This is a genomic window from Pseudomonas brassicacearum, assembly GCF_003732175.1.
Classification (GTDB): Bacteria; Pseudomonadota; Gammaproteobacteria; order Pseudomonadales; family Pseudomonadaceae; genus Aquipseudomonas; species Aquipseudomonas brassicacearum_G.
In genome coordinates, this window is the sequence record NZ_MOBI01000027.1 from 1 (window position 1) to 57671 (window position 57671).

The 57671-nt window shown below is 59.9% G+C and carries 51 protein-coding genes and 2 pseudogenes (1 of these 53 running past the window's edge); 25 read left to right on the forward strand and 28 right to left on the reverse strand.

Translation table 11 applies throughout. From position 1 onward, the window contains the following. Positions 1–147 precede the first annotated feature (147 nt). Positions 148–1641, reverse strand: coding sequence for a CoA-acylating methylmalonate-semialdehyde dehydrogenase (locus BK658_RS23840; protein WP_123584448.1), 1494 nt, complete (start codon positions 1639–1641; stop codon positions 148–150). A gap of 75 nt (positions 1642–1716) precedes the next feature. Beyond that, complete coding sequence (gene aptA / locus BK658_RS23845) at positions 1717–3066, reverse strand: omega-aminotransferase AptA (RefSeq protein WP_123584449.1); 1350 nt, start codon at positions 3064–3066, stop codon at positions 1717–1719. A 139-nt stretch (positions 3067–3205) separates the two neighbouring features. On the opposite strand from aptA, the gene BK658_RS23850 reads away from it, so the two are divergent. The 5 genes from BK658_RS23850 (at position 3206) to BK658_RS23875 (ending at position 8391) form a co-directional block, all read left to right on the forward strand. Continuing rightward, positions 3206–4126, forward strand: coding sequence for a LysR family transcriptional regulator (locus BK658_RS23850; protein ID WP_019693711.1), 921 nt, complete (start codon positions 3206–3208; stop codon positions 4124–4126). Positions 4127–4235: 109 nt separating this feature from the next. Then, positions 4236–4886, forward strand: coding sequence for a TetR/AcrR family transcriptional regulator (locus BK658_RS23855; RefSeq protein ID WP_123584450.1), 651 nt, complete (start codon positions 4236–4238; stop codon positions 4884–4886). An 11-nt stretch (positions 4887–4897) separates the two neighbouring features. Next, positions 4898–5479, forward strand: a complete 582-nt coding sequence (locus tag BK658_RS23860) for an IMPACT family protein (protein WP_123584451.1) — start codon at positions 4898–4900, stop codon at positions 5477–5479. 612 nt (positions 5480–6091) lie between these two features. Continuing rightward, on the forward strand, positions 6092–6778 hold the full coding sequence (locus BK658_RS23870; protein WP_123584452.1) for an SDR family oxidoreductase: 687 nt from the start codon (positions 6092–6094) through the stop codon (positions 6776–6778). A 254-nt stretch (positions 6779–7032) separates the two neighbouring features. Beyond that, positions 7033–8391, forward strand: coding sequence for an 8-oxoguanine deaminase (locus BK658_RS23875; RefSeq protein WP_123584453.1), 1359 nt, complete (start codon positions 7033–7035; stop codon positions 8389–8391). A gap of 13 nt (positions 8392–8404) precedes the next feature. On the opposite strand, the pseudogene BK658_RS23880 reads toward BK658_RS23875, so the two are convergent. Beyond that, positions 8405–9494 (reverse strand): annotated as a pseudogene (locus tag BK658_RS23880) (calcium:cation antiporter). Between the two features lie 186 nt (positions 9495–9680). Here BK658_RS23880 and BK658_RS23885 point away from each other — a divergent pair. Continuing rightward, positions 9681–10634 (forward strand): adenosine deaminase, encoded by a 954-nt coding sequence (locus tag BK658_RS23885; RefSeq protein WP_123584454.1) that lies wholly within the window; start codon positions 9681–9683, stop codon positions 10632–10634. Positions 10635–10751: 117 nt separating this feature from the next. Here the strand turns inward: BK658_RS23885 and BK658_RS23890 are convergent, their stop codons facing one another. The 3 genes from BK658_RS23890 to BK658_RS23900 all read right to left on the reverse strand — a co-directional run bounded on the left by BK658_RS23890 (position 10752) and on the right by BK658_RS23900 (position 14259). Beyond that, entirely contained in the window at positions 10752–12143 is a 1392-nt protein-coding gene (locus tag BK658_RS23890; protein WP_123584455.1) for an MFS transporter, read from the reverse strand. 134 nt (positions 12144–12277) lie between these two features. Then, a complete protein-coding gene (locus tag BK658_RS23895) occupies positions 12278–13012 on the reverse strand; it encodes an ArsR/SmtB family transcription factor (RefSeq protein ID WP_123584456.1) in 735 nt (244 codons plus the stop codon). A 317-nt stretch (positions 13013–13329) separates the two neighbouring features. Then, a complete protein-coding gene (locus BK658_RS23900; protein ID WP_123584457.1) occupies positions 13330–14259 on the reverse strand; it encodes a LysR family transcriptional regulator in 930 nt (309 codons plus the stop codon). Between the two features lie 115 nt (positions 14260–14374). Between BK658_RS23900 and BK658_RS23905 the strand changes: the two genes are divergently transcribed. Beyond that, positions 14375–15388, forward strand: a complete 1014-nt coding sequence (locus tag BK658_RS23905) for a zinc-binding alcohol dehydrogenase family protein (RefSeq protein WP_123584458.1) — start codon at positions 14375–14377, stop codon at positions 15386–15388. Positions 15389–15576: 188 nt separating this feature from the next. Continuing rightward, positions 15577–15747: a hypothetical protein gene (locus tag BK658_RS30070; protein WP_019693720.1), complete on the forward strand. Its 171-nt coding sequence runs from the start codon at positions 15577–15579 to the stop codon at positions 15745–15747. Position 15748: 1 nt separating this feature from the next. Here the strand turns inward: BK658_RS30070 and BK658_RS23910 are convergent, their stop codons facing one another. Together BK658_RS23910 and BK658_RS23915 are read right to left on the reverse strand one after the other, a co-directional pair. After that, positions 15749–16942, reverse strand: a complete 1194-nt coding sequence (locus BK658_RS23910) for a multidrug effflux MFS transporter (protein WP_123584459.1) — start codon at positions 16940–16942, stop codon at positions 15749–15751. 94 nt (positions 16943–17036) lie between these two features. Continuing rightward, positions 17037–17234 (reverse strand): heavy-metal-associated domain-containing protein, encoded by a 198-nt coding sequence (locus BK658_RS23915; RefSeq protein ID WP_123584460.1) that lies wholly within the window; start codon positions 17232–17234, stop codon positions 17037–17039. A gap of 414 nt (positions 17235–17648) precedes the next feature. Here BK658_RS23915 and BK658_RS23920 point away from each other — a divergent pair, with 414 nt between their 5' ends. The 3 genes from BK658_RS23920 to cueR all read left to right on the forward strand — a co-directional run bounded on the left by BK658_RS23920 (position 17649) and on the right by cueR (position 21035). Continuing rightward, the gene (locus BK658_RS23920; RefSeq protein WP_123584461.1) at positions 17649–18026 is read left to right on the forward strand and encodes a hypothetical protein; all 378 of its coding nucleotides are present in this window, start codon (positions 17649–17651) and stop codon (positions 18024–18026) included. 202 nt (positions 18027–18228) lie between these two features. Next, positions 18229–20625: a heavy metal translocating P-type ATPase gene (locus BK658_RS23930; protein ID WP_123584463.1), complete on the forward strand. Its 2397-nt coding sequence runs from the start codon at positions 18229–18231 to the stop codon at positions 20623–20625. Beyond that, positions 20622–21035 carry a Cu(I)-responsive transcriptional regulator gene (cueR, locus tag BK658_RS23935; protein WP_123584464.1) on the forward strand — a complete coding sequence of 138 codons (414 nt, stop codon included), beginning with the start codon at positions 20622–20624 and terminating at the stop codon, positions 21033–21035. Before BK658_RS23930 ends, cueR begins: the two co-directional genes overlap by 4 nt. Here the strand turns inward: cueR and BK658_RS23940 are convergent. Both BK658_RS23940 and BK658_RS23945 read right to left on the reverse strand, forming a co-directional pair. Further along, positions 20989–22224 (reverse strand): MFS transporter, encoded by a 1236-nt coding sequence (locus BK658_RS23940; RefSeq protein ID WP_123584465.1) that lies wholly within the window; start codon positions 22222–22224, stop codon positions 20989–20991. The genes cueR and BK658_RS23940 overlap by 47 nt on opposite strands. A 69-nt stretch (positions 22225–22293) precedes the next feature. Next, a complete protein-coding gene (locus tag BK658_RS23945; RefSeq protein ID WP_123584466.1) occupies positions 22294–22497 on the reverse strand; it encodes a tautomerase family protein in 204 nt (67 codons plus the stop codon). 294 nt (positions 22498–22791) lie between these two features. On the opposite strand from BK658_RS23945, the gene aroQ reads away from it, so the two are divergent. Both aroQ and BK658_RS23955 read left to right on the forward strand, forming a co-directional pair. Beyond that, a complete protein-coding gene (gene aroQ / locus BK658_RS23950) occupies positions 22792–23232 on the forward strand; it encodes a type II 3-dehydroquinate dehydratase (protein WP_054594159.1) in 441 nt (146 codons plus the stop codon). A 5-nt stretch (positions 23233–23237) separates the two neighbouring features. After that, complete coding sequence (locus tag BK658_RS23955; RefSeq protein ID WP_054594160.1) at positions 23238–24092, forward strand: shikimate dehydrogenase; 855 nt, start codon at positions 23238–23240, stop codon at positions 24090–24092. Between the two features lie 152 nt (positions 24093–24244). On the opposite strand, the gene BK658_RS23960 is transcribed toward BK658_RS23955, so the two are convergent. After that, complete coding sequence (locus BK658_RS23960; protein ID WP_123584467.1) at positions 24245–24922, reverse strand: TetR/AcrR family transcriptional regulator; 678 nt, start codon at positions 24920–24922, stop codon at positions 24245–24247. 102 nt (positions 24923–25024) lie between these two features. Continuing rightward, complete coding sequence (quiC, locus tag BK658_RS23965; RefSeq protein ID WP_123584468.1) at positions 25025–26926, reverse strand: 3-dehydroshikimate dehydratase QuiC; 1902 nt, start codon at positions 26924–26926, stop codon at positions 25025–25027. 646 nt (positions 26927–27572) lie between these two features. Between quiC and BK658_RS23970 the strand changes: the two genes are divergently transcribed. Both BK658_RS23970 and BK658_RS23975 read left to right on the forward strand, forming a co-directional pair. Continuing rightward, a complete protein-coding gene (locus BK658_RS23970) occupies positions 27573–28874 on the forward strand; it encodes an MFS transporter (RefSeq protein ID WP_259740129.1) in 1302 nt (433 codons plus the stop codon). Between the two features lie 97 nt (positions 28875–28971). Then, the gene (locus BK658_RS23975) at positions 28972–30594 is read left to right on the forward strand and encodes a methyl-accepting chemotaxis protein (protein WP_123584470.1); all 1623 of its coding nucleotides are present in this window, start codon (positions 28972–28974) and stop codon (positions 30592–30594) included. Between the two features lie 6 nt (positions 30595–30600). Here BK658_RS23975 and BK658_RS23980 read toward each other — a convergent pair whose 3' ends face one another. Beyond that, positions 30601–31500 (reverse strand): DMT family transporter, encoded by a 900-nt coding sequence (locus tag BK658_RS23980; RefSeq protein WP_123584471.1) that lies wholly within the window; start codon positions 31498–31500, stop codon positions 30601–30603. A 170-nt stretch (positions 31501–31670) separates the two neighbouring features. After that, positions 31671–32447 carry an IclR family transcriptional regulator gene (locus tag BK658_RS23985; protein WP_123584472.1) on the reverse strand — a complete coding sequence of 259 codons (777 nt, stop codon included), beginning with the start codon at positions 32445–32447 and terminating at the stop codon, positions 31671–31673. A 345-nt stretch (positions 32448–32792) separates the two neighbouring features. On the opposite strand from BK658_RS23985, the pseudogene BK658_RS23990 reads away from it, so the two are divergent. Together BK658_RS23990 and BK658_RS23995 are read left to right on the forward strand one after the other, a co-directional pair. Continuing rightward, positions 32793–32894, forward strand: a pseudogene (locus BK658_RS23990) (neutral zinc metallopeptidase); the annotation flags it as partial. Then, positions 32895–33860 carry an alpha/beta hydrolase gene (locus BK658_RS23995; RefSeq protein ID WP_123584473.1) on the forward strand — a complete coding sequence of 322 codons (966 nt, stop codon included), beginning with the start codon at positions 32895–32897 and terminating at the stop codon, positions 33858–33860. Positions 33861–33977: 117 nt separating this feature from the next. On the opposite strand, the gene BK658_RS24000 is transcribed toward BK658_RS23995, so the two are convergent. From BK658_RS24000 to BK658_RS24010, 3 genes are all read right to left on the reverse strand, one after another. Further along, on the reverse strand, positions 33978–34571 hold the full coding sequence (locus tag BK658_RS24000) for an HAD family hydrolase (RefSeq protein ID WP_123584474.1): 594 nt from the start codon (positions 34569–34571) through the stop codon (positions 33978–33980). After that, on the reverse strand, positions 34568–35437 hold the full coding sequence (gene tesB / locus BK658_RS24005) for an acyl-CoA thioesterase II (protein WP_123584475.1): 870 nt from the start codon (positions 35435–35437) through the stop codon (positions 34568–34570). Before tesB ends, BK658_RS24000 begins: the two co-directional genes overlap by 4 nt. 106 nt (positions 35438–35543) lie before the next feature. Further along, on the reverse strand, positions 35544–36113 hold the full coding sequence (locus BK658_RS24010) for a GNAT family N-acetyltransferase (protein ID WP_123584476.1): 570 nt from the start codon (positions 36111–36113) through the stop codon (positions 35544–35546). Positions 36114–36190: 77 nt separating this feature from the next. On the opposite strand from BK658_RS24010, the gene BK658_RS24015 reads away from it, so the two are divergent. Continuing rightward, a complete protein-coding gene (locus BK658_RS24015) occupies positions 36191–37111 on the forward strand; it encodes a histone deacetylase family protein (RefSeq protein ID WP_123584477.1) in 921 nt (306 codons plus the stop codon). Positions 37112–37405: 294 nt separating this feature from the next. Next, positions 37406–38647, forward strand: coding sequence for a TIGR03862 family flavoprotein (locus BK658_RS24020; protein WP_185019889.1), 1242 nt, complete (start codon positions 37406–37408; stop codon positions 38645–38647). 148 nt (positions 38648–38795) lie between these two features. Here the strand turns inward: BK658_RS24020 and BK658_RS24030 are convergent, their stop codons facing one another. From BK658_RS24030 to BK658_RS24050, 5 genes are all read right to left on the reverse strand, one after another. Continuing rightward, a complete protein-coding gene (locus BK658_RS24030; RefSeq protein ID WP_019691560.1) occupies positions 38796–40130 on the reverse strand; it encodes an RNA helicase RhlE1 in 1335 nt (444 codons plus the stop codon). A 52-nt stretch (positions 40131–40182) separates the two neighbouring features. After that, entirely contained in the window at positions 40183–41109 is a 927-nt protein-coding gene (gene yedA, locus BK658_RS24035) for a drug/metabolite exporter YedA (RefSeq protein ID WP_123584479.1), read from the reverse strand. 125 nt (positions 41110–41234) lie between these two features. After that, a complete protein-coding gene (locus BK658_RS24040) occupies positions 41235–41846 on the reverse strand; it encodes a 3'-5' exonuclease (RefSeq protein WP_123584480.1) in 612 nt (203 codons plus the stop codon). A gap of 22 nt (positions 41847–41868) precedes the next feature. Continuing rightward, positions 41869–42348: a LabA-like NYN domain-containing protein gene (locus tag BK658_RS24045; RefSeq protein ID WP_019691557.1), complete on the reverse strand. Its 480-nt coding sequence runs from the start codon at positions 42346–42348 to the stop codon at positions 41869–41871. Positions 42349–42486: 138 nt separating this feature from the next. Beyond that, positions 42487–43272: a DUF2076 domain-containing protein gene (locus tag BK658_RS24050; protein WP_123584481.1), complete on the reverse strand. Its 786-nt coding sequence runs from the start codon at positions 43270–43272 to the stop codon at positions 42487–42489. 177 nt (positions 43273–43449) lie between these two features. Here BK658_RS24050 and BK658_RS24055 point away from each other — a divergent pair, with 177 nt between their 5' ends. Continuing rightward, positions 43450–44124 (forward strand): YciC family protein, encoded by a 675-nt coding sequence (locus BK658_RS24055; protein WP_123584482.1) that lies wholly within the window; start codon positions 43450–43452, stop codon positions 44122–44124. A gap of 73 nt (positions 44125–44197) precedes the next feature. Beyond that, complete coding sequence (locus tag BK658_RS24060; RefSeq protein ID WP_123584483.1) at positions 44198–45277, forward strand: endonuclease/exonuclease/phosphatase family protein; 1080 nt, start codon at positions 44198–44200, stop codon at positions 45275–45277. A 184-nt stretch (positions 45278–45461) separates the two neighbouring features. Here BK658_RS24060 and hrpB read toward each other — a convergent pair whose 3' ends face one another. Continuing rightward, positions 45462–47993, reverse strand: coding sequence for an ATP-dependent helicase HrpB (hrpB, locus tag BK658_RS24070; RefSeq protein WP_123584485.1), 2532 nt, complete (start codon positions 47991–47993; stop codon positions 45462–45464). A gap of 109 nt (positions 47994–48102) precedes the next feature. On the opposite strand from hrpB, the gene BK658_RS24075 reads away from it, so the two are divergent. Continuing rightward, the gene (locus BK658_RS24075; RefSeq protein WP_123584486.1) at positions 48103–48522 is read left to right on the forward strand and encodes a polyribonucleotide nucleotidyltransferase; all 420 of its coding nucleotides are present in this window, start codon (positions 48103–48105) and stop codon (positions 48520–48522) included. 28 nt (positions 48523–48550) lie between these two features. Beyond that, on the forward strand, positions 48551–49456 hold the full coding sequence (locus BK658_RS24080; protein ID WP_123584487.1) for a cation diffusion facilitator family transporter: 906 nt from the start codon (positions 48551–48553) through the stop codon (positions 49454–49456). On the opposite strand, the gene BK658_RS24085 is transcribed toward BK658_RS24080, so the two are convergent. Beyond that, on the reverse strand, positions 49441–50544 hold the full coding sequence (locus BK658_RS24085; protein ID WP_123584488.1) for a DUF6515 family protein: 1104 nt from the start codon (positions 50542–50544) through the stop codon (positions 49441–49443). The two genes, BK658_RS24080 and BK658_RS24085, sit on opposite strands and share 16 nt — an antisense overlap. 435 nt (positions 50545–50979) lie before the next feature. Here BK658_RS24085 and BK658_RS24090 point away from each other — a divergent pair, with 435 nt between their 5' ends. Both BK658_RS24090 and BK658_RS24095 read left to right on the forward strand, forming a co-directional pair. Beyond that, positions 50980–51459, forward strand: coding sequence for an Lrp/AsnC family transcriptional regulator (locus tag BK658_RS24090; RefSeq protein WP_007894448.1), 480 nt, complete (start codon positions 50980–50982; stop codon positions 51457–51459). 217 nt (positions 51460–51676) lie between these two features. After that, positions 51677–51886, forward strand: a complete 210-nt coding sequence (locus tag BK658_RS24095; protein WP_007937369.1) for a DUF2788 domain-containing protein — start codon at positions 51677–51679, stop codon at positions 51884–51886. Here BK658_RS24095 and BK658_RS24100 read toward each other — a convergent pair. The 4 genes from BK658_RS24100 to BK658_RS24115 all read right to left on the reverse strand — a co-directional run. After that, positions 51881–52522, reverse strand: a complete 642-nt coding sequence (locus BK658_RS24100; protein ID WP_123584489.1) for a pseudouridine synthase — start codon at positions 52520–52522, stop codon at positions 51881–51883. The two genes, BK658_RS24095 and BK658_RS24100, sit on opposite strands and share 6 nt — an antisense overlap. Positions 52523–52593: 71 nt before the next feature. Beyond that, a complete protein-coding gene (gene amn, locus BK658_RS24105) occupies positions 52594–54093 on the reverse strand; it encodes an AMP nucleosidase (RefSeq protein ID WP_185019890.1) in 1500 nt (499 codons plus the stop codon). Positions 54094–54270: 177 nt separating this feature from the next. After that, positions 54271–55920: an acyl-CoA dehydrogenase family protein gene (locus tag BK658_RS24110; RefSeq protein ID WP_123584491.1), complete on the reverse strand. Its 1650-nt coding sequence runs from the start codon at positions 55918–55920 to the stop codon at positions 54271–54273. Positions 55921–55994: 74 nt separating this feature from the next. Then, positions 55995–57671: the 3' portion of a hybrid sensor histidine kinase/response regulator gene (locus BK658_RS24115; protein ID WP_123584561.1), read on the reverse strand. 711 nt of this gene lie beyond the right edge of the window; only the last 1677 of its 2388 coding nucleotides appear in the window; the start codon falls outside the window, past its right edge — the gene reads right to left on this strand; it ends in the stop codon at positions 55995–55997.

Consider the following 57671-nt stretch of genomic DNA (forward strand, 5'->3'; position numbering starts at 1 on the left):
TGCGCCGGAAGTGGGGCGAATTATAGACTTCCAGAATCTGCCGTCAACACCTATTTTCATAAATCTGTCATATCAGTCAAAAAGCCCCGAAAACACGAAGGCCGGTCCACCGCTATATAGGGGTGGACCGGCCTTCTGCCCTTCTACTTACAAGCTAGGGAATGCGAACTGCGAGGCTTCATGGCTTGCACGTTGTGGCCAGCGCTGGGTAATCGCCTTGCGACGCGTGTAGAAACGCACACCATCCGGGCCATACGCATGCAGGTCACCAAACAGTGAACGCTTCCAGCCGCCAAAGCTGTGGTAAGCCACTGGGACCGGCAGCGGAACGTTAACCCCAACCATGCCGACTTCGATCTCGTCGCAGAACAACCGCGCCGCCTCACCATCACGCGTGAAGATGCAGGTGCCATTGCCATACTCGTGATCATTGATCAGTTGCATAGCGTCCTCCAGGCTGTTGACCCGAACGATGCACAGCACCGGACCGAAGATCTCCTCTTTATAGATGCGCATCTCTGGCGTGACGTTATCGAACAGGCAGCCCCCCAGGAAGAAGCCTTCCTCATGACCGGCAACGCTCAGACCACGCCCATCGACGACCAGGGAAGCGCCGGAGGAAACACCGTCTTCTATATAGCCACTGACTTTGTCGCGAGCCTGACCGGAAACCAGTGGCCCCATGTCCAGACCACACGAAGTGCCGGCACCGATTTTCAGCGCCTTGATTTGCGGAACCAGTTTGGCCACCAGCGCATCCGCAACCTGATCGCCAACGCACACGGCTACCGAGATCGCCATGCAACGCTCGCCACAAGAACCGTAAGCCGCGCCCATCAGTGCGCTGACTGCGTTATCCAGATCGGCATCCGGCATCAGCACCGCGTGATTCTTCGCCCCGCCCAGCGCCTGAACACGTTTACCGCGCTTGGTACCTTCGGCGTAGATGTATTCGGCAATCGGCGTCGAGCCGACAAAGCTCAGCGCCTTGACTTCAGGCGCTTCGATCAACGCATCGACCGCAGCCTTGTCACCGTGAACCACGCTCAACACGCCTTTCGGCAGGCCGGCTTCCAGCAGGAGCTGAGCGATCAACAACGTCGAGCTTGGATCACGCTCGGATGGTTTGAGAATGAAACAGTTACCGCAGACGATCGCCAGCGGATACATCCACAGCGGCACCATCGCCGGGAAGTTGAACGGGGTGATACCGGCCACTACGCCCAACGGCTGGAAGTCCGACCAGGCATCGATGTTCGGGCCGACATTACGGCTGTATTCGCCTTTGAGGATTTCCGGCGCCGCACAGGCGAACTCGACGTTCTCGATACCGCGCTTCAATTCACCCGCGGCGTCTTCCAGCGTCTTGCCGTGTTCTTCGCTGATCAGTTGAGCGATGCGCGCTTCGTTCTGCTCCAGCAATTGCTTGAAGCGAAACATCACCTGGGCGCGTTTGGCCGGTGGCGTGTTGCGCCAGGCCGGAAATGCAGCCTTGGCCGAGTCGATTGCGTTTTGAATGGTTTCACGGCTGGCCAACGGCACTTTATGGATTGGCTGACCGGTAGACGGGTTGAACACGTCAGCAGTGCGAGCGTTATCGGTCACCAGTTCGCCATTGATCAAATGCGGGATGAGGCTCATGCGGGGCTCCTGAAAAATTGTCCACAGACGCGCATCGCTGCGCGTCCATTGTTTGTTCTTATATAGAAGGGCTAATCAGTCGATCTTGTTCAGCACTTCGCCGACCGCATCGAACAGACGATCGAGATCCTGCGGCTTGCTGTTGAAGGTTGGGCCAAACTGCAGGGTGTCGCCGCCGAAGCGCACATAGAAACCCGCCTTCCACAACGCTATACCCGCCTCGAATGGACGCACGATGGCATCGCCGTCGCGCGCAGCGATCTGGATCGCACCGGCCAGGCCGTAGTTACGAATGTCGATGACATTCTTCGAACCTTTCAGACCGTGCAGCGCATTCTCGAAATGTGGCGCAACTTCAGCCACGCTCTGCACCAGGTTTTCCTTTTGCAGCAGGTCGAGTGCCGCGAGGCCGGCAGCGCAGGCCACCGGGTGCGCGGAATAGGTGTAACCGTGCGGGAATTCCACCGCGTATTCCGGCGTCGCCTGGTTCATGAAAGTCTGGTAGATCTCCGAACTGGCGATCACCGCGCCCATCGGGATGGCGCCGTTGGTAACTTGCTTGGCAATGCACATCAGGTCAGGAGTCACGCCGAAGCTGTCAGCACCGAACATCGAACCGGTACGACCGAAGCCGGTGATGACTTCGTCGAATACCAGCAGGATATTGTGCTGATCGCAGATTTCGCGCAGACGCTTCAGATAACCCTGAGGTGGAACCAGTACTCCGGCAGAACCGGCCAGTGGCTCGACGAACACCGCAGCGATGTTCGAGGCGTCGTGCAGTTCGATCAGTTTGAGCAGCTCTTCGGCCAGGGCGATACCGCCCTCTTTCGGCATGCCACGGGAATAGGCATTACTAGCCAGCAGAGTGTGCGGCAGGTGGTCGACGTCCATCATCGCCTGACCAAACAGCTTACGGTTGCCGTTCACGCCACCCAGGCTGGTGCCGGCGATGTTCACACCGTGGTAGCCACGGGCACGACCGATCATTTTGGTCTTGGTCGACTGACCTTTCAGACGCCAGTAAGCGCGGACCATCTTCACGGCTGTATCGGCGCACTCGGAACCGGAGTCAGTGAAGAACACGTGATTCAGATTGCCCGGGGTCAGCTCGGTGATTTTCTCGGCGAGCTGAAACGACAGCGGGTGACCATACTGAAAGCCCGGCGAGTAATCGAGGGTGCCCAACTGTTTGGCTACCGCTTCCTTGATTTCCTTGCGGGTATGCCCTGCGCCACAGGTCCACAGACCCGACAGCGAGTCGTAGACTTTACGGCCCTTGTCGTCGATCAGGTAGCTGCCTTCAGCGGCAACGATCAGACGCGGGTCGCGCTGGAAATTGCGGTTGGCGGTGTACGGCATCCAGTGGGCATCGAGCTTGAGTTGGCCGGCCAGGGAGACCGGGGCGTTTTCAGGCACGTTCATGAGCAAAAACCTCGCAGGGCAATAAGCGGCGTAGGGATTAACAGCGTTCTTGCAGCTAAGTTGCCACGACGATAAAGTCTGTGAAATCCAACTCTTCTAACCTTCAGTCAGCCAATCACTAAACTTTTGAGTAAAAAGCATGAGCAGCCGCCGACCCGACCCACTGGCGCAAGTCAGTGACTTTGATATCCGCCTGCTGCGGATCTTTCGCAGCGTGGTCGAGTGCGGCGGCTTCTCCGCAGCGGAAAGTGTGCTCGGGATTGGACGCTCGGCCATCAGCCAGCAAATGAGCGATCTTGAACAACGACTGGGTCTGCGCCTGTGCCAGCGTGGTCGAGCCGGGTTCTCGCTGACCGAAGAGGGCCGCGAGGTCTATCAATCGGCGTTGCAGCTATTAAGTGCGCTGGAAAGTTTTCGCACCGAGGTCAACGGACTGCATCAACACTTGCGCGGTGAATTGACCATCGGCCTGACCGACAACCTCGTCACCCTGCCCCACATGCGCATCACCCACGCACTGGCGCAGTTGAAAGAGCGTGGGCCGGACGTGCAGATTCAGATCCGCATGATTGCGCCCAATGAAGTCGAACAAGGCGTGCTCGACGGGCGCTTGCACGTCGGCGTGGTGCCACAGGCCAGCGCCTTGTCGGGTCTTGAGTATCAACCTCTGTACAGCGAGCGTTCGCTGCTTTACTGCGCGGTCGGCCATCCGCTGTTTTATGTCGACGATAAACAGCTGGACGATGAACGCCTGAATAGTCAGGACGCGATCGCCCCGACCTTCCGTTTACCGGCCGAGATCCAGGCGCACTATCAGGCGCTCAACTGCACCGCCAGCGCATCGGACCGCGAGGGCATGGCGTTTCTGATTCTGACCGGACGCTACATCGGTTACCTGCCAGACCACTACGCCAGCCTGTGGGTGCAGCAAGGTCGCTTGCGCGCGCTCAAACCCGACGCCCGTTTTTATGACCTGAGCCTGGCATCGGTCACACGCAAGGGGCGGCGCCCGCATTTGGTACTGGAAAGCTTTCTGGAAAGCCTTGCGGCGACTCGATAAACCGCATGAAAGGCCCAGCTTTGACGCTTTTATCGCAACAAGGCTTGTCGGATTCCTGTGGGTGCGCTATCAACGCACCGTGCACCCACTGACCCGCTCGGAACCGCCCATGACCTTTGAAGTCCCAGCCCACGCAGGTAAGCCTGCCAGCCGCATTCGTCAGAAGAACGAAGAGGCGATCCTCAAAGCCGCCGAAATCGAATTCGCTCGTCACGGTTTCAAGGGCACCAGCATGAACACCATCGCGCAAAATGCCGGGCTGCCCAAGGCCAATCTGCACTACTACTTCACCAACAAGCTCGGGCTGTACATCGGGGTGTTGAGCAACATCATCCAGTTGTGGGACAGCACCTTCAACACCCTGACCTGTGACGACGACCCCGCCGAAGCGCTGACCCGCTACATACGCGCCAAAATGGAATTCTCCCGCCGCCAGCCGCAAGCCTCGCGGGTGTTCGCCATGGAAGTCATCAGCGGCGGTGAATGCCTGACCGAGTACTTCAACCAGGATTACCGCACCTGGTTCCAAGGTCGCGCAAACGTGTTTCAGGCCTGGATCGATGCCGGCAAGATGGACCCTGTAGACCCGGTGAACCTGATCTTCCTGTTATGGGGCAGCACCCAGCATTACGCTGATTTCGCCACGCAAATCTGCCGGGTCACCGGTCGTACCAAGCTGACCAAGCAAGACATGGAAGATGCCAGCAATAACCTGATCCGTATCATTCTTAAAGGCTGCGGCCTCACCCCAGCCATTTAAGACCTTCAGCCATGCCTTTTACCCTTGCAGGCGTTTGCGAATACCGTGAAGAGATTCGCAAAAGCCGCTTTATCGCCCTCGCGGCACCGATCACCAGTGCCGCCGAGGCGCAGATATTTATCGAGCAGCACAGCGACCTGAACGCCTCACACAATTGCTGGGCCTGGAAACTCGCCGATCAGTACCGCAGCAGTGACGACGGCGAACCGGGCGGCACTGCTGGCCGGCCGATACTCGCGGCGATCGAAGCGCAGGATTACGACCAGGTCGCAGTCGTGGTGATTCGCTGGTACGGCGGCATTCAACTGGGCACCGGCGGTCTCGCACGGGCCTACGGCGGCAGCGCCAATAAATGCCTGCAAGGCGCCGAACGGATTGCCCTGATCAGCCGGGTGCCGATCCGTTGTGCCTGTAGCTTCAGCGAGTTGGCGCTGGTCAAACTGCGCGTCGCGGAGCTAGGCGGGTTGGTGGCGGAAGAAACCTTCACCGCCAATGGTGTGGAACTGCAACTGGCCGTTGGTGAGACGCAGATCGAGACCTTGCAGCGTCAACTGGCGGATTTGAGCCGTGGGCGAATTTTGTTGCAACGTTGAAAACAGATCAAAAGATCGCAGCCTTTGGCAGCTCCGACAAGCGATCCTGTTTCGCCCGTAGCGCTGCGATCTTTTGGGGCATTGGCACCGTGCCAATATTTCCGACACTTGCCCACAACCGCTGTGCACCCGACTGTGGATAACCTGAGTACACAGCGCTGTAACCCTTCCACAACGTGGCTTTGCGGCCGCTGATCACTTTTCGTTCAATTGGCTATCCACAGGTTCAATTCCACCGCAAAACAAACAGTTAGAGCGGCATATCACCTTTAGAAGAAAGCCTTGCAGTGCTTATGCCCGGGTTTCTGGCTTGCGCACAAATACTGTGGAGCAACCTGTGGATAACCCGTTCATGGCTGGCGCAGTCGCATAGCCGGCACAGCCTGCAGCCACATGCTCATTTTTTAACCAGATTACCGGAAGCCAAAACTGCACCCAATCCTGCACCTCGCCCTGAAGTAGTGCCTGACCCCGAATCTAACTTCTGCATTTGATCGTCCAACGTCTGGGCTTTACGCTTGGTGAGATCGGTGAATTACGCCAGGAACTGCAACAACGGCTCGGACAACGTTGTCCATTGAACCCATGACCTTTTTTTCAAGGAAGCCACTCATGTCTACGGCAAAAACCGCACTGATCATCGGAGCCTCACGCGGCCTCGGCCTGGGGCTGGTGAAAACCCTGCTGGCCGACGGCTGGCAAGTCACCGCCACGGTGCGTAACCCACAGAACGCCGAAGCGTTGCAGGCACTGGGCAAGGTACGGATTGAAAAACTCGACATGGACGATCAGCAAGCGGTGATCGCCCTCAGCCAACAACTCAAAGGCCAGGTGTTCGACCTGTTGTTCGTCAACGCCGGAGTCAAAGGCCCGGAGGTGCAGACACCCGGTGGCGCGACGCTGGCCGAAGTGGGTCAATTGTTCTTCACCAACGCAGTGGCGCCAATCAATCTGGCCCAGCGCTTCGTCGGACAGATCCGCGAAGGCAGTGGTGTACTGGCGTTCATGAGTTCGGTGCTCGGCAGCGTGACGATGCCTGATGCGCCAGAACTGGCACTGTACAAAGCCAGCAAAGCGGCGCTGAACTCGATGACCAATAGTTTCGTCACACAGTTGGGTGAACAGAAACTGACCGTGCTGTCGCTGCATCCGGGCTGGGTGAAAACCGACATGGGCGGTGAAGGCGCGGATATCGATGTCGATACCAGCACCCGCGGGCTGGTTGATCAGGTGAACGCCTATGCCGGCAAGGGTGGGCATCATTTTGTGAATTACCGGGGTGAAACGATTCCCTGGTAAACACCACCCATCCCCCTGTGGGAGCGAGCCTGCTCGCGATGACGGCGTGTCAGTCGACGTGAATGGTGTATGACACACCGCTTTCGCGAGCAGGCTCGCTCCCACAGGTTATTCATCGTCCTGTCGGACCAGGCTTGCCCGAAAAGCGCTTTTGTTCGAAACTCTGCACTTCGTCCCCCGCGGCGACCCTGGATCAGCAGACAGGGCAACACTGAGCTGGCGAACCTGAACCCAACTTTCAGAGGAGCCGGCAAATGCCTGCGACCCGTATCTGGTTAAAAAATCCCCTCGCGATCTTCACGGCCAACGAACTCGATGCCCGTGGCGGCCTGGTGCTGCAAGACGGTTTGATCGTCGAAGTACTCAAGCAAGGCCAACAACCGGCGACACCCTGTGGACAAGTCTTCGATGCCCGCGAGCATGTGATCCTGCCGGGACTGATCAACACCCACCATCACTTCTATCAAACCCTGACCCGCGCCTGGGCACCGGTGGTCAATCAGCCCCTGTTCCCCTGGCTGAAAACGCTTTACCCGGTGTGGGCCCGACTGACCCCTGAAAAACTCGCGCTGGCGACCAAGGTAGCCCTGGCCGAATTGCTGCTGTCGGGCTGCACCACTGCCGCCGACCACCATTACCTGTTTCCCGAGGGGCTGGAAAACGCCATCGACGTGCAAGTCGAAAGCGTCCGTGAACTCGGTATGCGTGCCATGTTGACTCGTGGCTCAATGAGCCTCGGTGAAAAGGATGGAGGCCTGCCGCCCCAGCAAACCGTGCAGCAAGGCGAAGTGATTCTCGCCGACAGCCAGCGCCTGATCGCCGAGTACCACGAACGTGGCGAAGGCGCGCAAATCCAGATCGCCCTGGCACCCTGCTCGCCGTTCTCGGTCACGCCGCAAATCATGTCGGCCAGTGCCGAACTGGCGAATACGCTCGATGTGCGCCTGCACACCCACCTCGCCGAAACCCTCGACGAAGAAGACTTCTGCCTGCAACGCTTCGGCCTGCGCACCGTGGATTATCTGGACAGCGTTGGCTGGCTCGGTCCACGCACCTGGCTGGCACACGGCATTCACTTCAACCCCGACGAAATCGCCCGACTCGGCGCCGCGGGCACCGGCATCTGCCATTGCCCGAGTTCGAACATGCGCCTGGCATCAGGCATTTGCCCAACTCTTGAGCTGACGGCTGCCGGCGCACCGCTGGGCCTGGGGGTCGACGGTTCGGCATCCAACGATGCCTCGAACATGATCCTCGAAACCCGTCAGGCGCTGTACCTGCAACGGCTGCGTTATGGCGCAGAGAAAATCACCCCGGAGCTGGTGCTGGGCTGGGCCACCCAGGGTTCGGCGAAGCTGCTCGGTCGCAGCGACATCGGCGAACTCGCGGTAGGCAAGCAAGCCGACCTGGCGCTGTTCAAGCTCGATGAGCTGCGTTTCTCTGGCAGCCATGACCCGATCTCGGCATTGCTGTTGTGTGGTGCGGATCGTGCTGACAGGGTGATGATCGGCGGAAAATGGCGAGTGATCGACGGGCAAGTCGAAGGACTGGACCTCAAAGGCTTGATTGCCGATCACAGCCAGGCGGCACGGCAGTTGATCAGCGGCGTCTGACCGGACACCAGCTCTACAGCCCCAACACCGACAACATGATGAAGGTCGCAAACAGCACAAAGTGCGTCATCCCTTCGATGGCATTGGTTTCGCCATCGTTGAGGTTGATCGCGCTGACAATCAGGGTGATGAACACCATCACGGTCTGTACCGGGGTCATGGCCATCTGGAACGGCTGGCCGGTGTAAAGCGCCATGGCTTCCATCAGCGGTACCGTCAGAATCACCGTCGACAGCGATGCCCCTAACGCAATGTTCACCACCGATTGCATACGATTGGCCAGTGCGGCGCGTAACGCCGTGAGAATCTCCGGTGCAGCGGAAACCGCCGCCACTAGAATTGCCGTCAATACTGGCGGTGCGCCTGTCCCTTCCAGGCCCAGTGCCAGAGTTTTGGACATTACCTCAGCCAACGCACCGATCACCCCCACACCGAACGCCAACGTACCAATGGACAGCCCGAGACTGATCGGTTGCGGTGTTTCGGGCGGTTCTTTCTTGCGGCGTTTTTTCCGGGTAGCTATAACTGAAAAAGTAACTGTGGGGACCCACCTGCATCCGCAGAAACAGGGTGTACAGCACCACCATCGCACCGATGGTGAAGGCCGAATAAATTTTCCAGTCTGCCTCGGGAATGAACTCCGGCACCACCATCGAAACGCCCATGGCCGTGAGGATCATCACGCTATAGATGCGTGCCGAGTCATCGTTGTAAGACTGCTCACCATGCTTGAGGCCGCCCATCAGCGCGGCCAGTCCGAGGATACCGTTGATGTCGAGCATCACCGCTGAGTAGATGGTGTCGCGCACCAGAGTTGGCGACGCCTCATTGCTCATCATGATCGCCAGAATCACCACTTCCACCAACACCGCGGCCAGGGTCAGGATCATCGTGCCGTAGGGATCGCCGACTTTTTCCGCCAGCAACTCCGCGTGATGAGCGACGCGCATTGAGGCGCAGACAATAAAAGCGATCAGCACCAGGCCACCGATGAGTGCAATCACCTGACCGCTGTGCAACAACCACTGCCCCAGCGGATAGCCTGCGAACGCGGCGAGCAGGGCCAGCAACAGAAACGTTTCTTGCTTGAGGAATGCGAGCATGGCGGGCCTTTTTGCCGGATCACGCGAAACCTGGGCGATGAGAGAGTGATCTAACGCCAGGCTAATGGTTGGTTGAACGTTAGCGCACCAGGAGGTAGTTTGTTGAACCGACCGGTCAGGTTTTGCTAATTGTTTCTACAGGCATCTGTAGAATGCTCACCATCTGCACTCTGATGAGAAAAGAATATGTACGACTGGCTGAACGCCCTGCCCAAGGCAGAATTGCACCTGCACCTGGAAGGCTCGCTGGAGCCTGAGTTGCTGTTCGCCCTGGCCGAACGCAACAAGATCGCCCTGCCATGGAGCGACGTCGAAACCCTGCGCAAGGCCTATGCCTTCAACAACCTGCAAGAGTTCCTGGACTTGTATTACCGGGGCGCCGATGTGTTGCGCACCTCTCAGGATTTCTACGACCTGACCTGGGCCTACCTGTTGCGTTGCAAGGCGCAGAACGTGATTCACACCGAACCGTTCTTCGATCCGCAAACCCATACCGACCGTGGCGTGCCGTTCGAAGTGGTGCTTAACGGCATCGCCAGCGCGTTGAAAGACGGTGAACAGCAACTGGGCATCACCAGCGGTTTGATCCTCAGTTTCCTGCGTCACCTGAGCGAAGAAGAAGCCGAAAAAACCCTCGACCAGGCGCTGCCGTTCCGTGATGCGTTTGTCGCCGTCGGCCTGGACAGTTCAGAGATGGGCCACCCGCCGAGCAAGTTCCAGCGCGTGTTCGATCGTGCTCGTCATGAAGGTTTCCTGACCGTTGCTCACGCCGGTGAAGAGGGCCCACCGGAGTACATCTGGGAAGCCATCGACCTGCTGAAAATCAAGCGTATCGACCATGGCGTGCGTGCCATCGAAGACGAGCGCCTGATGCAGCGGATCATCGACGAGCAAATCCCGTTGACCGTTTGCCCGCTGTCCAACACCAAGCTGTGCGTGTTCGATGATATGTCACAGCACAACATCCTCGACATGCTTGAGCGTGGGGTGAAGGTTACGGTGAATTCGGATGACCCGGCGTACTTCGGCGGTTATGTCACCGAAAATTTCCATGCGCTGTATACCCATTTGGGCATGACCCAGGATCAGGCCAAGCGCCTGGCGCAGAACAGCCTGGATGCCAGACTGGTCAAACCGTAAGACTGCAGAAAATCTAATGTGGGAGCGGGCTTGCTCGCGAAGGGGCCATAACATCCAGCCTTGATGTTGAATGTCAGTCCGCTTTCGCGAGCAAGCCCGCTCCCACAGGTTCAGTGTTTAACCGACTTGCGCGGCTTCGCTCAACTCCTCCAGCGTCTTGCCCTGCGTTTCCATTCCGAACAGCCAGACCACGCCCGCGGCAATTGCGAAACACATCGCACCCAAGGCGAACACCCCGCCCTGCCCTGTTATCGGGAACACCAGCCCGGTGACCAATGGCCCGAGCAACGAGCCAACCCGGCCAATCGCCGAGGCAAACCCTGAACCGGTGGCTCGCGCCGAAGTGGGATAGAGCTCCGGGGTGTAGGTGTAGAGCACGGCCCACATGCCGAACAGGAAGAACTGCATCAGCAGGCCTGAACTGATCAACAGGCTGACATTGCCGCCAAACACCGCGCTCTGCCCATACAAAAACGCCATCACCCCACCACCGAGCAAGGTGATGATGCACACCGGCTTGCGCCCCCAACGTTCCACCAGCCAAGCCGCCATGAGAAAACCGGGAATCCCGCCAAGGGAAATCAGCACGGTGTAATACACCGACTGAGTCACCGCAAACCCTGACTGTTGCAGCAATGCACTGAGCCAGGAAGTCAGGCCATAGAAGCCAAGCAAGGCAAAAAACCAGACGCTCCAGATCATCATCGTGCGTTGGCGGTACAAAGGTGACCAGATTTCATTCAAGGCCGAAAGAAAGTGCCCCGGGCGACTCTCGATTCTGGGTAAACGAATCGGCTCCGGCAGATTGATCCGCCCCAGCGAGGCCCGCACCTTGTCTTCAATACGCTGCAAAACCCTATCCGCTGCCACATGGTGCCCGGCCTGTTCCAGCCAGCGTGGTGACTCGGGAATGAAGAAGCGGATCGCCAGGACAAACACCGCCGGCACCGCCAGCACCGCCAGCACCAGGAAGATGTCGCGCCAGCCAACCAGCGGTAACAGGAAGTAAGACAGCACGCCCGCCGCGACAAAACCCAGCGGCCAGAAACCGTCCATCAACGCGATATAGCGCCCGCGCCGTTTGGCCGGGATCAACTCGGACAACATCGATTGGGCAATCGGAAATTCCATGCCCATGCCGATCCCCAGAAGAACTCGAAACAGTGTCAGCATCTCGACGCTTTGCGCCGTAGAACAGAGGTAACTGGCGATGCCCCACAACACGATGCTCCACTGAAACACCGGTTTTCGCCCGAAGCGGTCGGCAAGCATCCCGGACAAAGACGCGCCAAGCACCATGCCGAAGAAGCTCGAACTGGCCAGCAGTCCAGCCTGCGCCGTGCTCAGAGCGAACTCGGCTTTGATCGACCCCAAGAGGAACGTCATCATTGCCAGGTCCATGGAGTCGAAGAAAAATGCCAGGGCAATGATGATGAAAATGATCCGGTGATAACCGCTGATGGGCAGTCGTTCCAGACGTTCTGCCGCGCTATAGCCCTGCGTTTCCATGCCCTATCCCCCATTCGATGATCCCCGAACCGAGTGTGCGGGATCGCCTGGGGTCACTATTGCTGGATACGACCTGGCCACAGCTCTGAGCGACGTCTGAAACCTCTGGCCACAGACGTCGATTTCAACTGCTGCTAGAGCGCCATTTCCAACTCGGCCTCTTTGGCGAACTGATCGATTTCACGCTGACCGGCCGCGGTGATCTGCAGAACACGCGTGTCGCTGGGCAGCTGCAACCAGCCAGACTGCATGAACAGCTGCAACACCGCCGCCCCCAGGGTTCCACCCAAGTGCGGTCGACGTTCACTCCAGTCAGGGCAGGCGCAGACTACGCGCGAGGTGCTGTGGGCCAGGGCCTGAATGAACACGCCGTGGGTTGCCAGCCGATTGGCGCCTTTGTGGGTCACGATGACACGCTTGTCCAGCTGTTCGATCCAGCCGGCATCGAGCATTCGCTGATACAGATCGGCTGCCAAGCTTCCCCCCAGATGGTCTTCACAGAGCCTGGCCCGAAGCAATGACGAAGGCGCTGTACGCACTTTCGTCGATGGGCTGGTGCGCTTGAGCAACTCTGGAACCTTGCCTGGCAAACTGGCCAGAGTGGCGCTGGCCAGCGCTTCAACCGCCGCACCGATTTCGGGAGCCGCAAGCCGGAAAAACCGCTTGCGCCCACGCTCCTCGACTTTCAACAGTCCACCGCTGGACAAGCGCCCCAGGTGCGCATTCGCCGATGACGGCGACAAGCCTGCCAGCAATGCCAACTCCTCGGATTGCCGTGCAGTACCGTCCATCAAGGCCCACATCATCGCGCTACGCTTAGGGTCTGCCAGCAACGTGGCTATCTGGCTGATGCAAGGTGCATGTTCCATGTATTCACTCCCTGTTGAATCATTTGTCTGCTGCTCTGGGACATCTTGACCAGTAATGTGCTGCCGGCCAAGGCGTGAAAACCGCCAAAAGCCGGGCGGTATAACCAACGGATGCGACGAACCTCTTCGAAAACCCCGACCGGGCTCAACAACGATCAGCACAGCGTCCAACCGCCTTGAGCGAGACATCGCAACGTCGCCGACAACGGTGCGACACCAGGCAGGCGCTAGTATATGCGCGATGATCTTCGGTTCCTGCCGGCCGGAAGCTTTTGGAGGTGATAGTTCCTGCCAGAATTTTCCCTATTTGCCTGCGACTACTCGCCCGCACCGATCATTGCTGGCAATTGAGCCGACAATTGGGCACATCGTGACTTGAGCATTTCACTCAGCAGGTTCACCGGCTTACTTAATTGAGCGCGATGGGCGCACAGCAAATTCAGCGGTGCGCGCTCGCAGAGCAGCGCCGGCATCAGCACTTTCAAGCGCCCGGCCAACACATCGCTGGCTACATCCAGCCAGGATTTGTAGGCAACTCCGGCACCGGCCACCGCCCACAGACGTACCACGTCTGCATCATCACTGAAGCGATCACCGCTGACGGTCAGGCTCATCTCCCGTTTACCATCATGAAAACTCCAGTGGTCGTGAACCCGGCTGCCCAGCATGTACAACAGGCAATTGTGCTGGGCCAGTTGCTCCAGCTGGCGCGGTTCACCATGCTGTGCGAGATACTCCGGGGAGGCACACAGCACACGACGGTTGTCCGGAGCGATCGGCAGCGCCACCAGGCTTGAGTCTTCCGGCTCCCCGTAGCGCAGGGCAATGTCCACCGGTTGGCGGAACAGGTCGGCAATCCGGTCCCCCAACAGCAGGCGTACCGTCAGTTTTGGATGCTCGCGCTGGAACTCGTCCAGCCACGGCAGCAGCAAATTGCGACCGAAGTCCGAAGGTGCCGACAGCTGCAATACGCCGCTGACCTGATTCTGTCCGCTGGCCAGCAAACGACGTCCTTCGTCCAGATTGCTCAGCGCCGCGCGGGCGTATTCTAAAAAGCCTTCACCCTCTGCGGTCAGACGCAGGCTGCGGGTCGACCGCGCCAGCAACCGTGCGCCCAATTGCTGCTCGATCCGCTTCAACGCGGCGCTGGCCACTGCCGCCGACAGGTCCATGACCCGCGCCGCCGCGGACAGACTGCCGAGGTCTGCGGCACGCACGAACAACTGCAAGTCATCGAAACGCAGCATCAACCCACCTGCATTATCAAAAAAATATTGAAAGAGACTGTTCTTTTAGCCGGTTTTATCTTCAAGAGAAATAACCAATCATCCATGCCATCGAATGCCCCGTGAGAATTCCCCCATGAAAGCCATTGCCTACTACCGTTCACTACCCATCAACGATCCAGAATCTCTGCAGGACATCGAACTGCCCGAACCGGTGGCCGGCAAACGGGATTTGCTGGTTGAAGTCAAAGCCATCTCGGTCAATCCGGTGGACACCAAGATTCGCCAGAATGTCGCGCCTGAAGATGGCGCGGCAAAAGTGCTGGGCTGGGATGTGGCCGGCGTGGTCAAGGCGGTAGGCAGCGACGTCAGTCTGTTCAAGCCCGGTGACAAGGTTTACTACGCAGGCTCCATCGCTCGCGCAGGCGGCAACAGCGAACTGCATGTGGTGGACGAGCGCATTGTCGGCCATATGCCAAAGACCCTGAGCTTCGCCGAAGCCGCCGCGCTACCGCTGACCGCGATCACCGCATGGGAGCTGTTGTTCGAACGCCTGCAAGTGCGCGAAGGCAAAACCGATCAAGGCCAAAGCCTGCTGATCGTCGGTGCCGCCGGTGGTGTAGGCTCGATCCTGACTCAACTGGCCAGCCAGCTCACCGCACTGAACGTCATCGGCACTGCCTCGCGCCCGCAGACCCAAAGCTGGGTACGCGAACTGGGCGCAGACCTGGTAATAGATCACAGCCAACCGCTGAGCGAAGAGCTCAAGCGCGCAGGCCACCCTCAGGTGACACACGTTGCCAGCCTGACCGAAACTGACCAGCACTTCGAACAACTGGTCGAAGCCCTCGCGCCTCAAGGCAAGCTTGCGCTGATCGATGATCCGAAGGCACTGGATGTCACCCGGCTCAAACGCAAGAGCCTGTCGTTACACTGGGAATTCATGTACACCCGCTCGCTGTTTGAAACCGCCGACATGCTCGAACAGCACAAGCTGCTGAACCGGGTGGCCGAACTGATCGACGCGGGTACATTGAAAACCACGGTCGGCGAACACTTCGGCACGATCAACGCGGCCAACCTGCGCCGTGCCCATGAATTGCTGGAAAGCGGCACGTCCAGGGGCAAGATCGTCCTCGAAGGGTTTTAACGTTTTATAGATCAAAAGATCGCAGGCTTCGCCAGCGCCTACCGGGGCATACCGCTCTCTGCAGGAGCCTGCGATCTTTTGCTTTTAAACCGTCAGTCCGAGGAATTGATCCGCGTCACAAATCCGATTTGATTCAGGTCTACAATCGAGCTTCCCGCAGTGCAGTCTTTTAGGTGAGGAAGTCAGCAATGAAGATCCTGATAAAAGAATTGGCAAAATCCCAGTGGCAGGTCCGCCTGGACAACCACGCGGTGAACTTCCGCAGTGAAGCCGAAGCCCGCGCTTTTACCTCGACCCTCGAGGCTCGCTTGCACGCTCCTCATCAACTCCCCGAACGCCAGCAACGAGCAACCGGCTGACTCAAGTCACGGCTTGCGCTGCCCGGGCAACTTGCAGCCGACGGGTGAGCATCGCGACGCTCACCACCAATATTCCGCACAGACTGATGACCATCGCCATCGGCATCGCTGTGCCGTCGTGCAGCACGCCGACCAACGCCGCCGCTCCTGCAGCAACACTGAACTGCAAGCAACCGAGCATCGCCGAAGCGCTGCCTGCGCGTGCGCCCTGTCCGCTCATGGCACACGCCGATGCATTGGGAATGATGCAACCCAGGCTTGCGATACAGATGAACAACGGGATCAGCAACGGCCATAAATGCTCGGTATGCAGTGAACTGACCGCCAGCAAGCTCAGGCCTGCCGCCAGATAAATCCATACGGTGCGCGCCAGCAAAAAGGCCGGGCCGCGTTTGGAGAGCAATCGGGCATTGACCTGCGCCACCAGAATGAAGCCCGCCGCGTTGGTGCCGAACAGCCAGCCGAAGTGCTCGGCCGGAACACCGTAGAGCTTGATGAATACGAAAGGCGAACCGGCGATGTAGGCAAACATCCCGGCAATCGCGATGCCGCCGGTCAGGGCATGGCCGAGGAAGATCCTGTCAGTGAGCAGACGACCGTACTGACGCAAAGCACCCGACAACGGCTGACGCGGCTGGTTGGCCGGCAAACTTTCCGGCAGGCCCACGGCAACCGCCAGGGCGGACAATGCGCTGAACACCGTCAAGGCGATAAAGATCGACTGCCAGCCATACAGGTTGACCAGCAGACCGCCGAGCATTGGCGCAAGAATCGGTGCCAGGCCCATCACCAGCATCAGCTGGGAAAAGACTTTCGCCGAACCCACTGCGTCGCACTTGTCGCTGACCACCGCGCGGGAAATCACCATCCCGGCACAACCGCCCAACGCCTGAAGGAAACGTGCCGCGATCAGCCACTCAAGGCTCGGCGCAAACGCGCACACCAACGATGCCAGAGTGAACAGACCGACGCCCACCAGCAATGGCATGCGTCTGCCGAAGCGATCGGCCACCGGGCCATAAGCCAACTGACCAATCGACAGACCCAGGAAATAAGCTGCCAGGGTCAACTGAACGTGCTTTTCGTCAGTGCCGAAAGCCACCGCCATGGCCGGGAAGGCTGGCAGATAGAAATCGATGGCCAGCGGCCCGAAAGCGCTCAGGGCGCCAAGAATCAGAATGGTACGGAGGTTCATCAGGCGTCCAGTTTTACGTCAGTCGGCAGCCCGACAGTCTAGCCGCGCCTGGACGCCTTGAACATTCCGATAGGTCGCTAACTATTAAAAAGGTTCAGGCCAGCGTGATCGCGTAGCCTTCTTCGCTGATCAGGCTGATCACCTGCTCTGCCGACAACGCGCTCTCGACACCGACTTCCTTCGCCGCGAGGTCGACCCGGACACTGGCCGCCGGATCCTTGGCGTGCAGCGCCTCGGTAATGGCCCGAACACAGTGACCGCACGACATTCCTTGAACGTTGAATGCTTGCATGAGACAGCTCCTTTGATGAGGTTTAGGGGGCGTTCTCAATCAGTTTCCCCACCGCGTTGTCGCCTTAAAGCGGGCCAGGCAAGGCGCAGGCCGCTGGGAATGGTTGCTCCCTTTCCAAGGCCTGCAACGCAGCCTGGCCCGCTTTAAGGCACAACCCGAAGGGCCGGGCCTGCTGTTTTGCAGGGCTGCGTTGCTCGAAGCTTATTTGGAATGACCAAACCACGCTTCTCGCGCCTTGCCCTGCAAAACAGCAGACCCGGCGCGGTGTGGAAACTGATTGAGAACGCCCCCTGAGCCAGTCTTGAGCTTGCCACGGTGGCAAGGTCAAGTTCTGCAGTGATCTGCCGGGCTGGCAATCGTCGCCGCGCTCGGCCAAGCTTCGCCATCAATGACTCAAAAGCAGGAGATGCAGCCATGCGCTGGTCAGCTTTCAGCCTATTCGGCATGCTCAGTCTTTTCGCCGCCGCGCCCTCGGTCAGCGCCGAAGACTATGGTGTGTTGATCATTTCTCGCGAGCGCCTGGAAGTCGCGACCTCGTGCGAGATTGGCGTGTACATCCAGGATCAGTTGTCGGCGCGGTTGTTCCAGGAACAAAGCACTTCGTTTAATTTGCCGCCGGGCAACTACTCCTTGCGGCTCAAACTGCTGCCCGGCCAGGCGCCAGGTTGCAGTGCCGGGATGCTGGCCCCGGGTTCGCAGAACATCACGTTGCGGGCGGGCGACCTGTTGAAATACCGCATCGCCATGAATCAGCAAGGGATGTACCTCAAGAAGGAAGCATTGGGCTACTGATTCACCCGTTTTCTGTGGGAGCGTGGCTTGCCCGCGATGCAGGCAACCCGGTGGTTCAGACCAAGCGCGTCATCGTTCATCGCGGGCAAACGGAACGCCGCCCGGCCGCTCCCACGGTTTTGTAGTGCCCTTGCGATGGCGCTTGACCTTGCCCGCATGGCAAGGTTGATCCTGTAGGTCATCTCTACAGGGAGTAAGACCGATGTCCGATTCCACCACCTTCGATCTGCCGATATCCGGCATGACCTGCGCCAGTTGCGCCGGACGTGTCGAGCGTGCGTTGAGCAAAGTTGTCGGTGCCGGTGCCGTCAGCGTCAACCTGGCCACCGAGCAAGCCCGCGTCCAGGCCCCCCGCGACAGTTTGCCGGCACTCATGGAAGCCGTGCAGCAAGCTGGATACAGCGTGCCCACACACAGCCTCGAATTGAGCATCGGCGGTATGACCTGCGCCTCGTGTGTCGGTCGGGTCGAACGTGCCTTGAATAAAATCGCCGGGGTGAACAGCATCAGTGTCAACCTGGCCAACGAACGCGCGCACCTCGAACTGCTCGGTCAGATCGATCCGCAGGTGTTGATCGATGCGGTCAGCAAGGCCGGTTACACCGCCAGCGTCTGGCAAGCCGAGCAATCCACCGATAACGATCAAGTGCAGCGTCTGCGCCGTGAGCGCTGGCGCCTGCTGCTGGCAATTGTGCTGGCCTTGCCACTGGTGCTGCCAATGCTGGTGCAGCCGTTCGGCCTGCACTGGATGCTCCCGGCCTGGGCGCAGTTTGCGTTGGCGACCCCAGTGCAATTCATCTTCGGTGCACGCTTTTATGTCGCCGCGTGGAAGGCTGTTCGCGCGGGCACTGGCAATATGGACCTGCTGGTGGCCCTGGGCACCAGCGCCGGTTATGGCTTGAGCATTTATCTGTGGGCCACCGTCAGCGCCGGCAGCATGCCGCATCTTTATTTCGAAGCTTCGGCGGTGGTGATTGCGCTGGTGTTGCTCGGCAAATACCTTGAGAGCCGCGCCAAACGTCAGACCGCCAGCGCCATTCGCGCTCTTGAAGCCTTGCGGCCGGAGCGAGCGATTCAGGTGATCGACGGTCGCGAACAGGACGTTGCCATCGGCGCGTTGCGCCTCGGTGACCTGGTGCTGGTCAAACCCGGTGAGCGCTTCCCGGTGGACGGTGAAGTCATCGAAGGCCAGAGCCATGCCGACGAAGCACTGATCAGCGGTGAAAGCCTGCCCGTGCCGAAACAACCCGGCGACAAAGTCACTGGCGGTGCGATCAACGGCGAAGGCCGGCTGCTGGTTCGGACTCAAGCGCTTGGCGCAGAAACCGTGTTGGCGCGAATTATCCGTCTGGTCGAAGACGCCCAGGCCGGCAAGGCACCGATTCAAAAGCTGGTGGATAAAGTCAGTCAGGTCTTCGTGCCGGCGGTGCTGGTAATCGCCCTGGCCACCCTGGTCGGCTGGTGGCTGTACGGCGCACCGCTGGAAACGGCGGTGATCAACGCGGTCGCTGTGCTGGTGATCGCCTGCCCTTGCGCCCTCGGCCTGGCAACACCAACCGCGATCATGGCCGGTACCGGCGTGGCCGCGCGCCACGGCATTCTGATCAAGGACGCCGAAGCACTGGAACGCGCCCATGAAGTCAGCGTGGTGGTGTTCGACAAGACCGGCACACTGACGTCCGGCACGCCGCGCATCGCTCACTTGAGTGCCATCGATGGCAACGAAGCGACCCTGCTGCAACAGGCCGGCGCCCTGCAACGTGGCAGCGAGCACCCACTGGCCAAAGCCGTGCTGGACGCCTGCGCCGAGCGTGACTTGCCGGTGGCTGATGTCAGCGACAGCCAGTCACTGACCGGTCGCGGCATTGCCGGCACGCTGGACGCTCGCCACTTGGCGCTGGGTAATCGCCGTCTGCTGGAAGAAAGCGGCTTGAGCGCCGGTCTCTTGAGCGACTCCGCGAATGCCTGGGAAGCCGAGGGTCGAACCTTGTCATGGTTGATCGAACAAAGCCCCGAGCCGCAGGTGCTCGGCCTGTTCGCCTTTGGCGACACCCTCAAGCCTGGCGCGCTGCAAGCGATTGAGGAATTGAACACGCAACACATCGGCAGTCACCTGCTGACGGGTGACAACCGTGGCAGCGCCCGAGTGGTTGCACAAGCACTGGGCATCAGCAACGTACACGCCGAAGTGCTGCCGGCTGAAAAAGCCTCGACCGTCACTGAGCTGAAAAAGACCGGCGTGGTGGCGATGGTCGGCGACGGCATCAACGACGCTCCGGCGCTGGCGGCAGCAGATATCGGCATCGCCATGGGCGGCGGCACCGACGTGGCGATGCACGCAGCAGGGATCACCTTGATGCGCGGCGACCCTCGCCTGGTGCCGGCGGCGCTGGAGATCAGCCGCAAAACCTATGCGAAGATCCGCCAGAACCTGTTCTGGGCCTTCGTCTACAACCTGATCGGAATTCCGCTGGCAGCCTTCGGCTTGCTCAACCCGGTGATCGCCGGTGCGGCGATGGCCTTGTCCAGCGTCAGCGTGGTGAGCAATGCTTTACTGCTCAAGACCTGGAAGCCGAAAGACCTGGAGGACGTTGAATGAACATCGGTCAAGCAGCCAGACACAGCGGCCTGAGCGCCAAGATGATTCGCTATTACGAGTCGATTGGCCTGCTCAAGGCAGCGCATCGCACTGACAGCGGCTACCGCGTCTATGGCGACGACGACCTGCACAGCCTGGCGTTCATCAAGCGTTCACGCGATCTCGGGTTTTCCCTGGAAGAGGTCGGCAAACTGCTAACCCTCTGGCAGGATCGCCAACGGGCCAGCGCCGACGTCAAGGCACTGGCCCGTCAGCACATCGACGAGCTGAACCAGAAAATCCGCGAACTCGGCCAGTTGCGCGACACCCTGCAGGATCTGGTGGAACATTGTCAGGGCGATCACCGCCCGGACTGCCCGATTCTCAAGGAACTGGCGTCGGGCTGCTGCGCCGAGCCCGCTCGCCCCTGATCGCCAACACCTTCAGCACCAGCAAGGAGCTGAGGGGGATCCCGTGAAACAGCAGCACCACCGCGCCGGGTGCCCACACGTTATAGAACGGCGCGGCGATCAACATGCCGACGCCGAACCCGGTCATTTGCAGCAAGGTCAGAAAGCTGAAAATCGGCAGGCGCAGGCTGTCCGGCTCACGCTGCAAGCGCGACATCAGCCCGACCTCGGAAAAGCCATCCCCCAGGCCCGCCGGCAACGCAAACAGCAGCAAGCCGTAGAGGCTCTGTTGCTGGAACATCAGGATGAAGCCGCTGGACATCAACAACACGCCGAAAAAGAATCGCCGCTCCAGGTTTGAGTTTTCCGACCCTGGCAAACGGCTGGCAATCCGCGCGCCGATCAACTTGCCACACGCCCACACCGCCAGCATCAGGCCCAGCGTAGTGCTGGCCGACTCGGGTGTCAGCAGTTTGGAAATAATCGGGAAACCCACATTGTGCGCGGCACTGCCGAGGGTGTCGGCCATCGCCAACGCGAGCATCGCAGCGATGACTGGCGAGCTGCGCAGGCCTTGGCGTAGCGCGCTCCATTCGTCACGTTTGTGGGTTGGCTCGGCATTCGGTGCAGGTCTGGAGAACCGTAACGGCACAATGAATAGTGCCGCCAACAGATAAGTGACGACGTTCAGTGCAAACACCGTTTCGAAGCCGAAACCAGCTACCAACAGCCCGGACACCAGACTCCCGCCAACCATCGCTGCGGACGACGCCGAAGTGATCCAGGCATTGGTCTTGAGCAGTTGCTCCCCGGCGATCATGTGCGGCAACTGACTGTTGAGGCCGATGGCGAACATCGAGTTACCGAGCCCCAGACCGAAAGCGATCACCGGTAATAACAGCACTTGCTGCGACACCGGCAATACCAGCAACAGGCCTAACAGCCCGGCACGCAGCAGGTCGAAGGCTATCAACGGTAAGCGCCCGCCCCAGCGGCGATAAAACGTCGTACCGATCAAACTGGCAAAAAACCCACCGGCCACGCGGCTGGCAAGAAAGATCCCGACGCTCATGGCGCTGTTGCCGAGCATATAAACGTAAGTGGCCAGCGCCACCATATTGAGAAACGCACCGAAGTCCGAGACCAGTCGCGCAGCGATGATCAGTTGGGCGTTGCGGGTGGACTGGTGGGGCGTGGGATCGGTGTTCACAATCGTCCTTGAGTGGGTAGCGTTCTGCCTCGGGCTTCCTTCGGATTCGCAGTCACCCACGCCATCCTCTCATCCCTGCTGCTGTCGATACTCGGTGGTGGTCATACCGGCATAGCCCCAGTTATCGGTGTCGATCTCTTCGATCACGATGTGGGTCAGGTCTGGCCGTTTCCCGAGGACTCGTTGCAGGGTATCGGTGATTTCGGCGATGACCTGGGCTTTCTGTTCCTTGGTGGCACCGTCGCGGGTAATACGCACGCTTACGAAAGGCATGATGGTTCTCCAGTCATGAAATGAAAAGCTATTCAACGCTTACCACTTGCCGCTGCGTATTCCATTTTCGACAGTCAATACCCGAGCGGTGATGGATTTGACGCAGATCAAGTAAAGCACCGCATGGCAGTGATCACACTGACGACTGCGACTGTCCGATCATCGAACACTTATTGCCGTCTTGCGAGGCTTGCCGCTCAGCTTCAATTGACCAAATTAACCAGCTGGTACAATTTATCTCCACAGGCGGGTCACCCTCTACCCACGCCCACAATAACAATGGAGAACGCCCTGATGTCCCCTATCGTTCTGGTGCTCAACGGCCCGAACCTGAACCTGCTCGGCAGCCGTGAGCCGGCGACGTATGGCCACGAAACCCTGGCCGACATCTCTGCCTTGTGCGGGCGCGCTGGCGAAGAATTCGGCCTGGCGGTGGAGTTTCGCCAGACCAACCACGAGGGCGAATTGCTCGACTGGATTCACTCGGCACGCGGTCGTTGTGCCGGAATCGTGATCAACCCGGCGGCCTGGACGCACACGTCGGTAGCGATCCGTGACGCGCTGATCGCCAGCGAGTTACCGGTGATCGAAGTACACCTGTCCAATGTGCATGCTCGCGAACCGTTCCGTCACCACTCGTTCGTGTCGGCCATCGCCACCGCAGTCCTCTGCGGATTCGGCAGCCACGGCTATCGCCTGGCGCTGGAGCATTTCAGTCAACGCTTGAAGGGATGAGCCACATGTCGCAGAACAACACAGTACTCGCAGGACTCATCGGCGCCGGTATCCAGGCGTCTCGAACCCCGGCGCTGCATGAGCGCGAGGGGGATGCCCAAGGCCTGCGCTACCTTTATCGGTTGATCGACCTAGATCAACTGAAACTCGACAGCGGCGCCCTCCCCGATCTGCTGATGTCGGCGGAACGGATGAACTTTACCGGTCTGAACATCACCTTTCCGTGCAAGCAGGCGATCATCCCGCTGCTTGACGAACTCTCACCGGAAGCCCGAGGCATCGGTGCAGTCAACACCGTGGTGCTCAAGGACGGAAAACGCATTGGGCACAACACCGACTGCCTCGGTTTCGCCGAAGGTTTTCGCCGTGGCTTGAAGGATGCTGCCCGCGAGCGCGTCGTCCAAATGGGCGCTGGTGGTGCGGGGGCTGCAGTGGCCCACGCACTGTTGAGCGAAGGCGTGCAGCAATTGAGTATTTTCGATGTGGACGTCAGCCGCGCGCAAAGCCTTGCGAATAACCTCAATCAGCATTTTGGCAGCGGCCGGGCCTGTGCCGGCAGCGATCTGCCGAGTGCGTTGGCGCAGGCCGATGGGCTGGTCAACACCACGCCGATGGGCATGGCCAAACTGCCCGGCATGCCAGTGCCGGTGGAGTTGCTGCGGGCTGAGTTGTGGGTTGCGGAGATTGTTTACTTTCCACTGGAAACCGAACTGCTACGCAACGCCCGTGCCTTGGGTTGCCGTACCCTGGATGGCGGCAACATGGCTGTGTTTCAGGCGGTAAAGGCCTTTGAGTTGTTCAGCGGCGTGGCGCCGGATGCGCAGCGGATGCTCGCGCACTTTCAAAGCATGAATGGTTGAACAGCATCGCAGGCAAGTTGATCGTTCCCACGCTCTGCGTGGGAATGCAGCCCGTGACGCTCTGCGTCACCATCAAGAACGGACGCGGAGCGTCCAGTGAGGCATTCCCACGCAGAGCGTGGGAACGATCTGCTTTCTGCAGACGGTGAGCTTCAGGCCTGCAAATAACGCAGTACTGACTCGCAGATCATCTCGCGATGACGCTGCTTGATCGCCTCATCCGGCAAGTCGATCTGAAAAATCTCGCCAAAGGTATGACGGTTCGACACCCGGTAAAAACAGAACGAACTGATCAGCAAATGCACGTCCAGCGGGTCCAGCCCGCTTCGGAATACGCCCTCCTCGGCACCACGCTGCAGAATCACGCCCAGCGAATCGAGGATCGTATTATTCATTGCCTTGATCGCTTCGGACTGCTTCACGTACTCGGCGTTGTGAATGTTCTCGATGCAGACGATGCGCACAAAATCGACGTTGCGGTCATGGTGATCGAAAGTGAACTCCACCAGCCGCCGGATCGCCTCGCGCGGTTCCAGCTCAGCCAGGTGCAGGCGACTTTCAGTGCTGCGGATGTCGCCGTAAAGCTTCTCCAGCACCTCGACGTAGAGCTGTTCCTTGCTACCGAAGTAGTAATAGATCATCCGTTTCGAGGTGTGGATACGCTCGGCGATCGCATCGACACGAGCACCGGACAGGCCCTGCTGGACGAACTCGACAATAGCTTCTTGAAGAATGTTCTCGCGGGTCTTTTCCGGGTTGTTCTTGCGACTCTTGCGCGGCTCGATCAAGGGTTCGTCGGGCGCGACGGTGAGTTCTGTGGTCATTCTCATTCCGGGCTCAAGGCCATCACTGCACAGCTGCCGATTATGGGCCGCACGCTGCAGTGAAGGAAGCTTCGCCACGGCCGTTTACCCCCTGCGTTTACCAATTCCCTACAACTTGGCGTGCCGCACACCCCCGCTGCGTGATTTCGCCATCGCCGCCAGGCGCACCGCGACGTTGGCCGCACCATATCCCGCATAACCGTTTTTGCGCTGGATAATTTCGAAGAAGAAGCGCCCCTCAAAGGGCTCGGTGTACACATGAAACAGCTCACCGCCCTGAGCGTCGCGGTCATACAGCACGTTGTAATAGGCGAGTTTGCTGAGGAACTCGTCATCGAAATCAAAGCGTGCAGCGAGGTCATCGTAATAATTGAGCGGGATGTCCAGCAGCGGTACGCCGGCCTCTTTGGCGCGACTGACTTCAGCGAACATATCGTCGCAATCAAAAGCAATGTGATGCACACCGGAGCCGCGATAACTGGACAAGGCGTGAGAGATGGCGGTGTTGCGGTTCTCGGAAATGTTCAGCGGCAAACGGATCGAACTGCATCGGCTGCGCAGCGCGCGGCTTTTCACCAGGCCGTAAGGGTCAGGCAACACCACTTCATCGTCGGCTTCGAAATCCAGCAGGCTCTTGTAGAACAGCACCCAACTGTCGAGGCTGTCCGCCGGCAACGCCATCGCCATGTGGTCGATCCTTTTCAGTCCTCCACCGGCGGCGGCCGTCGGATGCAGCCGGAAGTCGGTGCCGTAGACATCGGTGTGTTCATCTACCAGATAAATCAGGCTGCCATCCGGCGCACGGACCGCCGCCAGTTCCAGTTCATTGGGGCCGACCAGCCCGCGATAGGGTTGCCCTTTGTACGCCACGGCTCGGGCCAGCGCACTGGCGCTGTCCTTGACCCGCACTGCGGTCGCGCACAATGACGGCCCGTGCGCTTCAAAAAAGCTGTGGGCAAACGAATAGGGTTCAGAGTTGAGGATCAGATTGATATCGCCCTGGCGCAGCAACGTGACGTTCTTGGAGCGGTGCTCACCGGCCTTGACGAAACCCAGTCGCTCCAGCCAATGCGAGAGTTTGGCGCCAAGACTTTCGTCCACCGCGAACTCGAGAAACTCGATGCCGTCGTACTCACTGGCCGGCGGTGTGGCAAACAAAATGTCGAGGTTCGGTGTTGGCGTCGCTTGTTGCTGCAAACGCGCTCGGGTCTTCTCCTCCAGATACAGCAAGGAGCGTAGGCCATCGGCGGCATTGGCCCGTGGTGGCGCGGCGCGGAATCCGTCGTTGAAAACTTCCAGTGACAGCGGCCCGGTGTAACCGCTCTGGATAATCGGCGCGAGAAAACCCGGCAGATCGAACTCGCCCTGTCCAGGGAAGCAACGAAAATGTCGGCTCCACTCCAGCACGTCCATCGCCAGGATCGGCGCGTCGGCCATTTGCACAAAGAAAATCTTCTCGCCGGGAATGTCCGCGATCGCCCGAGGATCCCCCTTGAGCGACAAGGTATGAAAGCTGTCCAACAACACGCCCAGACTCGAATGATCCGCCTGGCGGACGATGTTCCAGACCTGTTGATAAGTGTTCACATGCCGGCCCCAGGCCAGCGCCTCATAACCGATCCGCAAGCCACGAGCCCCGGCGCGCTCGGCCAGCAGTCGCAAGTCATCGACCAGAATCTGCTCATCGCCAACGCTGTCGGCCGAGGCATTGCTGCACACCAGCACCAGGTCGGTGCCCAGTTCCTGCATCAGGTCGAACTTGCGCTCGGCGCGTTCGAGGTTGCGCGGCAGACGGTCGCGGCGACAGCCTTCGAAATCACGAAAGGGTTGAAACAGGGTGATGGCGATGCCGAGGTCAGCGCACATCTGTTTGATTTCACGCGGGCTGCCGTCGTAGTACAGCAGGTCATTCTCGAAAATTTCCACCCCATCGAAACCCGCAGCGGCAATGGCTTCGAGTTTTTCCGGCAGGGTACCGCTCAAGGAAACGGTGGCAATGGAACGCTGCATGTTTCGACTCCCGGTGGTGGGCGGTTTTTTGTTAGAGATGTCGCAGGTTTTTCGTAGCGGTTGGCATAGCCAGCGGCCACGAGCGATCGCGTTTAACTTGAGGCAAATTATTGGCTGCACGAATGATCTGAGCAATTCAAAGTGTACCAACCGGTTAGTTTACTGTGCGATTATCGAACACAATGGCGGTTGGCGAATTGACGATTTTTCGCTCACTGCGCACCATCGACAGCACATCGAGTCCGGTCATCAACCACCGGTCGAAGTGACCAAAGACCCAGAACACACCATAAAAAATTCAAAAATCGGGTACACGCTCATGCTTGCATTCAACGCCTTGCTCCGTTGCTCTCTCCTTTCCCCGTGCCTGGCGCCTGACCGCCAACCGCCTTCGAACCTTTCTGGCGCCCGCGACCGAACCCGGCCCGCATGCTGAACACGCGCTTTGGTTGCCTCAGCCAACACTGAGCCAACACAAACACTCAGCCGATCAATCATTGTTTTCACCCTGCGCATCTGCGCACCCCGACGATTGATCACGCGCCCATGAAGTCCCGACGAGCCTTGCTTGTCAGTTATTGAACGGATGGCACAGATGATTCCTTCTCAGAGTTCTCACACGGAAAGCGCCCGCGTGGTCCCGGCCATGGGCGTCGCGACTGGCGGCATCGGCGACAAGATCCGCGGCGCCATGGCGGTCGGCAAAACCCGCTGGGGCATGCTGGCGCTGGTGTTTTTCGCCACCACCCTGAACTACATTGACCGCGCCGCGCTGGGCGTCATGCAGCCGATCCTGGCCAAGGAAATGAGCTGGACGGCGATGGATTACGCCAACATCAACTTCTGGTTCCAGGTCGGTTACGCCGTCGGCTTCGTGCTGCAAGGCCGGCTGATCGACCGGATCGGCGTGAAGCGCGTGTTCTTCTGCGCGGTGCTGCTCTGGAGCCTGGCGACCGGCGCCCATGGTCTGGCGACCTCGGCCCTGGGCTTTATGGTCTGCCGCTTTATTCTCGGGCTGACCGAAGCCGCCAACTACCCGGCCTGCGTGAAGACCACCCGACTGTGGTTCCCTGCCGGTGAGCGCGCCGTGGCCACTGGCATCTTCAATGCCGGGACCAACGTCGGCGCGATGTTCACGCCGATGCTGCTGCCGCTGATCCTCCACGCCTGGGGCTGGCAAGCCGCGTTCCTGTGCATGTCGGCACTGGGCGGGATCTGGCTGCTGTTCTGGGGCTTGAAGTACTTCAACCCGGAAGATCACCCGTCGGTGAAGCAATCGGAACTGGACTACATCCAACAGGAAGTCGAACCGGAACAGGCACGCGTGCCGTTCTCGCGGATCCTGCGGATGCGTGGCACCTGGGCCTTCGCCCTCGCCTACTCAATGACCGCGCCGGTGTTCTGGTTCTACCTGTACTGGCTGCCGCCGTTCCTCAACCAGCAATACAACCTGGGGATCAACGTCACGCAGATGGGTATCCCGCTGATCATCATCTATATGACGGCCGACTTCGGCAGTGTCGGCGGCGGCATTCTGTCCTCGTTCCTGATCGGCCGTGGGGTCAACCCGATCAAGGCCCGGTTAATGTCGATGCTGCTGTTCGCCTGCTGCATCATCGGCGTGATCATGGCCGCCGGCGCCAGCAACCTGTGGGTCGCGGTGTTTGCCATCTCGCTGGCCATCGGCGCGCACCAGGCCTGGACTGCGAACATCTGGAGCCTGGTGATGGACTACACGCCCAAGCACATGATGAGCACGGTGTTCGGTTTCGGCGGCATGTGCGCCGCCATTGGCGGGATGTTCATGACCCAGTTGGTCGGGCACATTCTGACCATCACCAATAACAACTACACCGTGCTGTTCACCATGATTCCGGCGATGTACTTCATTGCGCTGATCTGGCTGTACTTCATGGCACCGCGCAAGATTCCGAACCTCGAAGACTGACGCTTCCTCTTTCGCAGGCCTGGTTTCAGGCCTGCGTTTTTTTGTTTGCACGGTTGCCGATTTCGTCCCTCTTTTTTCCTTCCACGGAGCTCATACCATGTCTCTGGGTAACCTGAGCATCGCCAAACGTGCGCTGATCAGCTTCGGCCTAATCGCCCTGCTGGTGTTGTTGCAAGGACTGTTTGCCCTCAAGCAGGTGGCCGAAGTACGCGCCACCGGCCAGCACACCGAAAACGTCTCCCTGCCCAGCACACGCTACCTGGGGGAAATCCGCGACTACATTCTGAGCATTCGCGTGCTCAGCCTGCGCATGGCGCTCAACCGCGAGCCCAAAGTACTCGATGCCACTATCGCTCGCCTGCACCAGGTGGAAGGCTGGCTTGAGCAAACGCTGACCAAGTTCGCGCCCCTGGTCGACGACTACAACCGCCTGCAGTACGAAACCTTTGTCAGCACTGTAAAGAGCTACCGACAGGCGCTGGATCAATACGAAGAACTGTCCCGGCAAAACCGCAGCGAGGAAATGAGCGCGCTGCTCAACGGAAAAATCCAGGATTACTCGACCCAGACCGGCGATCAGTTCACCGAGCTGATGAACCTCACCGCCAGCGAAGTCAGTCAATCGGCCAGCCATGCCGACGGGCTTTACGCCCAGGTAAAAATGACCGTGATCGGCGCACTGATCGCTGTTGCCCTGCTGACCTCATGCCTGGCCTGGCTGCTGATCCGCAGCATCGTCATGCCCATCCGCCAGGCTGTGCGTGTAGCCGAGCAGGTCGCTGACGGTGACCTGAGTGCGCCGATCAAGAGCCAGGGGCCCGATGAAACCGCGCGCCTGCTCAGGGCCCTGGCCAGCATGCAGAACAGCTTGCGCGACACCCTGCAGTTGATCAGCGATACGTCGAACCAACTGAACGGTGCGGCGCAGCAGATGAGCCAGAACACCGGGCTGGACTCCAATCGCTTGCAACAGCAGCACAACGAAATCGAGCAGGCCGCCACGGCAGTCAACGAAATGACTGTCGCCGTCGAAGAAGTGGCGCGCAACGCGGTCTCGACCTCGGACACCACGCGCCAGTCGACAATAGAGGCCACTCAGGGGCAGGCGCGGGTTATCGAGACCCTCGATTCGATCCAGGCCATGAGTGCCGAAGTCGGCACCGCCCTGCAACAGGTTCAGACCTTGGCCGAACAATCTCGGGAAATCGGTAAAGTACTGGACGTCATCCGCGCCATCGCCGAACAAACCAACCTGCTGGCCCTCAACGCCGCCATCGAGGCCGCAAGAGCCGGGGAAGCCGGGCGCGGTTTTGCCGTGGTCGCCGATGAAGTGCGAGCCCTGGCCCATCGCACCCAGCAGTCGACGCGGGAAATCGAGCAGATGATCGCCCGGGTTCAGGGCGACACCGACAGTGTGGTGCTGTCGATGCACGGCAACAGCCAGCGTGTGGCCCAGACCTTGTCGATCGCCGAACAGGCCGGTGTGGCCCTGACGCAAATCACCTGCGCCATGGAGCAAATCCACGAGCGCAACCTGGTGATCGCCAGCGCCTCGGAAGAACAGGCACAAGTGGCCCGGGAGGTAGATCGCAACTTGCTGAACATCCGCGACCTGTCGCTGGCAAGCGCCGATGCGTCGACCCAGACTAGCGCCACCAGTCGGGAATTGTCGCAATTGGCGGCCGGTTTGCAGAACCTGGTGGTGCGTTTCAGGTTTTGAGCAAAATCAGCCTCTGCGCTGTTGCCAGGCTGCCGCCAGACCGCTGAGGCAAATGATCGCGATGCCGATCACCGTGGTCAGGCTTGGCGTGTGGGAAAACAGCAACCAACCCAGCAGTCCGGCAAACACGATCTGACAGTAACCAAAAGGTGCCAGCAGTGCCGGCGCCGCATGCCGAAACGCCTGAGTCAGCAGCAGATGAGCTGTCATCCCGCAGCCGCCCAGCGCCAGCATCAACAGACCGTGGGTAAAACTCGGCACTTGCCAGAACATCGGCACCAGCGCGCTCATGACCAGGGTGTTGCACAAACCGGCAAAGAAGTTGCTGGTGGTCGGGCTGTCGACCTCGCTGAGTTTGCGCGTCAGCAGTTGGTAAAAGCAGAAGAACAACGCCGAGCAGAACGGCAGCAACACCGCCGGGGTGAACAAATCACCGCCCGGGTGGACGATGATCAACACGCCGATAAACCCGCACATCACCGCCAGCCATTGCCCACGCGTCACCCGCTCACCGAGCAAGGGCACCGACAACGCAGTCACCAGCACCGGTGCAAGAAAGTTGACCGCCGTGGCTTCCGCCAAGGGAATGAACAACAAGCCCGTAGTGAACAACAAGCTGGTCCCGAGCAAGCACAATGCCCGCAGCAATTGCAGCAACGGCCGCTTGGTGCGCAGGACGCGCAAGCCGGATTGCGGCAGAAAAATCCCGGCCATCAGCAACGTGTGAACCAGATACCGCGCCCACACCACCATGATCACCGGATAGAAACCCGACAGGTATTTGGACAGAGCGTCGTGAGTGGAAAACAGAAAGGTCGCAACAACGATCAGCAGGATGCCTTTGAAGGGCTGATTGATACCGGAAAGCGGAGTGCTCGATACAGCCTGGGAATGCGGCTGGCCCATAGTCCCGGCACTGCTCAACCCGATGCGAAGTGGCGAACTCACAGTGCAATCCTCTGGTGATGATTGTCAGGACATCGAATTCCAATAATTTAGAACTTGATTCCAGTTTCTCACACAAGAAAACACCAATAGTGTTCGAACAGCGCACAGTTTCTACATGAAGATGGTGATCAGTTGAACAACTCCGACGCCTGACTCGCCGCCGACAACTCCTGGGCAAACTGCAACAACAGCGGCGCCAGTTCATGCAATCGAGACTCGGGCAGCCGCGCACTCGGTCCGGCGACACTGAGCACACCGACCACCCGCCCATTCACCGAATGGCGCACCACGGCGGCGATTGCCGAGGTGCCGACCGCCGAACTCTCCTGAACCCAGGCATAGCCGCGTTCGCGGGCCAGGCGCAGGCGTTCGAGCAATTCGATAGTGGAACGTGGCGCATTCGGTCCCAGGTCCGGCGGTACATCGGTGGCTTGGCGCTCCACCAGCGACAAGGCCTCTGCGTCGCTCATACTCGCTAGCCACGCATGGCCGGAGGCGGTGTAGAACAACGGTGCATCGCGGCCCATGTCCGGGTCATAACGCAAGCCCGAGCGCGCACCCTGGGACTTGGCGATCCAGGTCTGACGCTCGTGTTCAATCACCCCCAATCGCACCAACTCTCCGGTTTCCTGGGCCAACCGATCCAGCACCGGCTGGACGATATCCGCGCCGCTGCTCGACAGGTAACGAAAACTCATGGCAACCAGTTTGGTCGACAGGTGATACCGCAGGTTGTCCGGATTCTGCCGCACGTAACCCAACCGGATCAGCTCGGCGAGCAAGCGGTGAGTGGCACTTTTCGGGATTTCCAGCTGCTCGGCCAACACCTGCATCGGCAGGCCTCGCGGGTCGCTGGTAAGACTTTCCAGCACACTGAAGACGCGTTCGATTTGACTGCCGGCCATGGTGGGATTCCAGACGAAATTTGGCCGATTCTAGAAGACAAGCGGATGAATGCAAAATGTGGAACTGCGGTGTTCAGCCGTGACCGGCGAGGGAACCAAACAGCCCACGTGATGCCTGAAACGTTCGCCGAAGTTCGTCTGCCGCCATCGGTTTTGCAGGTGAATGCCATACTGCCTTTTATTCGGCATAGTCTGAGCATCAACCTGGCGCCTATCCCACTCACCAGCAACACTCATCACCACGCGTAAACAGAGGATTCCCACATGCTATGGAAAAAAGGCCGCCGCAGTGACAACGTGGTCGATGCACGCGGTGAGGATGCTGGCGCTGGTGGTGACGGCGATTTCGCCCACGGCACCTCAGCGCAACGGGTTCGCTGGTTCAAGACCGGCTTCGCCCAGGGCCAGGTCAGTCAATGCGACACCTTCGCGACGAAGAGCCTGTAAATGCGCGCGCGCTGGCTGCTGGTATTCGCACTGTTATTAGGCAGCGCCAACCTGCTGGCTGCCGAGCATGGGGTCAAGGTCATCAGCCCTGGTCGCCTGAACATGGGCGACTCCGAACTGGCGGTTGGCATAAGCCAGTCATCACCGCAAATCCAGCGTGTACTGATCGTGATTCACGGGCGCTTGCGCAACGCCGAAACCTACCGCCAGAGCGCGGAAAGAGCCGCCGAGCAGGCCGGACAAAGCGCAACCACCCTGGTGATCGCGCCGCAGTTTCTCAATGAGAGCGACAGCGCGCGCCATCAACTGCCTGACAGCCTGCTGCACTGGCACGGCAATGACTGGATGGCCGGCGAGTTGTCCATCGGGCCGAATCCACTGAGCTCCTTTGCGGTGCTCGACAAGATTCTGGAACGCCTGAGCGATCGCCAGCAGTTTCCAACCCTGAAAGAAATCGTCATCGCCGGCCACTCCGGTGGCGCACAAGTGGTGCAACGTTATGCACTGCTCGGCCACGATCAGCCAGCACTGCAAAGTGCAGGCGTCAGCGTGCGCTACGTGATCGCCAACCCGTCGTCGTATGCGTATTTCGATGCACAGCGGCCGGTGCCATTCGATGCCACGCGTTGCCCCGACTTCAATGACTGGAAGTACGGACTGCTGAAACTGCCGGACTACGCCAATGGGCAAACGGCGCAACAACTGGAGCAAGGTTACGTCCAGCGCAATATCACCTATTTGCTCGGTCAGCGAGACACCAACCCGCATCATCCGGCACTCGACAGAAGCTGCGCTGCCGAAACGCAAGGCGCGTATCGGCTGATTCGTGGGCATCGCTACTTTGACTACTTGCAGCAGCGTCATCCCGAAGGGTTGAATCAGCGGCTGATCGAGGTGCCCGGCGTCGGGCATAACGGGGACAAGATGTTCACCTCGCCCGAGGGGCAGAAGGCGTTGTTTCAGTAGTTGGAAGTATGTCGCCTGATATGACCCCATCGCGAGCAGGCTCGCTCCCACATTGATCGCATAACACCTGTGGGAGCGAGCCTGCTCGCGATAGCGGTTAACCAGACAACAAATATCTCAAGCCGACAACATCTGCCGTAGCTGCACACAATCCTGCGCATGCCAATCGGCCAATTCCGGCCATGGATTCTCCGGCATATTCACCAGCACCGTCCGTGCCCCGGCTGCGCGCCCGCAATCCAGGTCGAAGCGATAATCGCCGACCATCACCAGCTCGCTCGGCGCCACATCCCAGGCCTCGGCCAGTTTCAGCAGACCACCTGGATGCGGTTTGGGCGGTGCTTCATCTCGCCCCAGCACGTCCTCCACCGCAAAGCAGTCAGCCAGGCCGATCGCCTCAAGCGTGACATGGGCCAGCTCGCGCGCATTGCGGGTGAGAATGCCGAGCCGATAGCCGCGCCCGGCCAGCTCACGCACCAGTTCCACCGCACCGGGTGCCGGTTTGGAACCCAGCGCCAAGTCCCGTTCATGTTCCAGCAACCACGCGTGTTTCGCTGCGGCTTCATCGGCCGGCAGCGCTGCGAGGTGGGTGAGGATGTCGTGTTCAGCGGGAATCGCCAGCGCCTGGCGAATCGCCACGAAATCGTGCACGGCAACAGTCAGCGTGCCGTCCATGTCGAACACCCAATGCCGTACCTCCGAGAGACTCATGCCCAATCCTTGCGATGACGAATCAGGCCTTCCTGAGTGACCGACGCCACCAGTTTGCCGGCGCGGTTGAACACACTGCCGCGTGAGAAGCCGCGAGAATTGCCAGCCCATGGACTGTCCATGGCGTACAGCAACCAGTCATCGGCGCGCAGGTCGGCATGGAACCACAAGGCGTGATCGAGGCTGGCGACTTGCATGTCTTTCTGCCAGACCGACTTGCCGTGCGGCAACATCGATGTGGTCAGCAAACCGAAATCGGAGGCATACGCCAGCAGGTATTTATGCAGCGCTGGCGAGTCGGCCAACGCACCGTCGGCGCGAAACCAGACGTACTTGATCGGGTCGGCCGGTTGCGGGTTATACGGGTCTTTCTCAGTGACCGGGCGGACTTCGATCGGCTTGGGGCACAGCAGCTTTTCGCGCATGTGCTCGGGAATCAAATGCGCGCGCTGCTGGGTGATTTCCAGCTCCGACGGCAGGTTTTCCGGGCCGACCACTTGCGGCATCGCGGTCTGGTGTTCAAAGCCTTCTTCGTCGTACTGGAACGACGCGCTGCACGTGAAGATCGGGTTGCCCTTCTGGATCGCCGTCACGCGGCGGGTGCTGAAGCTCCCCCCATCGCGCACCCGATCCACCTGATAGACCACCGGCAAACCGGCATCGCCCGGACGCAGGAAATAACCGTGCATCGAATGCACATGGCGCGCTTCTTCAACCGTCTGGCTGGCCGCAGAAAGGGACTGGCCCAACACCTGGCCGCCGAACAGCTGACGAAAACCCAGGTCCTGACTGCGACCGCGAAACAGGTTTTCTTCGATCGGTTCCAGGGTCAGCAAGTCGACCAGATCATCCAACACATGGCTCATTCAGACTCTCCTCACACAGAGCATTGCCGCGCAGTCTTGGCTGCGGCGGTCGATTCAGATAGTGGCCAGGGCCAACCATGAGCCCATTGTAAACATCCCCGCCAGCTTATCCATGCAAGGTTTCCAACCATTGTTCGCGGGTAATGCGGTACAGCACATGGCGGCGCAGCGGATGATCAGTCGCCAATTTTGGGTGTTCGAAATCCGCTGCCGGGTCGTGATGCATGCCAATGGCTTGCATGACTTTCTGCGAAGGCAGGTTGGCTTCGGTGGTAAACGCCACGACTTCGTCCAGCGCCAAACGGTCAAAGCCGCATCGTAGAGCGGTCCAGGCCGCTTCACTGGCGTACCCCAGCCCCCAGTGCTCACGGGCCAGACGCCAGCCGATTTCGGTGGCCGGGGTGAAAGAAGCCTCGAAGCCGACCACCGCCAATCCGGTAAAACCGACGAACGCGCCGGTGTCCTTGCGCTCCAGCGCCCAGAGGCCGAAGCCATGTTCAGCGAAATGACCACGGATTCGCCCGATCAATGCCGCACTTTCCAGGCGGCTCAAGGGTGCCGGAAAGTAGCGCATGACCTGCGGGTCGGCGCACATCGCCGCAAACGCCGGCAAATCCTCATCGCGCCATTGGCGCATCAGCAGCCGCGCGCTCTCGAGTTGCAGTATCGGCTCCATCGTTCCCCCTCCGTTCCCCTGCAAACAAGTCTACATCGCTGGTAGGATCCTTCACTCATTCACTCCATGAAATCGCCATGTCGCTGCCGCTGATTTACCACGAAGACTACAGCCCCGAATTCCCGGCGGAACATCGCTTTCCCATGGACAAGTTTCGACTGCTACGCGATCACCTGGTGGACAGTGGCCTGACCGCCGATCACCAGTTACTGCGCCCGGAAATCTGCCCGACCGAGATTCTCGCCCTCGCCCATGACCCTGCGTACATTGAACGCTATATGAGCGGCGAGTTGTCCCGCGAAGACCAGCGGCGGCTCGGTCTGCCGTGGAACGAAGCGCTGGCCCGACGCACGGTGCGCGCAGTCGGCGGTTCATTGTTGGCCGCAGAGCTGGCGCTGGAACACGGCATGGCCTGCCATCTGGCCGGCGGCACGCATCACGCCCATTACGATCACCCGGCCGGTTTCTGCATCTTCAATGACCTGGCGGTGATCAGCCATTACCTGCTGGAAAGCGGCCGGGTCGGTCGGGTACTGATCTTCGATTGCGACGTGCACCAAGGCGATGGGACTGCACGCATACTGGAACATACCCCGGATGCGGTGACGGTTTCCCTTCATTGCGAAAAGAACTTTCCCGCACGCAAAGCCACAAGCGATTGGGACATTCCGCTACCCATGGGCATGGGCGATCAGGACTACTTGAACGTGGTCGATGACGCGCTGAATTACCTGCTGCCGCTCTATCAGCCCGACCTGGTGCTGTATGACGCCGGTGTCGATGTGCATAAAGACGACGCGCTGGGCTACCTGAAACTGAGCGATGAAGGCGTCGCCGCCCGCGACGAAAGCGTACTGCGCCATTGCCTGGGGCGCGACATTCCGGTGGTCGGAGTGATCGGCGGCGGCTACAGCAAGGACCGCAAGGCTCTGGCGCGACGCCATGGCATCCTCCATCACAGCGCACAACGGGTCTGGCAGTCATCAGGTTGTCACTGAGGTGTGGATGCTTTACCCACAATGCCTGTGGAACGGCCTGTGGATAACCTGAGCGAAAGGGCCTGCAGGCTATAGCGCGTATAGCCTGCAGCTCATTGACTGTTTTTTGATCAACCAAAAACACCCCCCGTAGGAGCTGCCGCTGGCTGCGATCTTTTGATCTTGAGCTCCCGCGACCGACGAAACGTCAAAAGATCGCAGGCTTCGCCAGCTCCTACGAACCGGCGCAGGGCTGCCAAGGGCTGCACTCCTGATAGAATGCCCGCCCTATTCCGCCGAACCGCAGCTCACGCCATGACCCAGCCCTCCGCCAACCGCCCTCACCACGTCGCCATCATCGGCGGCGGCCCTGCCGGCCTGATGGCCGCCGAGGTGCTGAGCCAGGCCGGGGTCAAGGTCGACCTGTACGACGGCATGCCCTCGGTGGGTCGCAAATTCCTGCTGGCCGGCGTCGGCGGCATGAACATTACCCATTCCGAAGCCTACCCGGCATTTCTGGCGCGATATGCCGAGCGCGCTCCGCACATTGCCCCGTTGCTGCGCGAATTCGGCGCCGAAGCCTTGTGCCAGTGGATTCATGGTTTGGGTATCGAAACGTTCATCGGCAGCTCGGGCCGTGTGTTTCCTACCGACATGAAGGCCGCCCCGCTACTGCGCGCCTGGCTCAAACGCCTGCGCGATGCCGGCGTCGTTATCCACACCCGCCATCGTTGGCTGGGCTGGAACGCCGATGGCAGCCTGCGTATCGATAGCCCTGACGGAGAGAAGGCGATCAGCGCCGATGCACTGTTATTGGCGCTGGGTGGCGGCAGTTGGTCCCGTTTGGGTTCGGATGGCGCCTGGATGCTGCCGCTGGAACAACGCGGAGTTGCCCTGGCGCCACTGCAACCGAGCAATTGTGGTTTCGAGGTGAAGGCCTGGAGCGAGCTGATGGTCAGCAAATTCGCCGGGGCCCCGCTGAAAAATATCGCCATCGGCCTCAACGATGATGTACCGCGACTCGGCGAATGCGTGATCACTGCGACCGGCATCGAAGGCAGTTTGATTTATGCGTTGTCGGCGCCGATCCGTGAAGCCATCAATCAGACCGGCTCGGCAACCATTCACCTCGACCTGCTGCCCGGCAGGCCTGTGGATAAAATCCAGTCGGCGCTGAGCAAACCTCGCGGTTCACGCTCCATGGCCAAACACTTGCACAGCCAGCTCGGCCTCGACGGAGTCAAAGCGGCACTGTTGCGCGAATTGACACCGGCCGAATGCTTCACTGACCCGCTTTTGCTGGCCAACGCGATCAAGGCCTTGCCCTTGACGCTGGTCAACACCCGCCCATTGGACGAAGCCATCAGCAGCGCCGGTGGCGTGACGTTCGAGGCAATGAATGAAAAGCTGATGCTCAAGCAACTGCCTGGCGTGTTCTGCGCAGGGGAAATGCTCGATTGGGAAGCGCCAACGGGCGGCTATCTACTGACCGCGTGTTTCGCCAGTGGGCGAGCAGCGGGGCTGGGGATGATGGAATGGCTGAAACACAGAAGCTGATCGTTCCCACGCTCTGCGTGGGAATGCAGCCCGTGACGCTCCGCGTCACTTCAAGAGCGGACGCAGAGCGTCCGGTGAAGCATTCCCACGCGGAGCGTGGGAACGATCGTCAAACTGTCTGCGTGGGAGCGATCATTGTCGGGGGGGCTTAAGGCTTACGCTTACGCGGCCCAGTATTGAACACCGGCACTTTTCGCACAGGCTTGATCGAAGGTTCCGGCGCTGAAGCATCACCGCTTTCCACCCACTTGCCGAGGTTGCGTTTGCCGCCACCGGAGACTTTGGGCTTCTTCGGCTTTTTCGGTTTCTTGACCACCTGACCGCTGGCATCGGTGTCCGGCACGCGGTGCTCAGGCTCGAAGTCTTGCTCCATATGACGGGTCAAAGTCTGACGCGTCAGCATCTCGATGGCCGACAGCTGATTCACTTCATCGGCACACACCAGCGAAATCGCCTCGCCGGTCGCGCCTGCACGGCCGGTGCGACCGATACGGTGGATGTAATCCTCGGCAACGATCGGCAGGTCGAAGTTCACCACCAGTGGCAAGTCCTCGATATCCAGACCACGGGCCGCGACGTCGGTGGCCACCAGAATCTGCACTTCGCTGGCCTTGAAACGGTCCAGTGCGCGCTGGCGTGTAGCTTGTGGTTTATCGCCGTGAATACCGTCGGCATTCACGCTCAGGCCCTGGAGTTTTTCCACCAACTGGTCAACGCCGTTGCGGGTCTTGGCAAACACCAGCACCTGCTTCCAGCGATTCTTGCGCAGCAAGTGGATGAACAACTCGGCCTTGCGCTTCTTGTCGACTGTGACCACCCATTGCTTGACCGTATTGGCGGCAACGTTACGCGGGCTGACTTCGATACTCAGCGGATCATTGAGCATTTTCCCGGCCAACTCGCGAATCGCATCGGAGAAGGTCGCGGAGAACAGCAGCGTCTGACGCTTTTTCGGCAGCGCCTTGTAAATGTTTGCCAGTTCTTCGGAGAAACCCAGATCCAGCATGCGGTCGGCTTCGTCCAGCACCAGGGTTTGCAACTGGTTGAACTTCAGCGCGTTCTGGCGGAACAGGTCCAGCAGGCGACCAGGCGTGGCGACCAGCAGGTCGACGCCTTTGCGCAGCTTCATCATTTGCGGGTTGATGCTGACACCGCCGTACACCGCGTAGGTGCTCAGCGGCAGGTTCTCGGCATACTGACGCACGCTTTCATGAACCTGCTCAGCCAGTTCGCGGGTTGGCACCAGGATCAGCGCGCGTACCGAGTTGCTGGTGACTTTCGGCCCTTCCATGGCCAGCAACTGCAACAGCGGCACGGCGAAACCGGCGGTCTTGCCGGTGCCGGTCTGGGCCGCAGCCATCAGGTCGCGACCGGCCAGCACCGCCGGAATGGCTTGCGTCTGCACCGGGGTCGGGGTCTGGTAACCGAGCGTCTCAAGGGCGCGCAGCAAGGGTTCGATCAGGCCAAGAGTGGCGAAAGTCATGGGAATACCGTAGGAAAAATCAGCGCGAGTGTGCAATGGCGCGCAGTTTACCCTAATTCACACGGGATTCTGTCGGCACCAGGACAGCAGGCCGCTGAGGAGCACGTCGCCACTGCGGCAGACTGATCAACACCACGGCACTGATGATCACCGCCATCGCCAAAGCTTCTTCAATACCGATGCTTTCTCCGGCAAAAACGATCCCCAACAATACCGCCACTGCCGGGTTGACGTAGGCATAACTGGTGGCCGCCGCCGGGCGGACGTTTTTCAGCAGGTACATATAGGCGTTGAAGGCAACGATCGAGCCGAACACCACTAGGTACATCATTGCGACCCACCCCTCGAGAGGCGGCAAGCTTTGCAGCTGTTCGCCAGTCAGCGCGCTGCCGATCAACAACACCACGCCGCCGACCAGCATTTGCGCCGCACTGGACATCGCGCCCTCAGGCAATGGCAAATGTTTGCTCCACACCGAACCAAACGCCCAGGCCGCCGCTGCACCAATCAGCAGCGCAGCCCCCAAAGGGCTCGACTGCAGATTGGAGCCCAGATTGAGCATGGCGATACCAATCAGCCCCAGCACGATCCCGGCCCACTCCAGACGGGTATTACGCGTGCCCCAGAAATACCCGCAGAGCAAGGTGAACAACGGCACTGTCGCCACCGCCAAGGCCGCAACACCAGAGGCCACGCCCGTGTGCTCGGCCATGCTGACCGCGCCGTTGCCAAAACTGAGCAACAAAATCCCGATCAGCCCCGCCGCCTTCCATTGCGGCCAAGTCGGTGCTGGCACACCGCGCCAGCGCAGGAAGGCGTACATCAGCGTCCCGCCGACAATAAAACGAATGCCGCCCAGCATCAGCGGCGGCCAGTACTGCACGCCGATGCGAATCACCAGGTAGGTCGATCCCCAGATCACGTATAACGCGAAAAAGGCACCCATCAGTGGTAATGGAAAACGGCGTAGGCCTGGCATGGGACGCTCGAAGGTAGGACAAGGAGAGCGTTATTTTAGAAAGCCGATGAACGGAACTTAAGTTACAAAACCTGTTTATAAGGCCAGTACACTTTTCAAAGATCGCAGGCTGCGATCTTTTGACTTTAAAAACCGCGATGGCGCTTGAGGTGTTCGTTGATCTTCGCCGCCGGTACTTTCTGCAAGCTGCACAGCAGATCATGCGACAACTCGCGCAAGCCGTGTTTCTGCCGCAGTTCTTGCGCCAGATGCGCGGTGAGGTTGGCGGCCATTTCGGCGTCGGCCATGGCCCGGTGAGCCTGGCCGGTGTGGGGCAATTGGGCGAAGGTGGTGAGGGTGCCGAGTTTGTGGTTCGGCGCGGCCGGCATCAGGCGCCGGGCGAGTAATAGCGAACAGGCAAAATTCTGCAAGCGTGTGCGCTTGATCCGCCCCAGCTCAAAGTCCCAGAACTTCTGATCAAAAGCGGCGTTGTGGGCCAGCAGCGGCGTGATACCGACGAATTCGTTGACCTCATTCATCACCTGCTCGGCCGAGGGTGCCGTGCGCAGCATGGCGTTGCTGATACCGGTCAGTTGCTCGATGAAGGCCGGGATGCGCACGCCGGCGTTCATCAGGCTTTGGTAACGGTCGACAATGCGCCCCTGTTCAAGAATCACCACGGCAATTTCCGTGGCCCGGCACGTGCTGCTCGGAGAGATTCCAGTGGTTTCAAAGTCAATGACGGCTATGCGTTCCAAACCTGTTCCTTGGGTTCAATAATCAGTTTTTAAGCAACAACGCGCCTTCGATCGGCACGTAACGGCTGGCCGCGCGAATCAGCGAATTGGCGGTGAGCCCCGGCACGCCATAGGCGACCGCTTCGACACCGTGCTTGGCGATGATCCGCTCCAGCAACATGTCGAAATCACCGTCCCCCGAGGCCAGCACCACTTCGTCGACGTGATCGGCGGCATCCATGATGTCGAGGGTGATGCCCACGTCCCAGTCGCCCTTGGCCGAGCCGTCGCTGCGCTGGATGTAGGGCTTGAGCTTCACAATGAAGCCGAGGTTGCGCAGGATCTGCTGGAATTGCTGTTGCTTGCTGTCGCCGCGATCGATGGCGTAGGCATAGGCCTCGACGATCTGCCCGCGCTGACTGACGTCAGCCCAGAGGGCGGCGTAGTTGAAATGACAACCGTAGGCCTGGCGCACGGTGTAATAGAGGTTTTGGACATCGGCGAACACCGCGATCTTCTTCACCGCAAATCCTCATGGCGCGCACAAGCGCAGGCGATTGATCAGACCCAAGGTCCGAAAAGTCGCCCAGTATGCCAGTCAGAAGGATTTTTCCGCGAATAATCAGTCCGGGGCACGACAAGGCCCCGGACGAATGGCGTATCAGACGAAGGAATCGTCGTCATCGCCAAACAACGATGTGTCGTCATCGTTGTAGTCGGTGTCGGCCAATCCGCCCTGGTCGTTGTTGCTCCAGGAGTCGTTGTTGGCCAGGCGCTCGTTGTCATTCACTTGAGCTGGTTCTTCCTTGATGACTTCAACGATTTGCTGCGGCTGCTGCTGGTTGCTGTGAAACAGGCTGCTGATGCCCTCTGCCAGCATCACGCCACCCGCTACGCCGGCTGCGGTTTTCAAGGCGCCACCGAGGAAGCTGCTGCCGGCTGCCGGAGCCTGTTGCTGAGGTGCCGCGTAGTTCTGTTGTGGTGCACCAAAGTTTTGCTGTGGGGCGCCAAAGCCCTGCTGTGGCGCGCCATAGTTTTGTGGCGGTGGCGCAGAAGGCCGCGCCGGTTCACGCCAGCCGCCGCTCGACGCTGGAGCGCTCTGGGCGGGTGCAGGCTGTGGATCACGGGAGCCGCCGAAGATGCTCGACAGGAAACCACCGCCGCTGTTGCTTGGCGCCGGTGCCGCGGCCTGGGCCCTGGCTTGTTGCAGTTCGGCTTGCAGCTGCTGAATTTGCTGGGTGAGCTGTTTGTTTTGCTCGTCGAGGCTCTTGATCGCCGCCTCTTGCACCAGAATCGCCTGAGTCATGAAATAGCCCGCTGCTGGCTGGCGGCTCAGGTGCTCCTTGATCCGCGCCTCGGCCAGAGCATCGCGCGGGGCTGAATCCGTTTCGGCCTGTTGCAGCCGTGAAAACAGTCCATCGATCAGGGTTTGTTCTTCGCTGTTCATGGCGACCTCATAGATTGCCGGAAAATCATGGCCCTTTTCCCTTATGGATAAGGTGCCCACTAGTTATGGGGCTGTTACTGATTGTTTCAATAGCCTTTACCGAACGTTTACGTTTGCTCGACTACCGGTCGCATCGGTTACAGTGTCGACATACTTTGTAATCAGCGAAAGCGACCGATGAATCCGTTAGACGTACTCCGCGACTCCTTGTATTTCTTCCAGCGCAACCTGGGCCGCATCGTGCCGCTGTGTCTGCCGTTGGTCGTGCTTGAAGCCTTGCTCCAGCAACTGGTCGACCACTCCCAGGGGCCAGGCGCCTTTCCCGGCTATAGCGTGATTGTCGGCTTGCTGGTCTATCCGCTGTACACCGCCGCGCTGATCCTGTTTCTCGATGCCCGCAGCCGTGGCGAATCGCCGCGCACCCTGGCCCTGTTGTCGGCGTCGGTCAGCCTCTGGCCGCGCTTTGCATTGCTGACGGCGGTCAACACCTTGCTGATTCTGGTGGGTTTGTCGCTGTATTTCCTGCCAGGCATATGGCTGATGGTGATGCTCGCCTTTGCCGAATACCTGCTGGTGCTGCGCAACATGCAACCACTGGAGGCCATCAGGGAAAGCATGCGCTTGGCCCGTGGCAATTTCCTGCGCATCCTGCTGTGCATTCTCTGCGTGATGGGCCCGTTGTGGTTGCTCAAGGGCGCGAGCATGGCCATTTATCCAGAGCCGCAGAACCCGGCACTGTCGCTGGTCATCGAGAGTGTCCATAGCTTTCTGCAACTGTTCACCAGCGTGGTGCTGTTTCGCCTCTTCATGTTGATCAGCGAGGCCCCCGACAAAACCGAAGGCAGCGCCTGACAGCTCTACCCTTGGGGTCAGGACTCACCTCGGTTATGCTCGGGCTCAACTTTGTAACGCCATAAGCCGAGCCATGACCCGTCTACTGCGCTACACCCTGCTGGGCCTGCTGATTCTCGTCAGCCTGCTGTTTTCCTTTCTCTACAGCCTGACCTGGCGCCCCGACGCCAAGGAAACACTCCCCGTCAGTTGCAGCACCAGCGCGCCTACGCTGGTGCCGGGGCAGGCCTTGAAGGTGATGACATGGAACGTCCAGTACCTGGCGGGTAAACGCTATGTCTTCTGGAATGACCTGGCTCAAGGCCCTGACGAAAGTCCGACCGCGGAAGACATGGCCTTCAGCCTCGATGAAGTGGCGCGGGTAATCCGCGATGAGCAGCCGGACCTAGTCCTGTTGCAGGAACTGGATGATGACGCCAAGGCCAGCGACTATCAGAACCAGCTCAAGTTGCTCCAGGAACGCCTGGCCGACCTCTACCCTTGCAGCACGCACGCCTTCGACTGGAAGGCCGACTTCGTTCCCGATCCGCATATTTTTGGCAGCGTTGGCCGGCAATTGGCGACCTTGAGCCGCTACCAGATCGAACACGCCGAACGCCTGCAGTTGCCTGAAGCGCCCATCAATTTCATCAGCCGTCAGTTCCAGCCAAAAAACGCCCTGTTGGTGAGTTACCTGCCGCTGCGCGATGGCGGACAAATGGCGGTGCTCAACACTCACCTTGATCGGGCGGTGCAACCTGATGAGACCCGGCAGGCGAAGGTGACGGCGGTTGCCAAGGTGCTCGACACGTATGAAGGCCACGGCACGCCATGGCTGATCGGTGGCGACTTCAACCTGTTGCCGCTGGGCCAGTATCAACGCCTCGCGCCCGAGCAACGCACGCCCTACTCCGCAGACAGCGCGCTGCATGTGCTGTGGGACAAGTACCCGATGATCCCGACCAACAACGAGGCCAGCGGTGTCGATCGGGACCAATGGCTGACCCATTACCCTAACGACCCCGGCCTCAACGGCCCGGACCGCACCGTCGACTACCTGTTCTACAGCCCACGGATCAAACGGGTCGAAGCGCAAGTGCGGCAGGACGATACGTTGCGCATCTCCGATCATTTGCCGCTGATTGCACGGTTTCTGCTGCCGACTGCCCCCTGAAGCAAATGAATACCCTGTGGCGAGGGGGCTTGCCCCCGCTCGGCTGCGAAGCAGTCGTAAATTCTGCGCATGCGGTGTGTCTGGCTGAATGGGTTAGCAGGTTTTAGGGCCGCTTCGCGATCCAACGGGGGCAAGCCCCCTCGCCACAGAATTGGTGCCAGCCTTTCCACACTACAAAGCCCGTCTACTTACGCGGCTTGGCCCGCGCCGTGGCCTCTGCCACCAACGGGTCATCTGGCCAGTAATGTTTCGGATAACGGCCCTTGAGGTCCTTCTTCACCTCGGCATAGGTGCTGCGCCAGAAGTTCGCCAGGTCCTGGGTGACCTGCACCGGCCGGCGCGCCGGTGACAGTAAATGCAGCTTGACCACCTGCCGGCCACCGGCAATGCGCGGGGTTTCGGCCAGGCCGAACAACTCCTGCAAACGCACCGCGAGAATCGGTGGCTGCTCGCTGTAATCCAGACGAATCGATGAGCCGGAAGGCACGCTCAAATGATGAGGCGCCTGTTCATCGAGGCGTTGTGGCAACGGCCACGGCAGCAGGTTATGCACAAAGCTCGACAGGTCCAGGCTGGCAAAATGGCTGAGTCGCGAAACCCGTCCCAGGTACGGCATCAACCAGTGTTCCAGACTGGCCAGCAACGCCGCATCACTGACGTCCGGCCACTCACTCTCGCCCTGCTTGCTCAAGTCCAGCTGACGCAACAATGCCACTCGTGCCTGCCACTGACGCAACTCCGGCGTCCACGGCAACAGCTCCAGCCCTTTGCGGCGCACCAGATTGACCAACGCCTGGCTGCGCGCGGTTTCATCAAGACCGGTCAACGGTTCGCGACTGAGCACCAACTCACCCACCTTGCGCTGACGCTCGGCCCGCAGCACGCCTTCGCGCTCGTCCCAATCGAGCTGATCGACGCAACGCACCTGCTCCGCCAACACCGAATCGAACAGCGCCGGATCAAAATCCGCTGCCAGATAAATCCGTTCTTCACGTTGCCCCTGACGACTGCCCAGATCGGCGATCACCAGCCAGGGTTGTTTCATCAGGCTGTCAGCCTCGGCGAACAAAGCCGCACGACCGTTGGCCAGCCGATACTCCGCCCCCCCGGCACGGCGCTGCTGGGCGACGCGGTCCGGATAGGCCAGCGCCAGCAATGCGCCGAGCCAACGCGGATGCTCTGGATCGCTGACCGGATTGATGGCTTTGCCACGCAGATAACCACGATATTGCCGGGCCAATTGCCGCGCCCGCTGCACACCACCCTGAGCGCCACGCGCAGCCCGTTCTTCGCCGGACAACAGCACCAGACGACTGTGCAAATCCGCTCCGGCACCGCGCAAAATATCCCGCTCACCGAGCAATGCAGCGACGTCGCAAGCCATGTTCGCCAGCCCCAACGCTTGCCCACGCAGTAACAGATGCGCGATACGCGGATGAGCCGGCAGTTCGGCCATGGCCTGCCCGTGGCGAGTGAGTTTCCAGTCTTCAGCGGACGCCCCCTGCACGGCGCCAAGGCGTTCGAGCAAATCCTGCGCCTGTGCATAAGCCGCCGCCGGAGGCACATCGAGCCAGATCAACTGCCCAGGCGACACGCCCCAACGCCCGAGCTGCAGGGCCAGCCCGGCAAGGTCGGCCGAGAGAATTTCCGGGCTGGCATAGGCCGCCAGTTGTTCGTGTTGATCCTGCGACCACAGCCGATAACACACGCCCGGTTCCAACCGTCCTGCGCGGCCGGCACGCTGGGTGGCGCTAGCACGGGAGATGCGCTGGGTGTCGAGGCGGGTCATGCCGCTGCCAGGGTCGAAACGCGGCACTCGTGCCAACCCGGCGTCGATGACCACCCGCACGCCGTTGATGGTCAGACTGGTTTCGGCGATGTTGGTGGCCAGCACCACTTTGCGTTGGCCGGGTGGCGCCGGATCGATGGCCGCACGTTGCGCCGTCAGATCAAGCTCGCCATGCAACGGGCAGAGCAACACCTCGGAACGCTCGCCCAAGGCATCCGCCAACTGCTGATGCACGCGACGGATTTCCGCTTGCCCGGGAAGGAACACCAACAGGCTGCCCGCTTCATCGTTCAAGGCATCGAGAATGGTTTGCACCACTCGTGGCTCGATGAATTCACCTGGCTGAAACTGCCGGCCCCAGCGCATCGTCACCGGGTACATGCGACCTTCGCTGCGCAGGATCGGTGCGTCATTCAGCAATCCGGCGAGGCGCTCGCCTTCAAGCGTCGCCGACATCAACAGGATCTTCAGCGGCTGCTCATCCCGAAACAACTCGCGGCCATTCAGGCTCAGGGCCAGCGCGAGGTCGGCATCGAGGCTACGCTCGTGGTATTCGTCGAAGATCAGCAGACCCACACCGTCCAGCGCCGGGTCCTCCTGCAAACGACGAGTGAGGATGCCTTCGGTGACGACTTCGATGCGCGTGTTCGGCCCAACCTTGCTGTCCAGGCGAATCCGGTATCCGACGGTTTCGCCGACTTTCTCGCCGAGCTCGCTGGCCAGCCGTTCGGCCGCCGCCCGCGCGGCCAGCCGACGCGGTTCAAGCATGAGAATGGTTTGCCCGGCCAACCATGGCTCATCCAACATCGCCAATGGCACGCGGGTGGTTTTACCGGCGCCGGGCGGTGCTTCGAGCACGGCTTCGTGGCGTGTCGCCAAGGCTTCACGCAGCGCGGGTAAAACTTCATCAATTGGCAAAAAGTTCATGCTGGCTCCAAAACAGATCGGCGAGTATAACGGCGAACTGCCTGGCGTTAATCACGGTCCTAATTCATACCGACGACGTTTCGTTTCATGTTTGCTCAGGAGATTTACCATGCGTACTCCATTTCGCCTGATTGGCGGTGTACTGGTTGCGACCCTGCTGACTCAAGTGACCGCTTGCGGTTCGATTTTCTACCCGGATCGCCGTGGCCAGATCGACGGCAAGATCGACCCGGCGATTGCCGCGCTCGATGCCGTGGGCCTGCTGTTCTATATCATCCCCGGCCTGATCGCGTTCGCCATAGACTTCACCACCGGCGCGATTTATTTCGAACCCGGCAAGACCGCACAAGTGGCGCCCGAGAAACTTCGGCAAGCCATCGATGCCGACGGCAAGGTCGATAACCACAAGTTGCAGGCCATTCTCGAAAGCGAACTGGGCCGCAGCTTCCCGCTGGATGATCCGCGCCTGATCCAGCACAAGGGCAGCGTTCAGCAACTGGCCATGCTCGGCCTGCAACCCGCCGCTTGATGCACAACACCGAGGAAACGCTCTACCTATGACCAGCAGCCCGGAACACGCTCGCCTGTTACGCCTCGCCACCCGCGCCTCTGTAGCGGTGGCGAGCACACTCATTGTCGCCAAGGCCATTGCCTGGTGGCTGAGCGGATCGGTGAGCATGCTCGCCGGGCTGACGGACTCGGCACTCGACGGCGTGACGTCGCTGCTCAATCTGTTGGCGGTGCATTACGCGTTGCGCCCGGCCGATGACGATCACCGCTACGGGCACGGCAAGGCGGAATCCTTGTCGGGCATGGCTCAGGCACTGTTCATCGGCGGCAGTGCGGTATTGATCGCGTATCAGGCATTCGAGCGCCTGCAACACCCGGAACCGGTGGGCGCGCCGTGGATCAGCATCGGCGTGATCATCTTTTCCCTGGTCCTGACCCTGGCGCTGCTGATGCTGCAACACCGGGTGATCCGCGAAACCGGCTCCAGCGCGGTGCGCGCCGACTCGCTGCATTACCGTTCCGACATGATGCTTAACGGCAGCATCCTGGTCGCGTTGGTACTGGCCGGTTTTGGCTGGCATCAGGTCGATGCCTGGTTCGGCCTGGGAATCGCCGTCTACATTTTGTGGAGTGCGATACAAATCGCCCGGGAAAGCTTTGCCGTGCTGATGGATGAAGAACTGCCGCCGGACGTCAGCCAGCACATGCTCGAACTGGCGTGCAGCGTGCCCGGTGTACTTGGCGCACATGACTTGCGCACACGGATCTCCGGCAGTCACTGGTTCGTGCAATTGCATCTGGAGTTGCCGGGGGAGCTGACGCTGTCAGTCGCGCACGGCATCAGCGATCAAGCAGCGGACGCCATTCACGCCGTTTACCCGCGAGCCGAAGTGCTGGTGCACGCCGACCCGCAGGAAGTGGTGAAAGCCGTCCAGAATCAGAAAGTGACCTGATAACCGCGTGAGACAAGGCAATTGCCCTCGGCCTGGCGGTAAGTCTGTACCACCTGTGGCGCCGGCTGATAGGTCACGGTCCGAGGATCAAACCCGCTCTGCTGGACCGCCCAACGATAACAATCGTAACCGTCCTGAGCGACCTGCTCCGGCGATTGCCCATTAGCCGGGTAAGCCACCACGTCATAACCATTGCTGGTCGGTTGCGGTGCCGGGTTGCCTACCGGCGGCTCAACCACGACATACTCCTGAGTACTTTCCTCGTAGGCGTAATACGCGCCTGCCGCCAGAAACATCAGCGCACCACCGATCCACACCTCCTGAGCGTAATCGGGCAGATACCTTACACGGATCCCGCGAGGCGGTTGGACCACCACGTAGCGCGGTCCTTGCGGACGATACCAATAACCACCGGAGTAGAAATAATCCTGCCCACGGTACGGTACACGGTCGTGGCGGTCCGGGAAGCGGTCGATCATTTGACCTGGTCGATACCGCGGACCATCACCCCAGCCATTGCCATGTCCTTCCGGACGTCCTGGCCAGCGACGCTCATCCCGATGCTCATCGCGACCACCGGCCTGCCAACGCTGGTTGTTATCGTTGCGTCGTGGAACATCCTGATAGTAACCGCGCTGTGGCTCCTGGGTCTGGCGAACAGTGTCCGGACGGCCCTGGATCGGCAGGTTGTTCACCGGCGCAGGTCGGCCCTGATTCTGACCGTTTTGTTCGAACTGGCGGCTGTTGTTGCCGCGAATGATTTCAGTCTGCGGACGTGACTGATTGATTTGGGGACGTGGCTGGCTGGGCTCAACGCGAGGTTGAATGTTTTGCGGGTGCTGCTGGATGTTTTCCACACGAGGCGGATTGTTTTCGGGGCGCGGTTGATTGTTCCCCGGCCGCCCCTCGCCACCACGCTCGTGCTGACCACCACCGTTATTGTGTTGCTGTTGCTGTTGCTGTTGCTGTTGCTGTTGCTGCTGTCTACGAAGGAGCTCCTCCCCACCCTGACCTTCTGCCAGCAATGGCGCGCTGACACTTGCACACAACACACCAACACCTGCCATACGCCAGATGCGCGACTTCATGCTATTCCTCACTACGGTGGTGACCTATACGTAAGACTGGTAAAGCACAGGCCGGTTCAGCAACAGGTTATCAGTCACGAGACTTATTTTGCAGGCCATAAAAGGCGTTTCGCGGGCAATAAAAAAGGGAGACCCGTCGGCCTCCCTTTGAGAACTTCGTCCGTGCTCGACGCTTTTGACGCCGGCTCACCTCACTCCGTCTTCTGGACAGTGTGTAGCCCGGGGGCCAACTCAGCTCCTGTGGGAGTGGTGGCCGCGGCTGGCCTGATTCGGCGGGCCGCTGTGGACTGTTTGTCCGGGCAGTGATTCTGGTGATAAGAATAGGCTTGAGCTGGCGACAGAGGATTGCGAAGATTGCTCAAATAAACATAACTTGCGCAATTTTTCATCACGGATAGATAATCTACCGCAATAGTTAAGACAAAGGCCTGACTCATGAGCAAACTCGACCGATACGACCTGAGCATTTTGGCGGAATTGCAGCGCGACGCGCGCATCTCCAATCAGGAGCTCGCCGAACGCATCGGCCTGTCGCCATCGCCTTGTTCGCGGCGGGTAAAGCAGCTTGAAGACGACGGCTACATCACCCGCCAGGTGGCCCTGCTCGACCGCAAGATGCTCGGCTTGAGCCTGACCGCCTACGTGTTGATCGGCATGGATCGGCACACGCCCGAGCGCTTCGAAAACTTCGAAGCCGCCATCCGCACCTTGCCGCAAGTGCTCGAATGCAGCCTGGTGACCGGGATGGACGCCGACTATCAACTCAAGGTGGTGGTGCCGGACATGGACCATTACCAGAAACTGCTGCTCGGCCACCTGACCCGCATCGAAGGCGTGACCAGCGTGCGCTCAAGCTTTGTGCTGAACCAGGTGCTCAACAGCACCGAGTTGCCGTTGACCCACCTGCGCAGCTAAGTACGCCATCGCGAGCAAGCTCGCTCCCACAGTTGATCTCGGATGCTCACAAATAATGTGTTCACTGAAGATCCAATGTGGGAGCGAGCCTGCTCGCGATGGGGCCCGCACAGGCGACGAATCACTGCGGTAGACCGACGTACGTCAATGCGCCGCCAATATCCATTGGCGTATACTTCCCCAGCCTTTTTTGCCCCGCCCGCGCTGGAGATAATCGATGGATCCTGCAGTATTTGAAGAGTGGATGATGACCGGTCTGGTGAGCATCCTGATCATTTTCATGGGTTTCATCGTCTGGGATCTGGCGAAAAAATCCAAGGCCGGACGCTTCGGCTCGTTCATCCTGTTCTTTGTGCTGGGCTTGGGCGTGGCCGCGTTCGTCATCAAAAGCGTGGTGATCGGCCTGATCGAATCCGGCACTCTATAAGCGCGCCGGCACTTCTTTCCACTGGCCCTGATCGAGACCTTCGATGGTCCAGTCGCCGATTCTCACCCGCACCAGACGCAGAGTCGGCAAGCCAACCGCAGCGGTCATGCGTCGCACCTGACGGTTACGCCCTTCACGAATCACCAATTCCAGCCAACTGGTCGGCACGCTTTTGCGAAAGCGCACCGGCGGGTTACGCGGCCATAGTGCAGGTTCTTCCAGCTGCCGCGCCTGCGCCGGCAAGGTCATGCCGTCATTCAACTCGACGCCCTCGCGCAAGTGCTGCAATTGCTCGGCGCTCGGCTCGCCTTCCACTTGTACCCAATAGGTCTTGGCCAACTTGTGTTTCGGATCTGCGATGCGTGCCTGAAGCTGGCCATCGTTGGTCAGCAGCAGCAAGCCTTCGCTGTCACGGTCCAGCCGTCCAGCCGGGTAGATCCCGGGAATCTCGATAAAGTCCTTGAGCGTCGCCCGCCCTTCTGCGTCGCTGAACTGCGTCAGCACATCGAAGGGTTTGTTGAACAGAATCAGCTTCGGCTCGGCCGGTGGTGCTTTGGCAACACGTCGCGGGGCTGAAGAGGATTGCGCAGGTTTCACGCCGGGGCGGCGGGAAGCGGGACGAGGAGGACGCGGCATGGAAAAAACAACATCTAACGGTCAGGGCTGCCAATGTTAGTGCCCCGACCGCTAAATGACCATGACAACAATCAGCGGAACGGCGGTTCGTCGAAGCTGCGCAGTTTGCGCGAGTGCAACGAGTTGAGCTCGGTGCGCAACAGATCCACCGCCGCGATGCCGATCTTCAAGTGCTGACTGACCGCACGCTCATAGAAGGCGTTAGCCGAACCCGGCAACTTGATTTCGCTGTGCAGCGGCTTGTCCGAAACACACAGCAAGGTGCCGTAAGGCACGCGCAAACGGTAGCCTTGCGCGGCGATGGTGCCGCTTTCCATGTCCACGGCAACCGCGCGAGACAGGTTGATCAACGGTCGCTCCTGAGCCCAGCGTAGTTCCCAGTTACGGTCGTCGTAGGTCAGCACGGTGCCAGTGCGCAGGCGTTTTTTCAGGTCATCGCCCTTTTCGCCGGTGACGTTGGCTGCCGCTTGCTGCAAGGCCATCTGCACTTCGGCCAGGGCCGGAATCGGAATGTTCGGCGGCACCACCCGGTCGAGAATCCCGTCGCGACGCATATAAGCGTGGGCCAGCACGTAATCACCAATGGTCTGCGACTGCCGCAGGCCGCCGCAGTGACCGATCATCAGCCAGCAATGCGGGCGCAATACAGCCAAATGGTCGGTGATGTTCTTGGCGTTGGACGGGCCCACGCCAATGTTCACCAGGGTTACGCCGTGACCGTCAGAGGCTTGCAGGTGATAGGCCGGCATCTGATAACGGTGCCAGACCACGCCTGCGGCAATGGCCGACGCTTCGCCGTGATCCATGCTCTTTTCAATGATCACGTTGCCCGGCAAGACCATGCGCACGAAGCGCGGATCGTTGCGCAGTTGCTCCAGACCATGAGTGATGAACTGGTCGACATAACGGTGGTAGTTGGTCAGCAGGATCCACGGCTGCACATGGCGCCAGTCGCTGCCGGTGTAGTGCACCAGACGGCGCAGGGAGAAATCCACTCGCGCTGCATCAAACAACGCCAATGGCAGCGGATCGGTGTTTTCCCAATCGTACAAACCATCGGCAATGCCGTCGGTGGCAGCCGACAAATCGGTGCTCGGGAACACTCGCGCCAGTACCGCCGCAGTGACGCCGGAGCCCGCCAGCTCATCGCCCTGCTCGACCACATACGGATACGGGATGTTCTGCTCACTGACGCCGACTTCCACCGTCACGGTGAAGTCGTGCATCAGCGGTACCAGTTGCTCCAGCAAATACTTACGGAAAGCCGCCGGATGGGTGACGGTGACGCTGTAGGTCCCCGGCAACTGGACCTTGGCGTAAGCCCGCGTGGTCTGTGGGACCTCACCCTGACAAAGGTAGGTCAGGCGTAATTCTGGATAACGAAACATCGCACGCTGCTCGGCGTCGGGCTCGATGCGATCCTTCAGATAACGCTTGAGCGCCTGACTCAACGCAGTAGTAGCCCGCTCGTGCAGAGCGGCAAGCCGATCGACGGCTTGTTCGGCGGTTTGAACGACAATAAAGGCTTCGGTCACGATCAGCTTCCTGTGTTCTGACTTGCAGACCTTCATCTTGCCTGCAACATCGCTTCACGGAAACCATTGCGTGTTGGCTATACACCATTGCTGATGCACTGAAATACCCTGTGGGAGCGAGCCTGCTCGCGATAGCGGTGTAACAGCCAGCATCAATGTTGAATGTTAATCCGTCATCGCGAGCAGGCTCGCTCCCACAAAGGTAGATGATGATCAGAAGCCTTGCGGGGTGGAACGCGCCACAATCGCTTCCACATCCAGACCACGCGGCAAGGTGCCGTAAACCCGGCCAGCCGTTCCCAACCGGCTGGCGATGAAGGCATCACTGACGGCGGCGTTGCCCGCTTCGAGCAGCAGCTTGGCTTGCAGGCCCAGGGCGATGTCTTCGGTCAGTTGTCGGGCGCGATACTGAATGTCATCGGTGTCCTTGAACGCCACCTGCAACTGACTGATGTGCGCGGCCAGACGCTTGTCGCCATGACCATCGCCCAGCTCGCTGAACAGCACATCGAGCACACCCGGCTCTTTCGACAGCGCTCGCAACACGTCAAGGCACTGAACGTTGCCGGAACCTTCCCACGTCGAGTTCACCGGAGCCTCACGGTACAGGCGCGGCAAGATGCTTTCTTCGACGTAACCTGCACCGCCCATGCATTCGGCGGCTTCGTTGATCATGGCCGGCGCACGTTTGCAGATCCAGTATTTGCCCACTGCCGTTACCAGTCGGGCGAATTTGGCCTCCTGAGTGTCATCAAGGTGATCCAGCGCCCGGCCCATACGCAGGCTCAAGGCCAGCGCGGCTTCGCTTTCGAGCGCCAGGTCGGCGAGCACGTTTTGCATCAACGGTTGTTCACTGAGCAATTTGCCGCCAACCTTCCGGTGGGCGCAGTGATGGCTGGCCTGGGTCAATGCCTGACGCATCAGGGCGCTGGAGCCGACCATGCAATCGAAGCGGGTCATGGCCACCATCTCGATGATGGTCGGCACGCCGCGGCCTTCTTCGCCGATCATCCACGCCAGCGCCCCGCGAAACTCGACTTCGCTGGAGGCATTGGACCAATTGCCGAGTTTGTTTTTCAGCCGCTGGATGTAGAACTGGTTGCGCGTGTCATCCGGGCGATGGCGTGGCAGCAGGAAACAGGTCAGGCCCTTGTCGGTTTGCGCCAGGGTCAGGAAAGCGTCGCACATCGGCGCCGAGCAGAACCATTTGTGCCCCACCAGCTCATACGCCTGGCCGGGGCCCGCAGCGCCGACCGGGTAAGCCTTGGTGGTGTTGGCCCGAACGTCGGTGCCGCCCTGTTTCTCGGTCATTGCCATGCCGATGGTGACGCCGGCCTTGTGGGCCATGCCGACATTGCGCGGGTCATAGTCGGTGGCGAGAATTTTCGGCAGCCATTGCTTCGCGATGTCCGGTTGCAGGCGCAACGCCGGGACGCTCGCGAAAGTCATGGTCAGCGGGCAGCCACTGCCGGCGTCGGCCTGGCTGTGCAGGTAGCTCATGGCCGCACGAGCAACGTGGGCACCCGATTGCGGATCGGTCCAGGGCAAGGAGGTCAAGCCGTGCTCGACGGCCGTACGCATGAGTTCATGGTAGGCCGGGTGAAACTCCACCAGATCGACGCGATGGCCGTAGCGATCATGGCTGGTGAAGACTGGTTTGTTCTGGTTGGCCAGGAACCCCGCTTCCATCAACAGACCACCGGCCAAAGCGCCATACGCATCGATGCGCGAGTCAGCCCAACCCGCCCCGAAACGCCGCGCCCACTCTTGCAACGGCAGGTCGATTCGGTAGAGGTTGGTCCCGTCCAGCGATGGCGGCTGGTTGGTGACTTCGTGGGTTTCGGCGAACTGATGCAGGTTCATGGCGGGGCCTCCTTGGGTCAGCTGAGACCTTCAGTTAAGCACCGCCTCCCCACCGAACAAAGTGGCATATCCGCCTAAATGTCGGCGCTTTCACCCTGTCTAGGGCAAAGCACCCGACGATAGAGTATCGCCTGCAACTCCTCGAATTTCACCGGTTTGCCGAGGTAATCGGTCAATCCCTGCTCAAGATCCAGGCCCTGTGCAGAGACCACCGCAGCCAGCACCGGCAACTCGGCATAACCGGGCAGTGCGCGGATCCGGCTGTCGAGCGACAGTCCGTCGAGCAGCGGCAACGGGCAGTCGATCAGCACTGCGTCGAACGATTCGCGACGCAGAAACTCCAGCGCCGCCTCACCGCTGTCGGCGCTGCGAACCCGATAGCCGAGCTTGAGCAACATGCCACGCACCACCAATTGATTAATGCTGTTGTCGTCGACCAGCAACACCGTGCAGTCCTGCGGCACGCGTAAACGGACACCACCGTGAACCTGACGCGATTGAGCGACAACCGGTTGCACAACATTCACCACGTCAAACTCGACATCAAGCTGAAAGCGGCTACCGCGTCCGGGCTCGGAACGATGAGTCAAACGTCCGCCAAGCAGCTCGACCAATTGCCGACAAATCGCCAGACCGACACCCAACCCACCGTATTCGCGCGTCATCGAGCCGTCGAGCTGGAAGAACCGCTGATACAGCGAGGTTTCACCCAGATCGGTGAAGCCGATGCCGGTGTCGATCACGGCAAAAGACAGCGCCAGACGCCCCTCCTCGGCAAACTTGCCGCTGACCCGCAAAGCCAGTCCACCCACCCGGGTGAACTTGATCGCGTTATCCAGCAAGCACTCCAGACCTTGCGCCAGCTTGGTGCTGTCACCGTGCAGACGGTCAGGTAGCCCGGGAGTCAGATCGACCTTGAAGTCCAGCGCCTTGCTTGCGGCATTAGCGGCAAACTGCTGCTGCAAGGTCTCAACCATCGCGCGCAAGCTAAACGTTTCGGGGTACACCTTGAGTCGGCCAGCCTGCAATTCAGTCAGGGTCAGAATGCCGTTGACCATGCGCATCATGTCCCGCGCCGAACCGGCAGCCGTTTGTTGATACTGCTCAAGCTCCGGATCGAGGTCGACGGTCTGCATCAATTCCAGTGAACCGATCACGCCATTCATAGGCGTGCGCAGTTCGTGGGTCAGCGTCGCGAGAAATTCATCCTTGAGCTGGTTACTGCGGGCCAGTTGCTGGTTCAACACTTCGAGCTTCTGCCCGGCGTCAAACAGCGTTTGCGCCTGCTGCTCGCGCATGGCGTTGATCCGGTCAGCCAGGGCCAGCGACAGCAGCGCAACTTCGATCGCGGAGCCGATCTGACTGGCATACATGGTCAGGAACACGTTGGGCAGATAGCCGAGCACCATCAGCGTGTTGACGATGCCGCCCAACAAAAATGCTGTCCAGGCAATGATGAAGTAACGCGCCACGCGCAAGCCACGCCACCAGGCGAAGACCCCGGCGGCGAAAATCACCACGATGAAGACCAGTGCCAATGTCGTCGCCAGGCGCAGAGCCAGTGCATAGCTGGTCATCAACGACAGACCGACTACCACCGCGCTGCAAGCAATCAGCACCAGCAGCAAACGATCGAGCCAGCGCGTGTGGCTGGCGGTTTGCAGGAAGCTGCGGGCGAACTGGCTGCCAAACAGCGCCGCCAAACCGATAAAGAACGGTGTCGCGGCGTTAGCCCACCACGGACTGTTCGG

What these genes read in the sequence shown, in the direction of transcription:
- BK658_RS24075 (WP_123584486.1), top strand. Translation starts at nt 48,103, where the DNA reads ATGCGTACTCCATTTCGCCTGATTGGCGGTGTACTGGTTGCGACCCTG.
- aroQ (WP_054594159.1), top strand. Translation starts at nt 22,792, where the DNA reads ATGTCCCCTATCGTTCTGGTGCTCAACGGCCCGAACCTGAACCTGCTC.
- BK658_RS23955 (WP_054594160.1), top strand. Translation starts at nt 23,238, where the DNA reads ATGTCGCAGAACAACACAGTACTCGCAGGACTCATCGGCGCCGGTATC.
- BK658_RS24000 (WP_123584474.1), bottom strand. Translation starts at nt 34,571, where the DNA reads ATGAGTCTCTCGGAGGTACGGCATTGGGTGTTCGACATGGACGGCACG.
- BK658_RS23970 (WP_259740129.1), top strand. Translation starts at nt 27,573, where the DNA reads ATGGGCGTCGCGACTGGCGGCATCGGCGACAAGATCCGCGGCGCCATG.
- cueR (WP_123584464.1), top strand. Translation starts at nt 20,622, where the DNA reads ATGAACATCGGTCAAGCAGCCAGACACAGCGGCCTGAGCGCCAAGATG.
- BK658_RS23875 (WP_123584453.1), top strand. Translation starts at nt 7,033, where the DNA reads ATGCCTGCGACCCGTATCTGGTTAAAAAATCCCCTCGCGATCTTCACG.
- BK658_RS24080 (WP_123584487.1), top strand. Translation starts at nt 48,551, where the DNA reads ATGACCAGCAGCCCGGAACACGCTCGCCTGTTACGCCTCGCCACCCGC.
- BK658_RS23855 (WP_123584450.1), top strand. Translation starts at nt 4,236, where the DNA reads ATGACCTTTGAAGTCCCAGCCCACGCAGGTAAGCCTGCCAGCCGCATT.
- BK658_RS24015 (WP_123584477.1), top strand. Translation starts at nt 36,191, where the DNA reads ATGTCGCTGCCGCTGATTTACCACGAAGACTACAGCCCCGAATTCCCG.
- BK658_RS23850 (WP_019693711.1), top strand. Translation starts at nt 3,206, where the DNA reads ATGAGCAGCCGCCGACCCGACCCACTGGCGCAAGTCAGTGACTTTGAT.
- BK658_RS23860 (WP_123584451.1), top strand. Translation starts at nt 4,898, where the DNA reads ATGCCTTTTACCCTTGCAGGCGTTTGCGAATACCGTGAAGAGATTCGC.
- BK658_RS23915 (WP_123584460.1), bottom strand. Translation starts at nt 17,234, where the DNA reads ATGCAAGCATTCAACGTTCAAGGAATGTCGTGCGGTCACTGTGTTCGG.
- BK658_RS23980 (WP_123584471.1), bottom strand. Translation starts at nt 31,500, where the DNA reads ATGGGCCAGCCGCATTCCCAGGCTGTATCGAGCACTCCGCTTTCCGGT.
- BK658_RS24055 (WP_123584482.1), top strand. Translation starts at nt 43,450, where the DNA reads ATGAATCCGTTAGACGTACTCCGCGACTCCTTGTATTTCTTCCAGCGC.
- BK658_RS23895 (WP_123584456.1), bottom strand. Translation starts at nt 13,012, where the DNA reads ATGGAACATGCACCTTGCATCAGCCAGATAGCCACGTTGCTGGCAGAC.
- BK658_RS23840 (WP_123584448.1), bottom strand. Translation starts at nt 1,641, where the DNA reads ATGAGCCTCATCCCGCATTTGATCAATGGCGAACTGGTGACCGATAAC.
- BK658_RS30070 (WP_019693720.1), top strand. Translation starts at nt 15,577, where the DNA reads ATGAAGATCCTGATAAAAGAATTGGCAAAATCCCAGTGGCAGGTCCGC.
- BK658_RS24010 (WP_123584476.1), bottom strand. Translation starts at nt 36,113, where the DNA reads ATGGAGCCGATACTGCAACTCGAGAGCGCGCGGCTGCTGATGCGCCAA.
- BK658_RS23995 (WP_123584473.1), top strand. Translation starts at nt 32,895, where the DNA reads ATGCGCGCGCGCTGGCTGCTGGTATTCGCACTGTTATTAGGCAGCGCC.
- aptA (WP_123584449.1), bottom strand. Translation starts at nt 3,066, where the DNA reads ATGAACGTGCCTGAAAACGCCCCGGTCTCCCTGGCCGGCCAACTCAAG.
- BK658_RS23910 (WP_123584459.1), bottom strand. Translation starts at nt 16,942, where the DNA reads ATGAACCTCCGTACCATTCTGATTCTTGGCGCCCTGAGCGCTTTCGGG.
- BK658_RS23960 (WP_123584467.1), bottom strand. Translation starts at nt 24,922, where the DNA reads ATGAGAATGACCACAGAACTCACCGTCGCGCCCGACGAACCCTTGATC.
- BK658_RS24090 (WP_007894448.1), top strand. Translation starts at nt 50,980, where the DNA reads ATGAGCAAACTCGACCGATACGACCTGAGCATTTTGGCGGAATTGCAG.
- hrpB (WP_123584485.1), bottom strand. Translation starts at nt 47,993, where the DNA reads ATGAACTTTTTGCCAATTGATGAAGTTTTACCCGCGCTGCGTGAAGCC.
- BK658_RS23870 (WP_123584452.1), top strand. Translation starts at nt 6,092, where the DNA reads ATGTCTACGGCAAAAACCGCACTGATCATCGGAGCCTCACGCGGCCTC.
- BK658_RS23975 (WP_123584470.1), top strand. Translation starts at nt 28,972, where the DNA reads ATGTCTCTGGGTAACCTGAGCATCGCCAAACGTGCGCTGATCAGCTTC.
- BK658_RS23930 (WP_123584463.1), top strand. Translation starts at nt 18,229, where the DNA reads ATGTCCGATTCCACCACCTTCGATCTGCCGATATCCGGCATGACCTGC.
- BK658_RS23945 (WP_123584466.1), bottom strand. Translation starts at nt 22,497, where the DNA reads ATGCCTTTCGTAAGCGTGCGTATTACCCGCGACGGTGCCACCAAGGAA.
- amn (WP_185019890.1), bottom strand. Translation starts at nt 54,093, where the DNA reads ATGAAGGTCTGCAAGTCAGAACACAGGAAGCTGATCGTGACCGAAGCC.
- BK658_RS24100 (WP_123584489.1), bottom strand. Translation starts at nt 52,522, where the DNA reads ATGCCGCGTCCTCCTCGTCCCGCTTCCCGCCGCCCCGGCGTGAAACCT.
- BK658_RS24095 (WP_007937369.1), top strand. Translation starts at nt 51,677, where the DNA reads ATGGATCCTGCAGTATTTGAAGAGTGGATGATGACCGGTCTGGTGAGC.
- BK658_RS23885 (WP_123584454.1), top strand. Translation starts at nt 9,681, where the DNA reads ATGTACGACTGGCTGAACGCCCTGCCCAAGGCAGAATTGCACCTGCAC.
- BK658_RS24020 (WP_185019889.1), top strand. Translation starts at nt 37,406, where the DNA reads ATGACCCAGCCCTCCGCCAACCGCCCTCACCACGTCGCCATCATCGGC.
- BK658_RS24085 (WP_123584488.1), bottom strand. Translation starts at nt 50,544, where the DNA reads ATGAAGTCGCGCATCTGGCGTATGGCAGGTGTTGGTGTGTTGTGTGCA.
- quiC (WP_123584468.1), bottom strand. Translation starts at nt 26,926, where the DNA reads ATGCAGCGTTCCATTGCCACCGTTTCCTTGAGCGGTACCCTGCCGGAA.
- yedA (WP_123584479.1), bottom strand. Translation starts at nt 41,109, where the DNA reads ATGCCAGGCCTACGCCGTTTTCCATTACCACTGATGGGTGCCTTTTTC.
- BK658_RS23890 (WP_123584455.1), bottom strand. Translation starts at nt 12,143, where the DNA reads ATGGAAACGCAGGGCTATAGCGCGGCAGAACGTCTGGAACGACTGCCC.
- BK658_RS23985 (WP_123584472.1), bottom strand. Translation starts at nt 32,447, where the DNA reads ATGGCCGGCAGTCAAATCGAACGCGTCTTCAGTGTGCTGGAAAGTCTT.
- BK658_RS23905 (WP_123584458.1), top strand. Translation starts at nt 14,375, where the DNA reads ATGAAAGCCATTGCCTACTACCGTTCACTACCCATCAACGATCCAGAA.
- BK658_RS23920 (WP_123584461.1), top strand. Translation starts at nt 17,649, where the DNA reads ATGCGCTGGTCAGCTTTCAGCCTATTCGGCATGCTCAGTCTTTTCGCC.
- BK658_RS24110 (WP_123584491.1), bottom strand. Translation starts at nt 55,920, where the DNA reads ATGAACCTGCATCAGTTCGCCGAAACCCACGAAGTCACCAACCAGCCG.
- BK658_RS24050 (WP_123584481.1), bottom strand. Translation starts at nt 43,272, where the DNA reads ATGAACAGCGAAGAACAAACCCTGATCGATGGACTGTTTTCACGGCTG.
- BK658_RS24060 (WP_123584483.1), top strand. Translation starts at nt 44,198, where the DNA reads ATGACCCGTCTACTGCGCTACACCCTGCTGGGCCTGCTGATTCTCGTC.
- BK658_RS24030 (WP_019691560.1), bottom strand. Translation starts at nt 40,130, where the DNA reads ATGACTTTCGCCACTCTTGGCCTGATCGAACCCTTGCTGCGCGCCCTT.
- tesB (WP_123584475.1), bottom strand. Translation starts at nt 35,437, where the DNA reads ATGAGCCATGTGTTGGATGATCTGGTCGACTTGCTGACCCTGGAACCG.
- BK658_RS23900 (WP_123584457.1), bottom strand. Translation starts at nt 14,259, where the DNA reads ATGCTGCGTTTCGATGACTTGCAGTTGTTCGTGCGTGCCGCAGACCTC.